General features: G+C 55.3%; 37 protein-coding genes and 1 tRNA gene. 16 read left to right on the forward strand and 22 right to left on the reverse strand.

All coding sequences use genetic code 11. The features are described 5' to 3' along the window. Positions 1-184 precede the first annotated feature (184 nt). The 14 genes from HP564_RS19465 to msrP all read right to left on the reverse strand — a co-directional run bounded on the left by HP564_RS19465 (position 185) and on the right by msrP (position 13,347). A complete protein-coding gene (locus HP564_RS19465) occupies positions 185-943 on the reverse strand; it encodes an amino acid ABC transporter ATP-binding protein (RefSeq protein ID WP_371245484.1) in 759 nt (252 codons plus the stop codon). 8 nt (positions 944-951) lie between these two features. Continuing rightward, entirely contained in the window at positions 952-2,052 is a 1,101-nt protein-coding gene (locus HP564_RS19470) for an amino acid ABC transporter permease (RefSeq protein WP_371245485.1), read from the reverse strand. 15 nt (positions 2,053-2,067) lie between these two features. After that, positions 2,068-3,246 (reverse strand): amino acid ABC transporter permease, encoded by a 1,179-nt coding sequence (locus HP564_RS19475; RefSeq protein ID WP_371245486.1) that lies wholly within the window; start codon positions 3,244-3,246, stop codon positions 2,068-2,070. A 67-nt stretch (positions 3,247-3,313) separates the two neighbouring features. Further along, complete coding sequence (locus tag HP564_RS19480) at positions 3,314-4,339, reverse strand: amino acid ABC transporter substrate-binding protein (protein ID WP_371245487.1); 1,026 nt, start codon at positions 4,337-4,339, stop codon at positions 3,314-3,316. 542 nt (positions 4,340-4,881) lie between these two features. Then, the gene (gene fis, locus HP564_RS19485) at positions 4,882-5,178 is read right to left on the reverse strand and encodes a DNA-binding transcriptional regulator Fis (protein WP_000462905.1); all 297 of its coding nucleotides are present in this window, start codon (positions 5,176-5,178) and stop codon (positions 4,882-4,884) included. A 24-nt stretch (positions 5,179-5,202) separates the two neighbouring features. Further along, the gene (gene dusB, locus HP564_RS19490; protein WP_371245516.1) at positions 5,203-6,168 is read right to left on the reverse strand and encodes a tRNA dihydrouridine synthase DusB; all 966 of its coding nucleotides are present in this window, start codon (positions 6,166-6,168) and stop codon (positions 5,203-5,205) included. 412 nt (positions 6,169-6,580) lie between these two features. After that, positions 6,581-7,462, reverse strand: a complete 882-nt coding sequence (gene prmA, locus HP564_RS19495; RefSeq protein ID WP_371245488.1) for a 50S ribosomal protein L11 methyltransferase — start codon at positions 7,460-7,462, stop codon at positions 6,581-6,583. Between the two features lie 11 nt (positions 7,463-7,473). After that, a complete protein-coding gene (gene panF, locus HP564_RS19500) occupies positions 7,474-8,910 on the reverse strand; it encodes a sodium/pantothenate symporter (protein WP_371245489.1) in 1,437 nt (478 codons plus the stop codon). After that, on the reverse strand, positions 8,900-9,142 hold the full coding sequence (locus tag HP564_RS19505) for a YhdT family protein (protein ID WP_371245490.1): 243 nt from the start codon (positions 9,140-9,142) through the stop codon (positions 8,900-8,902). Before HP564_RS19505 ends, panF begins: the two co-directional genes overlap by 11 nt. 71 nt (positions 9,143-9,213) lie before the next feature. After that, positions 9,214-10,563, reverse strand: a complete 1,350-nt coding sequence (gene accC / locus HP564_RS19510; RefSeq protein WP_371245491.1) for an acetyl-CoA carboxylase biotin carboxylase subunit — start codon at positions 10,561-10,563, stop codon at positions 9,214-9,216. Between the two features lie 11 nt (positions 10,564-10,574). Continuing rightward, entirely contained in the window at positions 10,575-11,042 is a 468-nt protein-coding gene (gene accB / locus HP564_RS19515) for an acetyl-CoA carboxylase biotin carboxyl carrier protein (RefSeq protein WP_371245492.1), read from the reverse strand. Between the two features lie 21 nt (positions 11,043-11,063). Further along, positions 11,064-11,516: a type II 3-dehydroquinate dehydratase gene (aroQ, locus tag HP564_RS19520; protein WP_371245493.1), complete on the reverse strand. Its 453-nt coding sequence runs from the start codon at positions 11,514-11,516 to the stop codon at positions 11,064-11,066. A gap of 223 nt (positions 11,517-11,739) precedes the next feature. Further along, the gene (gene msrQ, locus HP564_RS19525) at positions 11,740-12,342 is read right to left on the reverse strand and encodes a protein-methionine-sulfoxide reductase heme-binding subunit MsrQ (protein ID WP_371245494.1); all 603 of its coding nucleotides are present in this window, start codon (positions 12,340-12,342) and stop codon (positions 11,740-11,742) included. Continuing rightward, complete coding sequence (msrP, locus tag HP564_RS19530; RefSeq protein WP_371245495.1) at positions 12,343-13,347, reverse strand: protein-methionine-sulfoxide reductase catalytic subunit MsrP; 1,005 nt, start codon at positions 13,345-13,347, stop codon at positions 12,343-12,345. 282 nt (positions 13,348-13,629) lie between these two features. Here msrP and csrD point away from each other — a divergent pair, with 282 nt between their 5' ends. From csrD to tldD, 8 genes are all read left to right on the forward strand, one after another. After that, positions 13,630-15,579, forward strand: coding sequence for an RNase E specificity factor CsrD (gene csrD, locus HP564_RS19535; protein ID WP_371245496.1), 1,950 nt, complete (start codon positions 13,630-13,632; stop codon positions 15,577-15,579). Between the two features lie 309 nt (positions 15,580-15,888). Beyond that, positions 15,889-16,932, forward strand: a complete 1,044-nt coding sequence (gene mreB, locus HP564_RS19540; RefSeq protein WP_003855260.1) for a rod shape-determining protein MreB — start codon at positions 15,889-15,891, stop codon at positions 16,930-16,932. A 146-nt stretch (positions 16,933-17,078) separates the two neighbouring features. Continuing rightward, positions 17,079-18,098 carry a rod shape-determining protein MreC gene (mreC, locus tag HP564_RS19545; protein ID WP_371245497.1) on the forward strand — a complete coding sequence of 340 codons (1,020 nt, stop codon included), beginning with the start codon at positions 17,079-17,081 and terminating at the stop codon, positions 18,096-18,098. Beyond that, on the forward strand, positions 18,095-18,583 hold the full coding sequence (gene mreD / locus HP564_RS19550) for a rod shape-determining protein MreD (protein WP_371245498.1): 489 nt from the start codon (positions 18,095-18,097) through the stop codon (positions 18,581-18,583). The genes mreC and mreD overlap by 4 nt, the downstream gene beginning before the upstream one ends. A gap of 8 nt (positions 18,584-18,591) precedes the next feature. Beyond that, complete coding sequence (locus HP564_RS19555; RefSeq protein ID WP_371245499.1) at positions 18,592-19,173, forward strand: nucleoside triphosphate pyrophosphatase; 582 nt, start codon at positions 18,592-18,594, stop codon at positions 19,171-19,173. A gap of 1 nt (position 19,174) precedes the next feature. Then, entirely contained in the window at positions 19,175-20,644 is a 1,470-nt protein-coding gene (rng, locus tag HP564_RS19560; RefSeq protein WP_371245500.1) for a ribonuclease G, read from the forward strand. Between the two features lie 128 nt (positions 20,645-20,772). Continuing rightward, positions 20,773-24,579 carry an AsmA2 domain-containing protein YhdP gene (yhdP, locus tag HP564_RS19565; protein WP_371245501.1) on the forward strand — a complete coding sequence of 1,269 codons (3,807 nt, stop codon included), beginning with the start codon at positions 20,773-20,775 and terminating at the stop codon, positions 24,577-24,579. A 126-nt stretch (positions 24,580-24,705) separates the two neighbouring features. Continuing rightward, complete coding sequence (gene tldD, locus HP564_RS19570) at positions 24,706-26,151, forward strand: metalloprotease TldD (protein WP_371245502.1); 1,446 nt, start codon at positions 24,706-24,708, stop codon at positions 26,149-26,151. Between the two features lie 31 nt (positions 26,152-26,182). On the opposite strand, the gene aaeR is transcribed toward tldD, so the two are convergent. Next, a complete protein-coding gene (gene aaeR / locus HP564_RS19575; RefSeq protein WP_371245503.1) occupies positions 26,183-27,100 on the reverse strand; it encodes an HTH-type transcriptional activator AaeR in 918 nt (305 codons plus the stop codon). A 275-nt stretch (positions 27,101-27,375) separates the two neighbouring features. Between aaeR and aaeX the strand changes: the two genes are divergently transcribed. From aaeX to HP564_RS19600, 5 genes are all read left to right on the forward strand, one after another. Next, a complete protein-coding gene (aaeX, locus tag HP564_RS19580; RefSeq protein WP_033754795.1) occupies positions 27,376-27,579 on the forward strand; it encodes a p-hydroxybenzoic acid efflux pump operon protein AaeX in 204 nt (67 codons plus the stop codon). 7 nt (positions 27,580-27,586) lie between these two features. Then, positions 27,587-28,519, forward strand: coding sequence for a p-hydroxybenzoic acid efflux pump subunit AaeA (gene aaeA / locus HP564_RS19585; protein ID WP_371245504.1), 933 nt, complete (start codon positions 27,587-27,589; stop codon positions 28,517-28,519). 11 nt (positions 28,520-28,530) lie between these two features. Then, positions 28,531-30,486, forward strand: a complete 1,956-nt coding sequence (aaeB, locus tag HP564_RS19590; protein ID WP_371245505.1) for a p-hydroxybenzoic acid efflux pump subunit AaeB — start codon at positions 28,531-28,533, stop codon at positions 30,484-30,486. Positions 30,487-30,597: 111 nt separating this feature from the next. After that, complete coding sequence (locus tag HP564_RS19595; RefSeq protein ID WP_371245506.1) at positions 30,598-32,058, forward strand: NAD-dependent succinate-semialdehyde dehydrogenase; 1,461 nt, start codon at positions 30,598-30,600, stop codon at positions 32,056-32,058. A gap of 49 nt (positions 32,059-32,107) precedes the next feature. Next, complete coding sequence (locus HP564_RS19600; protein ID WP_371245507.1) at positions 32,108-32,377, forward strand: hypothetical protein; 270 nt, start codon at positions 32,108-32,110, stop codon at positions 32,375-32,377. A gap of 58 nt (positions 32,378-32,435) precedes the next feature. Here HP564_RS19600 and yhcN (HP564_RS19605) read toward each other — a convergent pair whose 3' ends face one another. The 4 genes from yhcN (HP564_RS19605) to argR all read right to left on the reverse strand — a co-directional run bounded on the left by yhcN (HP564_RS19605) (position 32,436) and on the right by argR (position 34,363). Next, positions 32,436-32,699 (reverse strand): peroxide/acid stress response protein YhcN, encoded by a 264-nt coding sequence (gene yhcN / locus HP564_RS19605; protein WP_123802509.1) that lies wholly within the window; start codon positions 32,697-32,699, stop codon positions 32,436-32,438. Between the two features lie 97 nt (positions 32,700-32,796). Beyond that, positions 32,797-33,063, reverse strand: coding sequence for a YdgH/BhsA/McbA-like domain containing protein (locus HP564_RS19610; protein ID WP_371245508.1), 267 nt, complete (start codon positions 33,061-33,063; stop codon positions 32,797-32,799). Positions 33,064-33,154: 91 nt separating this feature from the next. Continuing rightward, positions 33,155-33,418 carry a peroxide/acid stress response protein YhcN gene (gene yhcN / locus HP564_RS19615; RefSeq protein ID WP_371245509.1) on the reverse strand — a complete coding sequence of 88 codons (264 nt, stop codon included), beginning with the start codon at positions 33,416-33,418 and terminating at the stop codon, positions 33,155-33,157. Positions 33,419-33,892: 474 nt separating this feature from the next. Continuing rightward, positions 33,893-34,363 (reverse strand): transcriptional regulator ArgR, encoded by a 471-nt coding sequence (gene argR, locus HP564_RS19620; protein ID WP_371245510.1) that lies wholly within the window; start codon positions 34,361-34,363, stop codon positions 33,893-33,895. Between the two features lie 425 nt (positions 34,364-34,788). Between argR and mdh the strand changes: the two genes are divergently transcribed. Then, positions 34,789-35,727, forward strand: coding sequence for a malate dehydrogenase (gene mdh / locus HP564_RS19625; protein ID WP_371245511.1), 939 nt, complete (start codon positions 34,789-34,791; stop codon positions 35,725-35,727). Positions 35,728-35,813: 86 nt separating this feature from the next. On the opposite strand, the gene mscM is transcribed toward mdh, so the two are convergent. From mscM to rsgA, 3 genes are all read right to left on the reverse strand, one after another. Continuing rightward, on the reverse strand, positions 35,814-39,143 hold the full coding sequence (mscM, locus tag HP564_RS19630; protein WP_371245512.1) for a miniconductance mechanosensitive channel MscM: 3,330 nt from the start codon (positions 39,141-39,143) through the stop codon (positions 35,814-35,816). Between the two features lie 20 nt (positions 39,144-39,163). Next, positions 39,164-40,060 (reverse strand): archaetidylserine decarboxylase, encoded by an 897-nt coding sequence (asd, locus tag HP564_RS19635; protein WP_371245513.1) that lies wholly within the window; start codon positions 40,058-40,060, stop codon positions 39,164-39,166. A gap of 138 nt (positions 40,061-40,198) precedes the next feature. After that, positions 40,199-41,239 carry a small ribosomal subunit biogenesis GTPase RsgA gene (rsgA, locus tag HP564_RS19640; protein WP_371245514.1) on the reverse strand — a complete coding sequence of 347 codons (1,041 nt, stop codon included), beginning with the start codon at positions 41,237-41,239 and terminating at the stop codon, positions 40,199-40,201. Positions 41,240-41,341: 102 nt separating this feature from the next. On the opposite strand from rsgA, the gene orn reads away from it, so the two are divergent. Together orn and HP564_RS19650 are read left to right on the forward strand one after the other, a co-directional pair. Then, on the forward strand, positions 41,342-41,890 hold the full coding sequence (orn, locus tag HP564_RS19645; protein WP_371245515.1) for an oligoribonuclease: 549 nt from the start codon (positions 41,342-41,344) through the stop codon (positions 41,888-41,890). 154 nt (positions 41,891-42,044) lie between these two features. After that, positions 42,045-42,120, forward strand: a tRNA-Gly gene (locus HP564_RS19650). Position 42,121 lies beyond the last annotated feature (1 nt).

Here is a 42,121-nt window from a genome sequence, read left to right on the forward strand (position 1 = left end):
AACTCAGAAGTGAAACGCCGTAGCGCCGATGGTAGTGTGGGGCCTCCCCATGCGAGAGTAGGGAACTGCCAGGCATCAAACAAGAGAAAGCCCTTTGCGTAAGCAAAGGGCTTTTTTCTTTTCTGATATGTCTCACTGCGGTAAGAAAGCGCCCTGAATCTTCTCAAGGGCGCTGACGAAAAGCTTAGTGAATAACCTGCGACAGAAACGCGCGCGTACGTTCAGAGACGGGATTAGAGAAGAAGGTTTCCGGTGGAGCCATCTCTACGATCTCGCCGCGATCCATAAAGATTACGCGGTCAGCAACGGTACGCGCGAAGCCCATTTCATGGGTGACACACAGCATTGTCATTCCATCTTCAGCCAGGCCAATCATTGTATCCAGCACTTCCTTTACCATCTCAGGATCCAGCGCTGAGGTAGGCTCATCAAACAGCATAATTTTCGGTTTCATACACAGTGAACGCGCAATCGCCACGCGCTGTTGCTGCCCACCCGAAAGCTGACCAGGAAACTTATGCGCATGTTCTGCAATGCGTACGCGTTCCAGATAGTGCATCGCCAGTTCTTCCGCTTCCTTTTTCGAAGACTTGCGTACCCAGATGGGGGCGAGCGTGCAGTTTTGTAACACCGTCAGATGAGGGAAGAGATTGAAGTGCTGAAATACCATGCCAACTTCAGTACGTACGCGCTCGATGTTGCGAATGTCATCATTAAGATGGATGCCATCGACGACGATACGTCCTTGCTGATGCTCTTCCAGATGATTAATACAGCGAATGGTCGTGGATTTACCCGATCCAGAAGGCCCGCAAAGCACAATACGCTCGCGTGGCTTGACCTGCAGATTAATATCCTTGAGGACATGAAACTGTCCGTACCATTTATTCACGTTCTCGAGCGAAATCATTAACGCTGAATCCTGTTGCAAATGTTGTGTCATGAAAAACCTCAGTGCGATTTACGCCCGGTGTGAAAGCGCTTTTCCAGATGCTGGCTGTAGCGCGACATGCTAAAACAGAAAATCCAGTAAACCAGCGCAGCAAACACATAGCCTTCGGTCGACATGCCCAGCCAGGCGGGATCGACGGTGGCTTGCTGCACGCTGCTGAACAGATCGAAAAGACCGATGATGATCACCAGACTGGTATCTTTGAACAGCGCAATAATGGTATTTACCAGACCGGGAATCGTGAGCTTCAGGGCCTGAGGCAAAATGACAAGCATCTGCGTTTTCCAGTAGCCGAGCGCCAGTGATTCTGCCGCTTCATACTGGCCTTTCGGCAGCGCCTGCAACCCCCCACGCACCACCTCGGCTACGTAGGCTGACTGAAACAAAATCACCCCAACCAGCGCGCGTACCAGCTTATCGATACTGGTTCCTTCCGACATAAACAGCGGCAGCATTACTGATGACATAAAGAGAACGGTAATCAACGGTACGCCACGCCAGAACTCGATAAAAATGATCGACAGCGTGCGCACCACTGGCATACGCGAACGTCGACCCAGTGCCAGCAAGATACCCAGCGGTAATGCACCCGCGATCCCTACGGCCGCGATGATCAGCGTGAGCGTCAGGCCACCCCATTGACGCGTCTCAACGTGCTCAAGGCCAAAAATACCACCGTACATCAGCAGCCAGACGGTAAGCGGATAGATCACCGCCCAGCAGGCAATATATCGTCCGCGATACGGCAGGGATTTGATAAACATCGGAATAATGGAGGCGATGCCAAGCACCAGCGCCAGGTTGATACGCCAGCGCAATTCGTGCGGGTAGAGCCCATACATAAACTGGCCAAAACGCGCATGAATAAACACCCAGCACGCGCCTTCTTTCGTACAATCAGCGCGTGTTTCACCTATCCAGTTAGCCTGGAATACCAGCCACTCCAGGGCGGGGGGAATCAACTGCCACATCAGCCAGAGACAAAACAGCGTCAGCAGCGTATTGAACCAGCTGGAGAAGAGATTCTTGCGCGCCCAGACCCAGCCGCGACTCAGCGGAGTTGTTGCAACGGGTGGGGTTTCATGTGTAGTCACAGACATCGTCATCCCGTTCTCTTAGCGCTCGACCAGCGCAATTTTGCGGTTATAGATATTCATTAGCAGGGAGATCGTCAAACTGATCACCAGATAAACGCCCATTGTGATAGCGATGGTTTCAATGGCCTGTCCGGTCTGGTTCAACACCGTACCGGCAAACAGAGAGACCATATCGGGATAGCCGATAGCCGCGGCCAGCGAAGAGTTTTTTACAATGTTGAGGTACTGGCTGGTCAGCGGCGGAATAATTACACGCATCGCCTGCGGAATAATGACCTGACGCAGCGTAACTGGATTAGGCAGCCCCAGCGAACGTGCAGCTTCATGCTGACCATGAGGTACTGACTGGATCCCGGCGCGGATCACCTCGGCAATAAAAGAGGAGGTATAAACCGACAGCGCGACGGTAAGGGCGGCCAGCTCAGGGATCATCACGAAGCCACCCCGGAAGTTAAATCCGCGCAGCGCAGGAAGATCCCAGTGGGTTGCCGCACCAAAACCCAGATGTGCCACAGCGGGAAACAGCACCAGCATTGCGATTGCCGCAGGCCAGGTGCGACGCAACTGACCCGTTTTGAGCTGATGCTTGCGGTTATAGCGAAACAGCGCATAGCTGCCTGCCACGGCCAGCAGTAGCGCGATAACAAAGGGCCATGTTCCAGGCGCATACTGCGGCCAGGGCACATAGAGTCCGCGATTACTGACGAAAGCGAGATCGAAGGCGCTTAACGCCTGACGCGGTCCCGGAAGATTACGTAATACCGCGAAGTACCAGAAAAAGATCTGCAACAGCGGGGGAATATTACGGAAGGTTTCAATATAGAACGTTGAGAGTTTGCGCAACAGCCAGTTGTCTGACAGACGCGCCAGGCCGATAAAAAATCCGAGTATTGAAGCGAAAACAATACAGAGGGCAGAAACCAGCAGGGTGTTAGTCAGGCCAACCAGAAACACGCGTGCGTAGGTGTCGCCTTCGGTGTAATCAATCAGGTGCTGAACGATGCCGAAACCAGCACTGCGCTCAAGAAAGCCAAATCCGGACGTAATGCCTCGACTGGCAAGGTTAATCACTGTGTTGTGGATCAGGTAACCCACGACGATAAACACCGCGACAATGGCGATGATCTGGTAAAGCCAGGCGCGAACCGCAGGATTACCGAATGAAAAATCCCTTTTAACGGTTGGGCGTTGTGACATGTTAAAACCTCAGAGGCAAAACGCAGGCAGAACGCCGCTTAAAGCGGCGTTCCGTTAACAGGTGTGATTAGCGAACCGGCGGGGCATACTGAATGCCGCCCTGGTTCCACAACGCGTTCTGACCGCGAGCAATCTTCAGCGCGCTGTCTTTACCTACGTTGCGGTCAAACACTTCCTGATAGTTGCCAACCTGTTTGATAATGTTATAGGCCCACTTGTTGTCGAGCTTCAGATCTTTACCAAAATCGCCCTCTGCGCCCAGCAGGTGCGCCATGTCTGGCGTAGTCGGTTTGGCCGTCATCTGGTCGACATTTTTGGAGGTGATGCCCATCTCTTCGGCGTTCAGCATCGCAAAGAGCGACCATTTAACGATGGTAAACCAGTCATCATCGCCGCGGCGTACCACCGGGCCCAGCGGCTCTTTGGAGATCACTTCTGGCAGCACGATAAACTCATCCGGTTTGCCCAGCTTGATGCGCAGCGCATAAAGCTGTGACTGGTCGGAAGCCAGAGTATCGCAGCGACCGCTGTCGAGCGCTTTCGCCGACTCATCAGAGCGGTCAAACGTGACCGGCGTATATTGCATCTTGTTGGCTTTAAAGAAGTCCGCCACGTTCAGCTCGGTATCTGTGCCTGCCTGGATACAAACCGTTGCACCATCCAGCTCTTTCGCACTTTTCAGTCCAGCTTTCTGGTGAGTCAGGAAGCCAATGCCGTCATAGTAGTTCACACCCGCAAACAGGAAGCCCATGCCGCCATCACGTGAAGAGGTCCAGGTGGTATTACGCGACAGAATATCAACCTCACCAGACTGCAGCGCGGTAAAGCGCTCTTTAGCGGTCAGCGGGGTATATTTTACTTTGCTGGCATCACCGAAAACGGCGGCGGCGGCGGCACGACAAACGTCCACGTCAATGCCTGAGAACTTACCGCTGGCGTCGGCATAGGAGAAACCCGGCAACCCATCGCTGATACCGCACTGCACAAAACCTTTCTTCTTAATGGCGTCCAGAGTCGTGCCGGCATGTGCCTGCTGTGCCACTGCGAACAGCGAGGCCGCAGCAACCAGCGTAGAAAGCATCATTTTTTTCATAAAGCATCCTGTGTGGCGTAATTATCTTGTTATGTTTGATGCGCACCGTGCAGCGCGCTATTACCTGTCAGTGGCGGTCAGCCACGCATAGCACTGCAAAGGCAGTGCCAGGTTTGCGGAAGCATGTGTGGGCTGGGAAGATCACTTAATCACCGGGAGTATTGATAAAGCAGGAGTACTATCGCGCACCAAAAGGAAGCAAAGCGAGTCGCCTCGATCACAATTAGTGCAAATAGTTTCACTATATGGAAGCAATGTGAGCCAGAGCGCAGGAAAGGGGAATAAGGAGAAGAGGCTGCCTGTTTTCTTGTGCAGGATAGCGAAACGCGCGTCAGCACGAGCTTTGCACTATAAAACCCAGGAAATTCCAGACAGGGCGCGGAAAAAAAGCGGATAAGTGCCGGGCTTATTTTCACTGTCGCGATTGCAACTAAGGTTACCATTCGCGTGCGAGTTGTTTCATCACGCAGGGCGCAGGGTGAAACCCGCACCAATAAAAACGCCAGCACTCAGGCTGGCGTCATCTACTGCATCAACAAAAATTAGTTCATGCCGTATTTTTTCAATTTCTTACGCAGAGTACCACGGTTGATACCCATCATCAGCGCAGCACGGGTCTGGTTGCCACGGGTATACTGCATCACCATGTCCAACAGTGGCTGCTCGACTTCAGCCAGTACCAGCTCATAGAGGTCATTAACATCCTGACCGTTCAGTTGAGCAAAATAGTTCTTCAGTGCCTGTTTAACCGAATCACGCAGAGGTTTTTGCGTCACTTGATCCTGTGAGTTAACGGTAGAAACGGTCAGTACGTCAGAATTTACGCGTTGTTCGAACATAGTTCTTTCAGCTCTTTATTTCGTTTACGCAAGATTTTCGAAGTATGCCTCCAACGCCTCCAGCTGTTCGCTGGCATCCTCAATGGCGTTGAATGTGCGCCGAAACTGGTCATTAGGGGCATGTTCCTGCAAATACCAGGAGACGTGCTTACGCGCTATACGGTATCCCTTGCCTGGACCATAAAAGTCGTGCAGCTCACGTATATGCGCAACGAGCATACGCTTCACCTCTGCCAGCGGCAGTGGAGCAAGCAGCTCCCCAGTGTCCAGATAATGCTGGATTTCCCGGAAGATCCAAGGTCTTCCCTGAGCCGCACGGCCTATCATCAGGGCATCGGCCCCCGTATAGTCAAGCACGGCTCTGGCTTTATGCGGGTCAGTTATGTCGCCATTCGCGATAACGGGAATGGTGACACTCTGCTTAACTGTCCGAATGCTGTCGTATTCAGCTTCCCCGTTGAACAGGCAGGCACGAGTGCGTCCATGTATCGTCAGGGCCTGAATGCCACAGCGTTCAGCCAATTGGGCAATCTCTACACAGTTACGGTTGTCTGGATCCCAGCCGGTGCGAATCTTCAGCGTAACAGGCACTTCTACGGCATTAACCACGGCGGTGAGAATAGACTTCACCAGCTCCGGGTACTGCAGCAGCGCTGAGCCTGCCATCTTACGATTCACTTTTTTAGCCGGGCAGCCCATGTTGATATCAATGATCTGCGCACCAGACGCGACATTTATACGCGCGGCGGCGGCCATATCATCAGGATCGCAACCTGCAATTTGCACGGCGCGAACGCCGGGCTCGTCACTATGCACCATGCGCAAACGGGATTTGTCACTGGCCCAGACTTCCGGGTTAGATGACAGCATCTCGGAGACCGCCATACCGGCTCCGTTTTCATAACACAAAGTGCGGAATGGCTTATCGGTGATACCGGCCATCGGCGCAGCAATGAGTCGATTACGAAGCTGGTGGTGTCCAATGCGCATGAAGAAGAAGTGACCGTAACTGTTCGCAAGGCGGCGTATATTACGCATTTTTTTATGAAGATGAAAGGCCAAACTTTGAACAACCGGCCTGCTTCAACCGGATAAGGCAGGTTAAAGCGCCATCACTTCATAAAAAACATTTTACAATCATGCGCTTAAAAAAATACGCTGAAATTGTGAACAAAAATTTTTCTTAAAACTTGAGGTAAATCACAACATAAAAAGCGTTACATCAGGTGATTAGCGAAAGATATGGCGGCTGTCTGGCTATGTATTGCACTATTTGATTGCGCCCTGATGGTAACTATCCTGTCCGGCAGTCATGTCATCGCGGTGCAGGAAGAGTATGACCGCGCGGCAATGCAACGCAAAGCCAAAGCAGCAGGCCAGCGAGGGCTGGCCTGCAAGAAGGTTAACGGCGCACACCGGTAATGCGGCACCACTCCTCTTTTTCCGCAACGGGATCGAGAACGAAGCGATCAGCATAGGCTTCGCATACCCCTTCGGCCTGACTGGCCAGCACGCCAGATAATCCCAGCTGCCCGCCCGCTTTGGGCAGCACGCTAATCAGCGGAGCAAGTTCGCGTAGCGGACCGGCGAGAATATTGGCGACGACCACGTCAGCCTGTAAATTCTCGGGCTGCTGGTGTGGTAAGTAGAGCGACAGACGATCGGCGACGCCGTTGCGTTCTGCATTATCACGGCTGGCCTGAATCGCCTGCGGATCGATATCAATGCCGATCGCCTGCGCAGCGCCCAGTTTCAGCGCGGCGATGGCCAGAATGCCAGAGCCGCAGCCAAAATCGATTACCGTCTTGCCTGCAAGATCCAGCCCGTCCAGCCAGGTCAGGCAGAGCGAGGTGGTAGGGTGGGTGCCAGTGCCAAACGCCAGGCCAGGATCCAGCATCACGTTGACTGCATCAGGATCCGGCACATCGCGCCAGCTTGGACAGATCCACAGTCGCTCGCCGAAACGCATCGGGTGAAAGTTATCCATCCACTCGCGCTCCCAGTCTTTATCTTCGATCTGCTCGATCTTATGACGGAAACCGGATCCCAGCAGCGGATGCTGGCTCAGCTCTGCCACGACATCCTTCATCTCTGTTTCCGCGTCAAACAGGCCGATGACGTCGGTATCGCCCCACAGAAGCGTTTCGCCTGGCAGCGGTTCATAGACCGGGTTGTCGTGCGTATCCTGAAAGGTCACCGAGACGGCACCGCTCTCCATCAGCGCGTCGCTGAGGGTCTCGGCATGTTCACCGGTACTGTTAATTTTGATTTGAATCCATGGCATAACGTTTCTCTTTATTCCAGCGCAGCGTCAGGCGCGCGGCCAAACAGATTACCGACCAGAAAAGCCAGCAGGCTTAAGGTCAATGAGGGAACAATAGGGTGAAAACCACCCCATTCAATATTCAGGCTGGCAAGCAGCGTATAACTGCCTGCGCCTGCCAGCATACCGCTAATTGCGCCAGCAGCATTAGCGCGCGACCAGTAAAGGCCCAGCACCAGCGGCCAGAGGAAAACCGCCTCTAATCCACCAAATGCCAGCAGGTTGAGCCAGATAATCATATCTGGCGGATTCCAGGCAGCCAGCAGCAGCAGGATGCCCAGCACAAAAGTGATGCTAGCGGAGAGCATGCGCAGACGAGCTTCATTTTCGCTCTGCTGCGGGGCGATACGCAGATAGAGATCTTTGATCAGCGTAGCGGAGGATTGCAGCAGCTGCGCGTTGATCGTGGACATGATGGCCGCCATGGGCGCGGCAAGAAAGATGCCAGCGGCCATTGGCGGCAGCACGGTGATCATCAGCGTCGGGATCACGCGATCGGGAATGGTGAGATCCGGCAGGATCGTCCGGCCAAGCGCGCCAGCCAGATGCATGCCGAGCATTAACACCACCACCACGATGGTGCCGAGAATAATGCCGCGATGCATTGCCTTGCTGTCCTTATAAGAGATACAGCGCACCGCAGTATGCGGCAAGCCAATCACCCCGAAGCAGACCAGCACCGCAAATGAGCTCAGGAAGGTTGGATTGATCACATTGCCGACGCCCTCTGGCGAAACCAGCTGCGGATCGATAGCGCGCAGTCTGGTCACCGCACTCCCCAGACCGCCCGCATGGTGAATCACCGCAAACAGCAGCAGGAAGGTTCCAATCAGCATCACCAGGCCCTGCATCGCGTCATTGAGTACGCTGGCGCGAAAGCCCCCAAAAGCGGTATAGAGCGCGATAGTTCCGCCAAAAATCAGCAGCCCGGTATCGTAGGGAATGCCGGCGGCCGTTTCCAGTAGCCGTGCACCGCCAATAAACTGCACCGTCATAGCACCGATAAAGGCCACCAGCAGGCTGATACTGGCCAGCCAGATCAGCAGCGTGCTTTGATAGCGTGCATAGAGCATATCGTTCAGCGTTACCGCGTTATAGCGGCGCGCCAGAATGGCGAACTTTTTACCTAACACGCCCAGTGACAGCCAGACGGCGGGCACCTGAATCATCGCCAGCAGCACCCAGCCGAGACCATATTTATAGGCAGCGCCGGGGCCACCAATAAAAGAACTGGCGCTGATGTAGGTGGTGGTGATGGTCATGGCCAGCACAAAACCGCCCATGGATCGGCTGCCAAGAAAATATTCAGTCAGGAAGTTGCCCTGATGCTGTTTGCGCATCGCAAATACCGACAGCGCGGCAATGAGTACCAGATAAGCCAGCAGCGGCAGAATAATTTCAGTTTGCATCGTTATCCTCTAGCGGCATATCGCGGAACACCAGCCGCACCATTAGCCAGCACAGCACGATAAACAGCAGTGGGGCGAAAACGCAGGAGAGCTCAAACCAGCGCGGCAGTCCAGTAATGCCACTCTCATCTCCCCCCAGCCAGGCGGATAATCCCCAGACGGCGAGGTAGGCCAAAGTCAGCCAGAGCGCCCAGCGCGCCTCTTTATTTGCTTGCAGAAAACGCCAGTCCATTATGCAACCTCTACGGCGACAAAAATGAAAAAGGCCGGTATTACCGGCCTTGCTCTTATTCAGCGCTGTGCTTATTTGTCGTACAGGCCGAGTTTCTTTTCCAGATAGTGGATGTTGGTGCCACCCTGCTGGAAATGTTCGTCTGACATGATCTTCATCTGTAGCTCAATGTTGGTCTTGATGCCGTCGATGATCAGTTCTGCCAGCGCGTTCTTCATGCGGGCAATCGCCACGTCACGCGTTTCGCCATAGCAGATCAGCTTGCCGATCATGGAATCATAGTACGGCGGCACACTGTAGCCGGCGTAAATGTGTGATTCCCAGCGCACGCCAAAACCACCTGGCGCGTGGAAGCGCGTGATTTTACCCGGGCTTGGCAGGAAGGTGTTCGGATCTTCGGCGTTGATACGGCATTCGACCGCATGACCGCGAATAACCACGTCATCCTGCTTGATAGAGAGCGGCTGACCAGCAGCGATACGCAGCTGCTCTTTGATCAGATCCACGCCGGTGATCATCTCGGTAACCGGATGCTCAACCTGAATACGGGTGTTCATCTCAATGAAGTAGAACTCGCCGTTTTCATACAGGAACTCAAAGGTGCCTGCGCCGCGGTAGCCGATTTCGATACAGGCATTAGAGCAGCGCTCGCCGATATAGCGACGCAGTTCCGGCGTAATGCCTGGCGCTGGCGCTTCTTCGACCACTTTCTGGTGACGACGCTGCATGGAGCAGTCGCGTTCGGCCAGATAGATAGCGTTGCCCTGGCCATCGGCCAGCACCTGAATCTCGATATGACGCGGGTTCTCGAGATATTTCTCCATGTAAACCATGTCGTTGTTGAAAGCCGCTTTGGCTTCCGCTTTCGTCATGTTAATGGACGGCTCAAGATCCTTATCGCTGCGGACAACGCGCATGCCGCGACCGCCGCCGCCGCCAGACGCCTTAATGATAACCGGATAACCGATACGCTTGGCGATCGCACGGTTTTTCTCCATGTCGTCGCCCAGCGAACCGTCAGAACCCGGTACGGTTGGTACGCCCGCTTTTTTCATCGCGGTAATCGCAGAAACTTTATCACCCATCAGGCGGATGGTATCTGCTTTTGGACCAATGAAGATAAAGCCGGAACGCTCAACCTGCTCGGCGAAATCGGCGTTCTCAGAGAGGAAGCCGTAGCCGGGATGAATAGCCACCGCGCCGGTAATTTCGGCAGCGGAGATCAGCGCCGGGATATTCAGGTAGCTTTTAACAGACTGCGCCGGACCGATGCAGACGGTTTCGTCTGCCAGCAGCACGTGCTTCAGATCGCGATCGGCCGTGGAGTGCACCGCAACGGTCTTGATGCCCAGCTCTTTACAGGCGCGGAGAATACGCAGCGCGATCTCTCCGCGGTTAGCAATGACAATTTTATCCAGCATGGTTCGCCTCGTTATTCGATGACGACCAGCGGCTCGTCAAATTCAACCGGCTGGCCGCTTTCGACCAGAATGGCTTTCACGACGCCAGATTTATCGGCTTCGATCTGGTTCATCATCTTCATCGCTTCAACGATGCAGAGGGTGTCGCCAGCGTTAACTTTCTGACCGATTTCAACAAAGGCTTTCGCATCCGGGCTCGGCGTGCGATAGAAGGTGCCGACCATCGGCGAACGCACGATGTGGCCGCTGATTTCAGCAGGCTTGGCTGCTTCTACGGCCGGTGCGGAGACTGGCGCGACGGCTGCGGCTAACGCAGGCTGCGGAGCCGGTGCAGCAAAAGCCTGCTGCATGACTGGATAACCGACATTGGCAGGTGCACGGCTGATACGAACGGACTCTTCGCCCTCAGAAATTTCCAGCTCAGCGATGCCGGATTCTTCAACCAGTTCGATCAGTTTTTTAATTTTACGAATATCCATGAGTGTGGTTCCGTACTCTGTTTAATTGGAGTGAGACAGGCGTTTTACTGCCGTTTGTAAAGCCCATGAGTAGCCGTCGGCGCCTAAACCGCAAATGACGCCAGCAGATACATCAGAAAGATAGGAGTGATGGCGGAAAGGTTCGCGGGCGTGCACGTTAGAAAGGTGCACTTCGATAAAGGGAATACTTACCGCCAAAAGGGCATCGCGCAATGCTACGCTGGTATGCGTAAACGCAGCGGGATTAATGATGATGTAATCCACATTGCCTCTGGCCTCATGAATGCGATCGATGAGCTGATATTCCGCATTGGACTGCAAATGGCTCAGTTTCACATCAAGCTGTGTTGCCTGGTTGGTTAACTCGCTGACAATCTGCTGTAGCGTCGTACGACCATATTTTTCCGGCTCACGGGTGCCCAGTAAATTCAGGTTGGGACCGTTCAAGAGCAGAATGTGAAATTTATGCGCCATCGTGCTGCCATCTCCCGCAATCATTGAGGCATCGCGTAAAATACCTTGCTATCTTCCGTTTGTCACCCGCCGCGAATCAAAAGACGCCGCCGCGTGCAACAAAGCCGGGCATTATATCCGTTTCGGGGCAATTCGCAGCAAAATACTGGTCTTATCTGCGAAGTTGATCGGGCGTAGCCCCGAAGGGCACACCTTTTATCAGAAATAATGGGAGGAAGACAACTTAGCGTGACCACCAGTTGCGGAACTTTTTGTAACGCCAGGCTAACAGAGCCACTGCGGCAAGGGCGTAGAGCACCGGCTGAGGCGACAGCACTTTAACCGACCAGAGATAGTGAATCGGCGCGAGGATCGCTGCCAGATAGATAAAGTTATGCAGCGTTTGCCAGCGGCGACCCAGTTTGCGCTGGGCACGCTGGAAGGAGGTAGCCGCCAGCACCAGCAGAATCAGCCAGGTCAGGATGCCCAGCGTCAGGTAGGGGCGTGAAATGAGTTCGCTTCCCAGCAGCCGCAGATTATCAACGCCCAGCTCCAGCAGGTAATAGCTCAGCAGATGCAGGCAAGCCCAGACAAAGGTCCAGACGCCAAGCAGACGGCGGGTACGGATCAGTAGCGGCTGTTTAGCGTAGCGCGTGAGTGGCGAGACGAGCAGCGTTCCCAGCAGCAGTTTTAGCGCCATTCGACCAGTAAAGTGCTGAATATCTTTCGCCGGATCGGCGCTAAGCCAGCCCTGGCTTGCCGCCATAAACAGGTAAACCAGCGGCAAAAATGCGGCCAGGTGCAGCACCACCTTTAGCCAGACAATTTGCTTTAACGTCAGTCGCACTCAATAGTTCTCCCGTAAATCGAGCCCACGATAGAGCGAGGCCACCTGATCGGCATAGCCGTTAAACAGCAGGGTTGGCTGGCGCTTCACGCTCAGCGTACCGCCCGGTCCGATAAAGCGTTCGGTAGCCTGCGACCAGCGCGGATGATCGACGTGCGGGTTAACGTTGGCATAGAAGCCATATTCATTAGCTGCAATCTGGTTCCAGGTCGTCGGGGGCTGATTGCGCGTCAGGGTGATTTTTACGATTGATTTAATGCCCTTAAAACCATATTTCCACGGTACGGTCAGTCGAATCGGCGCGCCATTCTGCGGCGGCAGGGCTTTGCCATAAACGCCCGTGCTGAGCAGCGTTAAGGGGTGCATTGCCTCATCAAGCCGTAAACCTTCTACGTAGGGATAGTCCAGGCCACCGCCAATAAAGCGGTCTTTCTGGCCAGGCATCTGGTCTGGTGCATAGAGCGTCTGAAAGGCAACGTAGCGCGCATGGCTGGTGGGCTCCGCCAGCCTGAGCAGCTTGTTAAGTTCAAAACCTACCCAGGGGACGACCATTGACCAGGCCTCAACGCAGCGCATGCGGTAAATGCGCTGTTCCATAGCGAACTTTTTAAAAATGTCGTCCATGTTCAACGTAATGGGTTTCGCTACTTCACCATCAATCGTCAACTGCCAGGGATCGGTTTTGAGCGTACCGGCATTGGCCGCCGGATCGGCCTTATCAAGACCAAATTCATAAAAATTGTTATAGCCTGACACCTTGTCTGCCGGCGTCAGCGTCAGATTGGCCTGATATTTCTCTGGCTTGCTGAAGTCCAGCGGGCGGCCCGCGGGGGCCGCAGGCCGATCGTTGCCCTTAAACCAGCTCAGCACGTCCGCCTGTGCTACGCCCGGCATGCTTAGCGCGGCTGCGCTCAGGCCCAGCGTTTTAAGCACCTGGCGACGCTGCATATTGAAAATGCTTTCCGGCGTGACGTCGGCTTCAGTCAAATATTTTGTGGGTTTCATCGCTCACCTCCCGGCTCGAATATGCCTTCCAGCATGATGACTATTGCCGATTGCCGCGAATTTCGCCGCAAAAATATGAAATTTCCTGGCGCGAGAGACGAATGAGAATGCACTGAAAAGCAGAGCAGACAAAATTAACCGCTGCCCGGTATAGATATACTTGCTCAACTTAAGCAGCAGCGCTGTGGCGAGGTGGAATTTATGCTATTTTGCTCGCGCCCGCGCCAGGCGCGGCACAGGGCAGGTCTATACGGGTCATCACCGCAGTGAACAGGCACAGGGATGCGATTAACCACGAAACTTTCTGCTTTTATTACATTTTTAAGCTTGCTGGCAATGTCACTGATGCTGGCAGGCTGTGCTTTTAGCGTTTACTGGCTGACACATCAGCGTGTTGAAGCTCGGGTGCAGACGCTGGCAACGGAAGCCGATCAGGCCCTGCTCGTTCAGACACCAGATGAGATGCGCGGCTGGATGCAGCACACCATGACGGTGATCAACGCTGAGCGCGTTGAGCTGCGCAGCGGCAATGAAATCTTTTTCCGGCTTAACCGGCATGAAAACCCGATGCTGGAGGATGAGACTAACCGGTTTATCCAGTTTGATGTACCGCTGGTACATCAGCAGGGCGTGATCATGCGCGTGGTGGTGCTCGATCCCGCCAAAACCTGGTTTCGCTCTTTAACTGGCGTTTACATACTGACGGTGCTGTCAATTGTCTTGCTGTTTATGGGGCTGTTGCTCTTTATCATGCACTGCTGGCTTAGCCGACAGTGGCGAGGGATGGAGCGGCTGGAAAAGCGTGCCGAGGCGATACTGTCAGGTGAGCGTACACTGCTGCGCAAGGGCAACGTGGATGAGTGGCCGCCGCGTGCCAGCAGCGCGATTGATGTACTTTTATCGGATTTACAGGAAGCAGGCGAGCAGCGGCTGCGCATTGACACGCTGATCCGGGCGTTTGCCGCACAGGACAGTCGTACCGGTTTAAATAACCGGCTCTTTTTTGATAATCAGCTGGCGACGCTGCTGGAGGATCAAGAGGATGTCGGTACGCATGGCGTGGTGATGATGGTGCGTCTGCCAGACCTGGACATGCTTAATGAAAATCTGGGCAACCAGCTGGTGGATGAGTATCTCTACGATCTGGTCAATATGCTCTCCACCTTTGTGCTGCGCTATCCTGGCGCACTGCTGGCGCGTTATTTTCGCAGCGACTTTGCGGTACTGCTGCCGCATCGCAGCCTGAAGGAAGCGAACAGCATCGCGGATCAGCTAATCAACGCGGTCGACTCACTCCCGCCTATGCGTATGGTTAATCGCGACGATCTTATCCATATCGGCATTAGCGCCTGGCATAGTGGACAGACCGTGCCGCAGGTGATGGATAATGTTGAAATGGCAACGCGACGCGCAACGCTGCTGGGGGGCAATAACTGGTCCAACGGCGAGGGCAACCCGCTCGATGCAGGGCGGGGCAGCGTGCGCTGGCGAACCCTGCTGGAAAATACCTTAAGTCGCGGCGGCCCGCGTCTCTACCAGAAACCGGCCTTACTGCTGGATGGTAAAGTGCATCACCGCGAACTCCTGATGCGAATTTTTGACGGTGACAAAGAGCTACTGGCGGCGGAGTTTATGCCGCTGGTATTGCAGTTCGGCATGGCAGACGCCTGGGATCGTCAAACCATCACGCGTATCGCTGCTCTCTCGGAAGTCTGGCCAGACGAAACGCTGGCGCTGCCGGTTAATATCGACTCTCTTCTCCAGCGGCCTTTTATCAACTGGCTCAACAACTTGCTGTTGCAGTGTACTAAAGCACAAAGAAAACGATTTTTATTTGAACTTGCTGAGGCGGATGTTTGTCAACACATCAATCGTTTAGCGCCGGTCTTTCGCGCACTACAGGCGTTTGGCTGTCGTATTGCCGTCGCTCAGGCAGGCTTAACCGTGGTGAGCAGTGCCTATATCAGACAGTTCCCCATCGATCTCATCAAGCTGGATCCAGGTCTGGTGCGCAACATTGATCGGCGGACCGAAAACCAGCTGTTTGTACAGAGCCTGTTGGAAGTGTGTAAGTCGGCCCAGACGCAGGTGTTTGCCACGGCGGTCAGAACGCGTGCTGAATGGCAGACACTTATTGGCCTGGGTGTGGCTGGCGGGCAGGGCGATCTTTTTGCCTCTTCGCAGCCTGTAAACAGTAATGTGAAAAAGTATTCACAGCGTTATCATATTTAACCCTTAAGCGGCTGTCGGCCAGCAGGGGATTTTTTCAGGTCGGGCAAGGCGACAATATGCTCGTTCCCGGCAGCGGAAATGTTAGATTTTATGTCGGAAACGCGCGCAAATCCGGACGCGACAGGCAGGTAAAACGGGAGAAGCCCGCTGTTTTACACCGGTCAGTTGTCGTTGACGATGGTACAAAGCCAAATTGGTCTATTTTTTCACCGAAGCAGAACGTTTTTGCGCCTTGTGGCAGCTTCGCGTGGTTGGTAAAGTAAGCGGATTTTATTTTCCGCCCCCAGCTTGCAGGATTATCCTTTAGATATGTTTAAAAAATTTCGTGGCATGTTTTCCAATGACTTGTCCATTGACCTGGGTACCGCGAATACCCTGATTTACGTAAAGGGACAAGGCATCGTGCTGAACGAGCCCTCCGTGGTTGCTATCCGCCAGGACCGTGCCGGTTCCCCAAAGAGCGTAGCGGCCGTTGGCCATGATGCAAAACAGATGCTCGGCCGTACGCCAGGTAATATAGCAGCGATTCGCCCGATGAAAGATGGCGTCATCGCAGATTTTTTCGTGACTGAAAAAATGCTGCAGCACTTTATCAAACAGGTGCACAGCAACAGCTTTATGCGTCCAAGCCCGCGCGTGCTGGTGTGCGTGCCGGTTGGCGCGACGCAGGTTGAGCGCCGTGCAATCCGTGAGTCTGCGCAGGGTGCAGGCGCACGTGAAGTCTTCCTGATTGAAGAGCCGATGGCCGCCGCGATTGGTGCTGGCCTGCCGGTCTCAGAAGCAACGGGTTCAATGGTCGTTGATATCGGTGGGGGGACTACCGAAGTGGCGGTGATCTCGCTGAACGGCGTGGTTTACTCCTCTTCTGTCCGCATCGGTGGCGACCGCTTCGATGAGGCTATTATTAATTATGTGCGCCGTAACTACGGCTCGCTGATCGGCGAAGCTACCGCGGAACGCATTAAGCATGAAATCGGCTCAGCTTATCCGGGCGACGAAGTGCGCGAAATTGAAGTGCGCGGCCGTAACCTGGCGGAAGGTGTACCGCGCGGATTCACGCTGAACTCAAATGAAATTCTGGAAGCGCTGCAGGAGCCGCTGACCGGCATCGTGAGCGCGGTGATGGTGGCACTGGAGCAGTGTCCGCCAGAGCTGGCGTCTGATATCTCCGAGCGCGGCATGGTACTGACGGGCGGCGGTGCACTGCTGCGCAACCTGGATCGCCTGCTGATGGAAGAGACCGGCATTCCGGTGGTTGTGGCTGAAGATCCGCTGACCTGTGTGGCACGCGGTGGCGGTAAAGCGCTGGAAATGATCGACATGCATGGCGGCGATTTGTTCAGCGAAGAATAATGGCCTCAATCGGCTGGGATCTGAGTCGAAATACGCAAGGCGTTGCGTGAAGCTGACGCAACCTGCGTTGGCGTCAGATGTCCAGTCCGGGGAAGTGCGGCGGTGGCTGCACTTCCTTACCTGTTGTCGAGGAACACGCAGAATATATGAAGCCGATTTTTAGCAGGGGGCCTTCCCTGCAGTTGCGCCTGTGTCTGGCGGTGATAGTCGCTATCGCGATTATCGTTGCCGATAGCCGAGTGGGTTCGTTTGCCCAGATCCGCAACTATCTGGATACATCGGTCAGTCCGTTTTATTTCCTGGCCAATGGCCCGCGACAGCTTCTTGACGGTATTTCCGGTTCGCTGGCGTCGCGCCAGCAGCTTGAGCTGGAAAACAAAGCCCTGCGCCGCGAGCTTTTCCTGAAAAACAGTGACCTGCTGATGCTGGGGCAATACAAGCAGGAAAACGCACGTCTGCGCGAACTGCTCGGTTCGCCGCTGCGTCAGGATGAGCACAAGATGGTGACGCAGGTTATCTCAACCGGCACCGATCCTTACACCGATCAAGTGGTTATTGACAAAGGCAGCGTCAACGGTGTGTATGAAGGCCAGCCGGTTATCAGCGACAAGGGCGTGGTTGGGCAGGTCATTGCCGTCGGTCAGGTGACCAGCCGTGTGCTGCTGATCTGTGACGCATCGCACGCACTGCCGATTCAGGTACTACGCAATGACATCCGCGTTATTGCGGCAGGCAACGGCTGTACGGAAGATTTGCAGCTTGAGCATTTGCCGGGCAACACCGACATTCGCGTCGGCGATGTGCTGGTGACGTCTGGACTGGGTGGCCGTTTCCCTGAGGGGTATCCGGTCGCCGTTGTCTCTTCTGTGAAGATAGATACGCAGCGTGCCTATACCGTTATCCAGGCGCGTCCGACCGCCGGCTTACAGCGTTTACGTTATCTGCTGCTGCTATGGGGCGCGGATAAAAACGGTGATATGCCGATGGCACCGGATGAAGTCCACCGCGTTGCCAACGAGCGTCTGATGCAGATGATGCCTCAGGTGTTGCCGCCAGCGGGAGAGATGGGACCGCCTGCGCCGTCTGCGCAAATGGGGCCGCCTGCGCCATCCAGCGCTAGCGGCACGCAAAGCGCACCGGGCAGTACGCGCGGGAGCCAGCCTTGAGTCGATATCGCAGCCAGGGACGTTGGGTTATCTGGCTGTCCTTCCTTGTTGCCCTTGTGCTGCAGATTATGCCGTGGCCGGAACAGCTCTATATGTTCCGGCCCTCATGGATTCTGCTCATCCTGATTTACTGGGTGCTGGCGCTGCCGCATCGCGTCAACGTCGGTACCGGCTTTGTGCTGGGTGGCGTGATGGATCTGATTGCGGGATCAACACTTGGCGTTCGCGCGCTGGCGCTCAGCATTATTGCCTATCTGGTCGCATTCAAGTTCCAGCTTTTCCGCAACCTGGCATTGTGGCAGCAGGCATTAATGGTAATGGTGCTGTCGCTGGCGATGGACGTGATTGTGTTCTGGGCAGAGTTTCTGGTGATCAATGTCTCCTTCCGGCCTGAAATTTTCTGGAGCAGCGTTATCGACGGAGTACTCTGGCCCTGGCTATTCTTATTAATGAGAAAAATACGCCGTCAGTTCGCTGTTCAGTAAGGAATTTTATGCTATCCCTCTATCTGGCATCCGGCTCACCGCGTCGACGTGAGCTGCTGACGCAGCTTGGCCTGCGTTTTGAGCGCCTCCACACCGATGTTGAAGAAGTACGCCGTCCTGATGAGGCGGCGGAACTGTACGTGCGCCGCCTCGCGAACGATAAAGCGCAGGCAGGTATTGCCGTAGCGGAACAGGACTTACCGGTTCTGGGAGCAGACACGATTGTGGTGCTCAATGGCGACGTGCTGGAGAAGCCGCGTGATGCGGCGCACGCGGCTGAGATGCTAAGTCGTCTTTCTGGTCAGACGCATCAGGTGATGACCGCCGTTGCGCTGGCCGACCGCGAGCGCACGCTTGACTGTCTCGTTATTACTGATGTGACGTTCCGGCTATTAAGCGCATCTGATATCGCGGAGTATATTGCTACCGGTGAGCCCATGGACAAAGCCGGAGCCTATGGAATTCAGGGCACAGGTGGAAACTTTGTCCGCAAAATCAATGGAAGCTATCACGCGGTTGTCGGATTGCCGTTGGTTGAAACACGAGAGTTGTTCAGCCACTTTCAGTCACTGCGTGCCGTAAGGGGATAATATGACGGCTGAATTACTGGTCAACGTCACGCCTTCTGAGACGCGCGTTGCCTATATCGACGGCGGCATTTTGCAGGAAATTCACATCGAGCGTGAAGCGCGACGCGGTATCGTCGGCAATATTTATAAAGGCCGCGTCAGTCGGGTGCTGCCCGGTATGCAGGCGGCATTTGTGGATATCGGTCTGGAAAAGGCCGCCTTCCTGCATGCCTCCGACATCATGCCGCACACCGAATGCGTGGCGGGTGATGAGAAGAAAAACTTTGTCGTACGTGATATCGCCGAACTGGTGCGGCAGGGACAGGACCTGATGGTGCAGGTGGTAAAAGATCCCCTGGGAACCAAAGGGGCTCGCCTGACGACCGATATCACGCTGCCGTCGCGCTACCTGGTCTTTATGCCCGGCGCATCGCACGTGGGCGTCTCGCAGCGTATCGAGAGCGAAAGCGAGCGCGAACGCCTGAAGGCGGTGGTAGCGGATTACTGCGACGACCTCGGCGGCTTCATTATTCGCACCGCAGCAGAAGGCATCGGCAGTGAAGAGCTGGCACAGGACGCTGCATTTCTGAAGCGGCTCTGGACCAAAGTCACCGAGCGTAAAAAACGCAATCAGACGCGTTGCCTGCTTTATGGCGAGCTGGCGCTGGCACAGCGTATCCTGCGCGATTTTGCGGGGGCCGCACTGGATCGCATTCGCGTCGATTCCCGTCTTACCTGCGAGCTGCTGGTGGAGTTTACCCGCGAATACATCCCGGAGATGGCCGACAAACTGGAGCTCTATTCAGGTAAGCAGCCCATTTTCGATCTTTTTGATGTAGAGAATGAGATTCAGCGCTCGCTCGATCGTAAGGTGGAGCTCAAGTCAGGTGGCTATTTGATCATCGATCAGACTGAGGCGATGACCACTATTGATATCAATACCGGCGCATTTGTCGGCCACCGCAACCTGGATGAAACCATTTTCAATACCAACGTTGAGGCGACTCAGGCGATTGCGCGCCAGCTGCGTTTACGCAACCTCGGCGGCATTATCATCATCGACTTTATTGATATGAACAATGACGATCATCGTCGTCGCGTACTGCACTCGCTGGAATCCGCACTGAGCAAAGATCGGGTCAAGACAGGCATCAATGGCTTCTCCGCGCTGGGGCTGGTTGAGATGACGCGCAAGCGCACGCGTGAAAGCATTGAGCACGTTCTGTGCGAAGACTGTCCGGTGTGCAAAGGACGCGGCACAACCAAAACCGTTGAAACCGTATGCTACGAGATTATGCGTGAAATTGTGCGCGTTCATCACGCCTACGATGCCGATCGCTTTCTGGTCTATGTCTCCCCCGCAGTAGGCGAAGCGCTAAAGAGCGATGAATCGCACGCGCTGGCAGAGGTAGAGATATTCGTGGGCAAGCAGGTCAAGGTGCACGTGGAACCGCTCTACACGCAGGAGCAGTTCGACGTCGTCATGATGTAATCCCGGCGCGGCGGGCTAAAAAAGCCGCCTTGTTTAGATTAACATGCGCATTCATACCGGTGATTGTCTGTTGACGGTTGAGTATGAGAGATAACCCTCCGTCAAATGCGGAAGACAAGGAGAGAGGTGTGAGGCAGCTGCCGAGGATTTTATTACTGCTGGTTGCGACCGCGATTGTGATTGTGGCGCTGCTGGTCAGCGGGCTGCGTCTGGTTATGCCGCACCTCGACCGCTACCGTGGCGAGATTCTGACGACCATTTCGCACGCCAGCGGCGTTAACGTCACTGCCAGTGAACTGCGCGGCCGCTGGGAAACATTTGGGCCGACGCTGCTAATCCGTGACCTGCATCTCGATATGCCGGCAAACAGCAAACTCGACATCTCACGCGTGACGCTGGCGCTGGACGTCTGGCAGTCGCTGCTGCACTGGCGCTGGCAGTTTCGCGAACTCACCTTCTGGCAGCTGCGTCTCGATAGTAACCACCCCCTTTTTTCCAGTGATGAAGAAAAAAACAGCTTCAGGCCTGGCCGCATCAACGAACTCTTTCTACGTCAGTTTGACCACTTTGATCTGCGCGACAGCGCGATCTTTTTCCGCACGCCTTCTGGCCAGCGCGCTGAACTGGCCATTCCGCAGCTGACCTGGCTAAATGAAAGCAATCGGCATCGTGCTGAAGGTGAGGTCAGTCTCTCCAGCTTCACTGGTCAGCACGGCGTGGTGCAGGTGCGACTCGACCTCAATGACAGCGAAGGGCTGCTCAATGAGGGACGCATCTGGATGCAGGCGGATGACGTTGACGTGAGGCCGTGGCTGGGTCGCTGGATGCGTGATAATACGCGGCTCGACAGTGCACGCTTTAGCCTCGCGGCCTGGGTTAATCTGCGCGACGGTGAACTCTACGCGGGCGATCTGCTGTTGCGTAAAGGTGGGGCAAACTGGCAGGGCGAAGATGGCACGCATCATCTGCAGGTGGATGGCCTGACCGCGCATCTTTCGCGCTATCAAAACGGCTGGATGGTTAACGTGCCGCAGACGCGGCTGAGTACTGATGGGGAAGCCTGGCCGGCGGGCCACTTCGCGCTGCTGTGGCGTCCGCAAGATAAGCAGTCGCCTGGTCCAGATAACGAGAGCGAAGTCAGGGTCAGGGCGACACAGCTGGTGCTGAACCGTATCGCGCCGCTGGTACCGCTGTTTGCCCCGCTGTCACCGTCGCTGTTTGAGAACTGGCGCGCGCTGCAACCGGAGGGCACGGTAGAGGGCCTGGCGCTGGATATTCCTTTGCAGCAGCCGGACCAGACGCGCATGCAGGTAAAATGGCGTGACGTTAGCTGGCAACCGTGGCAACTCTTGCCTGGCGTCAGTCATCTCAGCGGCGAGGCGCGTGGCAGTGTCAGCAATGGTCAGGTCAGCGTTGCGATGGGGCGCACCGACGTTTCTTACAGCGCCATGTTCAATGCACCGCTGGAAATTCATCAGCTGCACGGTTCGCTGAGCTGGCTGCGTGACCAGAACGGGTTAACGCTGGACGGACACGATCTTGACGTTCAGGCGCGCTCGCTCTGGGCACGCGGTGATTTCCGCTATCAGCAAAATCTCGGCCGCGAGCCGCGACTCGATATTCTGGCCGGTATCCGCGTGACCGATGCAGGCGATGCCTGGCGCTATTTCCCGCAGCCCTTGATGGGCAAAGCGCTCACGCGCTACCTGAGTGGTGCCATCAAAGGGGGGCAGGTTGATAACGCCACGCTGCTGTTTGCGGGCAACCCAACGCTGTTCCCGTTCCGCCACAATGACGGCATGTTTCAGGTCTGGGTGCCGCTGCGCCAGGCGACCTACGCGTTTCAGCCCAACTGGCCTGATGTCAGTCCGGTCGATATCGACCTTAACTTCGTTAATGACGGGCTGTGGATGCAGGCTCCGCACTTCCGGTTGGGAGACGTCGACGTTAGCCACTTCAGCGCGGCCATCCCGGATTACCTTAAAGAAAAGCTGTTGATTGATGGCGACATCAGCGGCAGCGGCGATCGTATTGCGCACTATTTCCAGCAGACGCCGCTGAAGTCTTCGCTGGGCGCGGCGCTGGAGCAGCTGGAGATTAAAGGAAAAACGCAGGGACACCTGAAGCTGGATATTTCACTCGACGGCAAGCTGGTGCACGCCAGCGGCAATGTCGACCTGAACAACAATGCGCTGCACATCAAGCCACTCGACACCACGTTAGAGAACCTGACCGGGCGTTTTCGCTTCAACAACGGCAATCTGGACAGCGATACCCTGCAAGCTACCTGGTTTGGTCAGCCGGTCAGGGTCAGTTTTACAACCAAAGAGAACCCGCAGGACTTTGGCGTCAATGTCAGACTCAACGGTGACTGGCAACCGGCAAAGCTGACGCACGTGCCTGCTCAGGTAGCCAGTCAGCTTAGCGGTCACCTGCCGTGGCAGGGCGAGGTTAACATCACGCTACCGCATCAGGGCGGGGCACGCTACGACGTTGAGCTTAAAGGGGATGCGAAAGAAGTAAGCAGTCGCTTACCTGCGCCGCTCAATAAGGCAAGCGGCACGGCGATGCCTGTCGCCGTTAGTGCCAGCGGGGATTTAACACAGTTTGAGCTTAGCGGCAGCGTGGCCAGTCGCCACCGCTTTAATAGTCGCTGGCTGCTTGAGCCGCAGCTGCGCGTCGAGCGCGGTATCTGGCTGAACGATGCCCACAGCAAGCCCGCCTTACCCGATCGCGCCGGTATGGTGCTCAACCTGCCCGCGCTGGATGGTGAAGCGTGGGCAGGTCTGATGATGGCTGGCGGCCTGTCTGGCGCTGGTGGAACAGGCAGCATCGCCTTACCGGACAATGTCACGCTGCGCAGCCCGGCCGTCACGCTGGCCGGGCAGCAGTGGCATGACATTGACGCTACGCTCAATCAGGAAGTGAACGGTAACAGCAGCGTCAGCATTCAGGGCCGCGAAATCCGTGGCTCGCTCGCTATGGCACAAAGGGCAGCGTGGCGCGTGGCGCTCGACTATCTCTACTACAATCCTGAATGGCAAAGCGGCGACAGCAGCAGCAAAGAGCAGCAGCAGAAGGCGAGTCAGATTGACTTCAGCCGCTGGCCGGCGCTCCAGCTGGTGTGTGCTGAATGCTGGCTGCGCGGCCAGAAGTTTGGCCGTATCCAGGCCCGCGTGACGCCAAAAGGCGATACGTTAGCGCTTACTAACGGACTGGTCGATACCGGCAGTTCCCGGCTCAACGTCTCTGGTGAATGGGTCAACCGACCCGACGCGCCACGTACCTCACTGAAAGGAACGCTGAGCGGCAATAATATCAATAACGCCACTAACTGGTTTGGCGTCAATACGCCGCTGCGCGACGCCGATTTCCGTATTGATTACGATCTGCACTGGCGTTCTGCACCGTGGCAGCCGTCAGAAGAGACGCTGAGCGGCACGCTGAAAACCCATTTTGGCAAAGGGCAGATTGCGGATGTTAATACCGGGGCGGCCGGGCAACTGCTGCGTCTGATGAGTTTCGACGCGCTGCTGCGCAAGCTGCGTTTTGACTTCAAGGATACCTTTAATAACGACGGCTTCTATTTTGACTCCATCAACGGCACCGCATGGATTGAAAACGGCGTGATGCGCACCGATAACCTGCTGGTAGACGGGCTGGAAGCGGATATTGCCATGCAGGGTAAAGTGGACCTGGTAAAACGTAATATTGATATGGAAGCAGTGATTGCGCCTGAAATATCGGCGTCAGTTGGTGTGGCGACGGCTTTCGTTATCAACCCGGTGGTGGGGGCAGCCGTGTTTGCCGCCAGCAAGGTGCTGGGACCGCTGTGGAATAAAATCTCCCTGCTGCGTTACCAGATCACCGGCCCGCTGGATAAGCCACAAATTAATGAAGTACTGCGCAAACCGCGCGAAGAAGAGAAGAAGTGAATTTGACGTTGCCGGGGAATTGCCGCAGGCTAGTAAAATCTGACTTTATCAGCGCAGGTCAAAAAGGCCCTGGCGCAAAATGAGTGTGACACTCTCATTATCCGAGCATAACACGAGCGAGATACGATGACTCTGAACCTGGTAAGTGAGCAGTTGCTAACTGCTAACAATATTAATCAGCAGGACCTGTTTTCCCTGTTAGGGCAGCTTTCAGAACGTCGTCTGGATTATGCCGATCTCTATTTTCAGTCCAGCTTCCATGAATCCTGGGTGCTGGAAGATAAAATCATCAAAGATGGCTCCTGGCATATCGACCAGGGTGTCGGCGTGCGCGCCGTCAGCGGCGAAAAAACCGGCTTCGCCTATGCCGACCAGATTACCCTGAATGCCCTGCGACAGTCGGCAGAAGCGGCGCGCAGCATTGTGCGTGAACAGGGCAACGGCAAAGCGCACACCCTTTCAAACGTGATGCATCGTGCACTTTACCAGCCGATTAACCCGCTCGACAGCCTGACACGTGAAGATAAAATTGCCCTGCTGCAGCGCGTGGATAAAGTGGCTCGCGCCGCAGATCCCCGCGTGCAGGAAGTCAATGCCAGCCTGAGCGGCGTTTATGAGCAGGTGCTGGTCGCGGCAACCGACGGCACGCTGGCAGCTGATGTGCGTCCGCTGGTGCGTCTCTCTGTCAGTGTGCTGGTGGAAGACCAGGGCAAACGCGAGCGCGGTGCCAGCGGCGGCGGTGCGCGCGTCGGCTACGAGTTCTTCCTCGCCGACGAAAACGGCGATGTTCGCGCTGATGCCTGGGCAAAAGAGGCCGTGCGCATGGCGCTGGTCAATCTTTCTGCCGTGGCCGCGCCGGCGGGTACCCTGCCGGTGGTGCTGGGTGCAGGCTGGCCGGGTGTGCTGCTGCATGAAGCAGTCGGGCATGGCCTTGAGGGCGACTTCAACCGTCGAGAAACGTCAGTATTCAGCGGTAAGATGGGCCAGCTGGTCGCCTCTGAACTCTGCACCGTGGTGGATGACGGGACGATTGAGGGGCTGCGCGGTTCGCTGGCGGTGGATGACGAAGGCGTGCCGGGCCAGTACAACGTGCTGATTGAAAACGGCGTGCTGAAAGGCTACATGCAGGACAAGCTTAACGCACGTCTGATGGGAGTAGCACCGACCGGCAACGGCCGACGCGAGTCCTATGCGCATCTGCCGATGCCGCGCATGACCAACACCTATATGCTGGCAGGCAAATCGACGCCGCAGGATATTATTGAAAGCGTCGAGTATGGACTCTATGCACCGAATTTTGGCGGTGGCCAGGTTGATATCACCTCCGGTAAGTTCGTCTTTTCCACCTCAGAGGCTTATCTGATCGAGAAGGGCAAAGTAACCAAACCGGTGAAGGGAGCCACGCTCATCGGCTCGGGTATTGAAGCGATGCAGCAAATTTCGATGGTCGGTAACGATCTGGCGCTGGATAAGGGCGTTGGCGTCTGTGGCAAGGAGGGGCAAAGCGTGCCGGTCGGCGTGGGCCAGCCAACGCTGAAGCTGGATAAGCTGACAATCGGTGGCACCGCCTGACATCGATGACAGCCTGCTTTAGGGCAGGCTGTCAGCTTGCACGATATTGTTGATACTGCTCCGCCACCTGCTGGAAATACTCCGTCAGATAGTCGATACAGACCTGCACCTTCAGCGGCAGTTTATCTTTTTCGGTATAGAGCGCATAAACCGGGCGCGGATCGGACTGATACTGCGGAAAAAGAATGTCTATCTCACCGGCATTAATCTCATCAATCACCCACATCATCGGCACATAGGCGATGCCGTTACCGGACTTCAGCCATCGAATCAGCGTCAGCGAGTCGTTGGTGACGAAACGTCCCTGCGGTGAGAGCCGCGTCACCAGCCCTTCGGGTGCGATCAGCTCAAAATTGTTGTCCGGACGCACGCTATATTCCAGCCAGGCAAAGTTATCTATGTCAGCAGGCTTCTCCGGCGTACCGTGCTGTTGCAGATAGCTTTTTGCGGCACAGACCACCATCGGCATTGCGCCAAGGCGACGCGAAAAAAGGCTGGAATCTTTCAGTACACCGACGCGGATCACCAGATCCAGCCCGTCAGCAATCAAATCTGGTGCCGGAATACCCGCTACCAGATTGACGTTCAGACCAGGGTACTCGCGCAGCATACGGGTGGTCATCTCAGCCAGTACGTTCTGCGCCATCGTTGACGAACTGCCTATACGCAGCGTGCCAATCGGTGAATTGTTAAAGGCGTAGAGCTGTTCATGCACCTGCGACGCTTCCGCCAGCATGCGACGGCAGCCCTGATAATAGATCTTCCCCGCCTCGGTCAGGCCGATACTGCGCGTGCTGCGGTTAAGCAGCTTGACCTGCAACTCATCTTCCAGTTTTGCCACAATCTGGCTAATAGACGACACACTAAGGTGAAGCTGGCGTGCAGCAGCAGTAAAAGAACCTAATTCAACCACTTTGGCGAAAATGGACATGCCTTTCAGTCGTTCCATTGTTTACTCTGGCTAAAAAGTGATTTAGTTCACATTCTGTAGAAAACGTATAGTCAGGCGCGTTACTATATGCGCACCGGGGTATCTCCCGGTGATTCGCTTTTGTCTGGATCAGGCTACCCTGAGCCGCTGCAAAACGCCTGTTGCTGCCCGATGATACGCTATTATTTACTCAGCTGTGGTTCGGATGTTGTTATCCGCCGTCATCGACCCGTCACGGCTTGTGCTCGTGCAGGTTAAGGATCACCCCGGCAAGGTCGAACTAAGGATCCCTGATGAGTGTGCTTCCGGTTTTTGTCGTGTTTGGGCTCTCGTTCCCGCCCATTTTCATAGAACTGATTGTCTCGCTAATGCTGTTCTGGTTAGTGAAACGCCTGCTGACGCCTAGCGGTATCTACGATCTCGTCTGGCATCCGGCGCTTTTTAACACGGCACTCTACTGCTGTGTGTTTTACCTGGTATCCCGTCTATTCGTCTGAGGTTTAAGTGAAATCGCTAATAAGAAAAATCGCGCGTTACGCGATTACTATTCTGCTGGTCATCATCGCTGTGGTTATCATCTACCGCGCCTGGGTGTTTTATACCGAATCCCCCTGGACGCGGGACGCCAGATTCGCGGCGGATGTTGTGGCGATCTCGCCCGATGTGACCGGCCTGATTACTGATGTGCCCGTACATGACAACCAGCTGGTGAAAAAAGGCGATACGTTGTTTGTCGTCGATCGCCCGCGCTATCAAAAAGCGCTGGATCAGGCGCAGGCTGACGTGGAGTACTATCAGGCGCTGGTAAGCGAAAAGCGTCGCGAAGCTGCACGCCGCAACCAGCTTGGCACCTCCGCAATGTCGCGTGAGGCGATAGAGCAGGCAAACAGCGATTTGCAAACCAGTGAGCACCAGCTGGCGAAATCAATCGCCACGCGCGATCTGGCAAAGATTGACCTTGCACGCACAACGATTACCGCGCCGTCTGACGGTTGGGTTACCAACCTTAATGTCTACCAGGGCGAATTTATCACCCGTGGCTCCGTGGCGGTGGCGCTGGTGCAGCAGCACTCGTTTTATGTGCTCGCTTATCTGGAAGAGACCAAACTGCATGGCGTAGCGCCAGGCTATCGCGCAGAAGTGACGCCACTTGGCAGCAATGTGGTGCTGCGCGGCACCGTCGATAGCGTTGCGGCAGGGGTAACCAACAGCAGCAGTTCAGTCGACAGCAAAGGTATGGCGACCGTCGACTCCAACCTCGAGTGGGTCCGTCTGGCGCAGCGCGTGCCGGTGCGTATTCGTCTTGATCAGCAGCCTGGCAACCGTTTCCCGGCAGGGACAACCGCCACCGTGGTCATCACTGGTCAGAACGACCGCACCGATACGCAGGTGTCGCCGATAACGCGTCTGTTTAATCGTCTGCGTGAGTTTGGTTAAGCGGGGCCGATATGATCGAGTTCCTGCGCTTTCCGATTAAGCTGGCTTTTGCGCTGGTGGCAGCGCTAATGATCGGCTTTCACCTGAATCTCGAAACGCCTCGCTGGGCGGTCATGACGGCGGGCATCGTCGCAGGCGGTACCGCGTTTGTTGCGGGCGGCGATCCCTATTCTGGTGCGCTTCGCTATCGCGGCGTTTTACGTATTATTGGAACCTTTATTGGCTGCATCGCCGCCTTAACGATCATGATCGCCACGGTGCGCGCGCCGGTAGTGATGCTGCTGCTCTGCTGCGCCTGGGCGGGTATCTGCGTCTGGCTCTCCTCCCTGATTAAGGTTGAAAACTCCTATGCGCTGGGACTGGCTGGCTATACCGCGCTGATCATCGTTGTGACCGCCGATGCCAACAACGGTTTGACGCTGGTACCGCAGTTTGCCGTGGAGCGCTGTAGCGAAATTGTGCTGGGCATACTGTGCGCCATTCTGGCCGATATGATCTTTTCACCGCGCTCCATTAAAAAAGTCATTGATAGCGAAGTGGATGCTCTGCTGGTGGCGCACTATCGGCTGCTGCAGCTGTGCGTCGCGCACGAAGATAAAGAGGAAGTCGACAAGGCGTGGAGTGCTCTGGTGCGCCGCACCACCGCCCTTGGCACCATGCGTGGCCAGCTGATGATGGAGTCATCGCGCTGGCAGAATGCCAATCGTCGACTGCAAATGCTTAACACGCTGTCGCTGACCATGATTACTCAGGCGGCGGAGACCTTTCTTATCCAGAACTCCCGTCCGGAATATATTCCGGCACAGTATCGTCTGCTGATAGAGAAAAAGGCGGAAAGCGTTGCCGACGTGCATCGGCGGATGAAGGTGATGCGTCGAGTGATTGGCGCCAGCGAGGAGGGCAAAACGCCCGTGACGCTTGTCAGCTGGGTTGGCGCGGCGACCGAATATCTCTTGCTGTTGAAAGGCATTAAAAGCAACAGCCGCATCACCACGCCAGAGGAGGGCATCCTTCAGCGTGAGGTGGTCATTCAGGCGCGCTCTGCGGAAACCCACCATGCGATGATCAACGGCATCCGGACGTTTGTCGCCACTGCGCTTGGATCACTATTCTGGCTCTATACCGGCTGGACCTCTGGCAGCGGCTGTATGGTGATGCTGGCGGTGATCACCGCACTGGCGATGCGTGTGCCGAATCCGCTGATGATGGCGAAAGATTTTTTCTACGGAATGATTTTTGCGGTGCCGCTCAGCTCGTTTTACTTTATGTACCTGCTGCCCAGCACACAGCAGAGTGCGCTGTTGCTCTGTATCGTCATCGGTCTGCTCGGCTTTATCAGCGGTATCCTGATACAGCGTCGCCAGCTCGGCACGCTTGGGGCATTAGCCGGTACCATCAACGTGCTGGTGCTGGATAATCCCATGACTTTCCACCTGAACGTCTTCCTCGATAATGTGCTGGGGCAGATGATTGGGGCTTTCGTTGCGCTGATGGTTATTCTGCTGATCCGTGACAAATCGAAAGCGCGCACCGGCCGCAAGCTGCTCAACCGCTTTATGTATGCTGCCGTCTCGGCGATGACCACTAATCAGGCACGTCGTCGTGAAAATCATTTACCCGCGCTCTACCAGCAACTGTTTATGCTGCTGAATCTGTTCCCTGGCGATATCGACAAGTACCGTATCGCGCTGACGCTGATCATTGGTCACCAGCGGCTACGCACGGCAGACGTGCCGGTCAACGCCGATCTTTCCGCCTTCCATCGCCAGCTGCGCGCCACGGCGGATCGGATCATATCCGCACGTAGCGACGACAAACGTCGTCACTATTTTGAACAGCTGCTGGCGGAGTTTGACGTTTACCAGCAGAAGCTGGTGCAGTATGACGCACCGCTCAGCGTCACCGAGCCGGTCAGGCGTCTGGCCGATATGCTAAGCAAATACCAGAACACGCTTCTGCAAATCTAAACCTGGCCGCTGCGCTGTGCAGCGGCCCCTCAATGTCACGCCTTCCCTAAAACGCCTGCTTTTGCCATCTATACTTTTCTGACAGGAAAAAAGACTGACAGGAGCAAACGCATGACCAAACCCCTACACGACAGCGACCTTTTTCAGACGGGTTATCTGGTCGACGGCGAATGGCGACACACGGCCACAACCTTTGACGTGCTGAATCCCGCAACCGGCGAGGTAGTCGCCAGCGTGGCAAAAGCAGGTAAAACCGAAACCGAGCAGGCAATTGCTGCGGCCGAGCGCGCCTTCCCGGCATGGCGTGCGCAAACGGCCAAAGCGCGATCTGAAATCCTCTACCGCTGGTATCAGTTAACTATCGAAAACAAGGCCTGGCTGGCACAGCTCATGACGGCTGAGCAGGGTAAGCCGCTGAAAGAGGCGGAAGGCGAGGTCGACTACGCCGCGAGTTTCATTCAGTGGTTCGCCGAGCAGGCTAAGCGCGCTAACGGCGAAATTATTCCACCGGCAAAACCAGGCTCACGCATCCTGGCGACGCGTGAGCCGATCGGCGTCGTAGCGGCAATTACGCCGTGGAACTTTCCGCTGGCGATGCTGACGCGCAAGCTGGGACCGGCGCTGGCAGCAGGCTGTACCGGCCTTATCAAACCCGCTAATAATACGCCGCTGAGCGCGTTTGCACTGCTGGCACTGGCAAAAAAAGCGGGCGTACCGGATGGCGTGCTTAACGCGGTAGCGGGAGAGACACAGGCTATCAGCGACGCGATTATGGCGAGCAAGGTAGTGCGCAAAATCTCCTTCACCGGTTCAACCGAGGTGGGTAAAACGCTGATGCGTAACGCCGCCGACACCCTGAAAAAGGTCTCGATGGAACTGGGTGGCAACGCACCCTATATCGTGTTTGAGGATGCAGATATCGACGCGGCGGTCAAAGGAGCTATCGCCAATAAATTCCGTAATGCCGGTCAGGTATGCGTCAGCGTTAACCGTTTTTATATTCACGAGGCTGTATACGATCGCTTTGTGAACCAGCTGGCTGATGAGGTGAAAAAACTCAAGGTCGGCAATGGTATGGAAGAGGGAGTGGTCGTTGGTCCGTTAATTGAAGCCGCCGCCGTGGATAAAGTGGAAGAGCACGTAAAAGATGCCATAGCCAAAGGGGCGCGCATCGTCACGGGTGGCGAACGTCACGCGCTGGGCGGCAACTTCTGGCAGCCAACGGTCATTGCCGATGCGCACGAAGAGATGAAGCTGGCGCAGGAAGAAACTTTTGGCCCGGTAGCCGCCTGCTTTCGTTTTCACGATGAGGCAGAGGCGATCCGGCGCGCTAACGATACCGAATTTGGCCTGGCGGCCTATTTTTACACGCAGAATTTGCAGCGGGTATTTCGCGTGTCGGCTGCGCTGGAAAGCGGCATGATCGGCATCAACGAATGTGCCGTGTCCACCGAACTGGCCCCCTTTGGCGGCGTTAAAGAATCTGGCCTGGGGCGTGAAGGATCAGTGCTGGGGCTTGAGGAGTATCTGGATGTCAAAGCGCTGCACCTTGGCGGCTTAAGCGAGCGTTAACGCGCGGGCGGCTTTACGCCGTTCTCTGAGAAGGACAGGAGCCTTCACTATGAAAACTGAGCGTTTCGACTTCAACGAGATTGTTGACCAGTCCCATTTTTTTCGTCAGTTCAGCGAACGCTTTAATCTGGACCCATGGCGGATTAACGATCTGGAGACTTTATGGCAGGTGGTAACGGGCAAAGCGCTGCCGATGCCGCTGGAAATTGACTTTGTTAATCTGGGAAAAGGGCAGAGACGACGCTATGGTGCCCTGATTCTGCTGTTTGATGAGGCAGAAGAGGAGCTGGAAGGCCAGCTCCGCTTTAATATCAAATAATCAGCAAAAAGGGCCCCGACAGGCGGGGCCAAAGGGTTCGTCAGCAGTTGACGAGGAATTATTTGTAGAGTTCAGCAGTGATGTGATAGTTGTCGCCGGTGCGCGCTTCAATCACTTTATAGGCGCTGGCACCTTGCTCATCCGCTTTCTGGGAAAGCTGAGCACGATAGTCCATTGGTGCGCCAGCAGTACCACTGATTGTTACTGTCCCCGCAGGCTGCATGTTTTGTGCCTGTTCCCCGGTAATCAGCTGCGCTGCCTGAGCGCCAAATGCCATTACGGAAAGCAGGCTAACGGTTGCGATGGTTGCTTTGATTTTCATTGTTCGTCTCCTCAGTACAATCAACAACCTGCGGTAATGGGGTTAGGGTGCGGGTCGTCGATATCTCCGGGCGTCATGCAGACACCGGGTCGGTTAATTATTTATAAAGCTCGGCCGTGACGTGATAGGTATCGTCCTGATTGTTTTCAATGATGCGATAGTGGCCTGCGCCCTGTGCATCCGCTTTCTGAGAAAGCGCCTGACGAATATTGGTCTGATCGCCGTCATGACCACTGATGCTGATGGTCTGATTCAGCGGCTGTAGCGTTTCCGCCTGCTGGTTGGATACCAGGCTGGCTGCACTGGCACCAAACGAGAGGACGGAAGCCAGGGTGGCCAGGGCAATTAACGATTTAGTTTTCATGATCTACTCTCCTGAATTCATCAGTCAGGCAGCCTGAGGCGCAATCTACGCTTCAACGAGGTTGCCCGAACAATGCTGTCTGGTCGCAAGCTTATTTATAAAGCTCGGCAGTCGCGTGGTAGTTGCCGTTGTTATACGCCTCAATGACACGGTAGGCGCTGGCACCCTGCTGTTCTGCTTTAGCATTCAGCTCGTCATTAATCTGCATCGGAGAACCTGCCACGCCACTGACGCTAACAGAGCCGATAGACTGCAGATTTTGCGCCTGCTGTGAGTTAACGGATTCTGCTGCAAATGCGCCAAATGACAGGGCAGAAAGAATGCTCAGGGTTGCGATAGTAGTTTTAACGTTCATATTCATTTCCTCGTCGTCTGTTTTTCTCTTTTTGTTTGGTGTGATTTGCATCACGAAAAGAAGTATAGAACTAATAACGCGTGAAATTAATATCTGCCTAATAATGATTTGTTGTTATTCTTTATCCTTATGTTTCTTTTTTATTCTTTTAAGTTATAAAAAAAGGTCAAAAAACAGGCTGTTTGGCTTAATTAGCTTTAAAAACAATCGCCTGTGTCACTTTATCTTTTTGTGCGAAACGTCATGGTGAATATGGCTGGTTATTGATTTAGATCTGGGTAATGTCGCCATTTACATAGTGTAAGGCAGCGTAAAATAGCGCAAAAGGTTAAAATGCCCAAATGGTAAGACCAAGGCCCGAGCGCAAATAACAAGAGATGGAATAAGGTCAGCGGCTGTAATAGCAGGGGGCGGACGTTAACAGAAAGGCATAAAGGCTAACCGGCAGCGGCCCTGCCGGTTAAAGAGGGGGAGTCAGAGCTCCTGCTCAAACAGCATCAGCACGGCATCGTGAAGCTGTCTGACGGTAAAGGCGCGGGCAGGGGTAATGAAGATAGTGTCATCACCGGCGATGGTACCCAGGATCCCTTCTGCTTTACCCAGCGAGTCAAGCAGGCGAGCAATCAGTTGGGCGGCACCGGGGCTGGTATGGATAACAATCAGCGCGTCATTGAAATCAATGTCGAGAACCAGATTTTTTAACGGGCTGGTGGTAGTGGGCACACCCAGTTCCGCAGGCAGGCAGTAAACCATCTCCATTTTGGCGTTGCGCGTGCGCACAGCACCAAACTTAGTCAACATACGAGAAACCTTCGACTGATTGATATTCTCGAAGCCTTCATCCTGCAAGGCCTGGACAATCTCACCCTGAGAGCTAAATTTCTCTTGTTTTAATAAGGCCTTAAACGCTTTTATCAGTTCGTCTTGTTTCGATGGGTTTCGCATAAGCTACCACTAAAAGAAAATAAATGCCCGACGCCTGCCGTCAGCAGATAAATTATTATGCATATGAATGAATTTTTATGCAATCGGTCGATAAAACAGGCGGGCGTCGCAGTTCGCGGGCAGTGATAATAACAAACTTTTTCAGACAGACCAAAAACGGCGCAGAGCAGGATAAGCGAAGGTTGCAGAATTGTTATACAATCAAAATGTCGTAACTGATAGCCATCACGGCCGTGCTCTATCTGCTATCGGCATCGTTGTCGGTCATTCAGGCGCGTTGTGCTGACAAAGTAGCAACCCGCAAGATTAAGTGCTGTTGCACGCAGAATGAACAGCGGGTTTGTCATCGTCTGAGAAGTTGATTCAGGTCTGGACACAGATGGAAATTCGGCTCTACTCTGCCCCACCTTAATAAGGAGTACAGAATGAAAGTTGCCGTTCTTGGCGCAGCTGGCGGTATTGGTCAGGCGCTTGCCCTTCTGTTAAAAACCCAGCTTCCCGCGGGTTCTGAACTCTCACTTTATGATATTGCCCCGGTTACGCCCGGCGTAGCGGTGGATCTTAGCCATATTCCAACAGCGGTACAGGTTAAGGGTTTTAGTGGGGAAGATGCGACACCCGCGCTACAGGGTGCCGAGGTTATCCTGATTTCTGCAGGCGTGGCGCGTAAGCCCGGTATGGATCGCGCCGACCTGTTTAACGTTAACGCCGGTATTGTGCGTAACCTGACAGAACAGGTGGCACAAACCGCGCCCAGGGCGCTGATCGGTATTATCACCAATCCGGTCAACACTACCGTCGCCATCGCTGCAGACGTACTGAAAAAACATGGCGTTTATGATAAAGACCGCCTGTTCGGCGTTACCACGCTGGATATTATCCGCGCGAATACCTTTGTTGCAGAGCTGAAAGGCAAGCAGCCTGAAGAGGTAGAGGTGCCGGTGATTGGCGGCCACTCCGGTGTGACCATTCTGCCGCTGCTCTCGCAGGTTAACGGCGTCAGTTTCAGCGATGAAGAGATCGTCAGCCTGACGAAACGTATTCAGAATGCGGGTACAGAAGTGGTCGAAGCCAAAGCAGGTGGTGGCTCCGCGACGCTGTCGATGGGGCAGGCCGCCGCACGCTTCGGCTTATCGCTGGTGCGTGCGCTACAGGGCGAAAGTCACGTCGTGGAGTGCGCCTATGTTGAAGGCGATGGTGAGCATGCTCGCTTTTTCTCGCAGCCGCTGCTGCTGGGTAAAAACGGAATTGCACAACGTCGCTCAATCGGCACGCTCAGTGCTTATGAGCAACAGGCTCTTGACGGCATGCTTGAGACGCTGAAAAAAGACATCGCCCAGGGCGAAGCGTTTGTGAAGCAATAGCTGACAGCGTGTCCTGGCCGCTCAGTAATGATTAAGGCCCGCACAAGCGGGCCTTTCTGCGATCGGATGCCGTGAAAAGCGCTCCCTTACAAACCGCCAGATTTAAACGTGCGCGCCGCTGGTGTGCCGTTGCTGGCTGGCGTCTTCTTGCCCAGCGTTTCCATGCGTACCTGGAAAGGCGGGAAGGGCATTTCAATACCGTGTTCGGCAAAGCCCTTCAGGATAAGCTGATGCAGTTCATGACGCAGCGGCATACGGTGGCCCATCTCTGCGGCATGAATGCGCAGTTCGAAAAGCTGGATGCCCTGTTGCAGGTCGACCAGGAACACGTCTGGCGCAGGCACATCCAGCACATAGCTACAGCGTTCGCACGCCTGCTTCAGTACCGTCGTGACCTCTTCGCTGTTGACGTGCGCAGGCGCCGGTATGGTCAGCACAACGCGCGTCACGGAGTCAGAGAGCGACCAGTTGACGAACTGCTCAGTGATAAAGGCCTTATTCGGCACGATAATCTCCTTGCGGTCCCAGTCGATAATGGTGGTAGCGCGCGTATTAATGCGCGTAATGCTGCCGGTAAGATCGCGGATGGTCACGGTATCGCCAATACGAATCGGCTTCTCAAACAGGATAATCAGGCCGGAGATAAAGTTGGCGAAAATCTCCTGCAGACCGAAGCCGAGTCCCACACCGAGCGCGGCGACCAGCCACTGAAGCTTCGACCATTCGATGCCAATCATTGAGAAACCGATCAGACCGCCGACCAGCATCAGCACATATTTCGTCAGGGTGGTGATGGCATAACCGGTGCCGGGCGTCAGATTAAGGTGCTGCAGCAGTGCCAGCTCCAGTAGTGCGGGCATATTTCGCACCAGCTGCGTAGTAATGATCAGCACCAGGATGGCAATAAATATCGCACCCAGCGTAATGGGCTGAATACTCTCAACGCCCTGTACTGTGGTACTGACGTCCCATAAACGGATATTCTCCATAAAGCCGAATGCCGAGTGAATCTCGGACCAGAGCACGATCACCGACACCAGTGCAATCAGAGTCAGTATTGAGCGCACCAGGCGCAGCGACTGGGCGCTGATCGCGTCGAGATCGATAACAGGCTCGTCGACGTCAACCTCCCCGTTTTGTGCCGCCGTCTCTTTATCATCCTCATGGCGCGCACGGTTTGCCAGCATATCCGCACGGCGCTGACGAGCGCGATCGAAAGCGATGCGACGCCGCTGTATCAGCATCCAGCGGCGAATAATGTGGTAAATCACCAGCAGCAGGAACCAGATGGCAACGGAAGTTTCCAGACGCGCCAGCAGCGCCTGCGCGGTTGCCAGATAGCCGATCATAGCGGCAAGGGCGGCCGCCAGCGGAATGGCGATCATCAGGTTCCACAACACCCGGTTCACCAGATTGTCGCCGTTACCCTCTTTATCCAGATAGAGGGGGATACCGGCACGTTTCAGGCTGACCGTCACAATCGACAGCGCGCCGCAGATCAAAATAAAGCAGAGCCTGCCAAGCGTGGCGGAAAACTGCCTGTCCTCCATATTGGCAAAGGCAATCAGCAGCATAATCAGCGGAACAATCAAGCCAATAGTGAGCGAATAGTAGCGTGTGGCGCGCGCCACACGCGTCTGTGGCCAGCGGAAGTGCACCACAAACAGGCCGTTCGATCGGGCAAACGCAGCGCTAATCATAAAGGCCCACAGCAGCGGCAGCGTGGCCGTAATACCATCACCAAGCGCAACCGCAATCGGGTAGGGCCATGCGTGCTGTAAACCGTAGCCAAGCGCAGCCCATAACACCGGTAAGGGTAACGCCACCAGAATGGACCAGAAAACCGTGCGTACCGTCAGGCGGAAGCGATCCTGAGTGACTTTACCCACCTTACTGGCCGAACGCGCCAGAAAGGCGTTGAAGTGACGGCGTGTTCTGATGCTGAAGCCCACCAGCAGCACCGCACCCAGCAGCGGCAGCACCGTTTCCCGGCTGGTAACCATCATTGCCAGCGCTTTGCCCAGCTGGCTCAGCGTGTCGAGCGACAGCATGCGCGACAGATCCCGCGCAACCTCAACCGGATAGTTCAGCCCAACCGGGCTGATATCTGCAGTCCAGAACAGATAACGATGGGCCGCGTCTTTGACATCGGTTAACGCATCCTGTAGCTGGGTATTGGCCACTTTGAGCTTGGTGATCTCAAGGATAAGCGTGTCGCAGCCAGAGATCAGTGAGTTCAGCAGTTCCCGCTGCGTTTTCAGCTGCGCATCCAGAATACGGCGCTGCTCGGCGGTAAAAGGCTGGCCGTCGGCCTGGTGATTTTTACGCAGCGTCTCCTGCTGTTGCAGCAAATCTTCGTAGCGCAGGCGCTGCACGCGGAGCTGCGCCATCTCGTTGTCTATCTGCTGTGATTTGGGCATCTCAGGCAGGCGTGCCACCTGTGCACGCAGCGCTTCACCCAGCAGGCTCGATGCGCCCAGCCACTGCGACTGTTCGCGCAGCGTGCCCAGCGCCTGGCGCACCTGAATAATCTGGTTGGTAGCCAGTCGCTGCTGCGACGCGACCAGATCCATGCGCTGCGCCTGCTGATTTAACGCGCCAGAGAGATCGCGGTTAACGCGAAACTGATCGCTAATTGCAGGAGGCAGATCGCCACTGTTTTCCGCCAGCTGTTCCGTGCGCGCCAGCGCCAGTTCGGCTTCGCGCTGACGCTGCTCATTCAGCTGGTTACGCAATGACTGAAGATAATTATCCAGCTGTGCGGCTTTGCGCTGATGGAGATCGGCACGCATACGCGCCAGCTCCTGGCGGTTATTGGCAGAGAGCTGTGCCAGCTCCAGCTCATCAACACGCGCCTTATTCAGCGCGTTTTCTGCCTGGCGCGCCCAGAGCTGCGCCTGAGCCTGGGGCGATGCAGCACTGCTGTTGCTTTGCAGGCGCCGATCGCTTTCGGTCATTGCGCGGCGTGCATCGGTTTGCTGTTGCGGAAGTTGCGACAGAGAGTCGCTGATTTCCCGGGCGCGATCCTGCTCCTGCTGCGTCTGACGCCCCTCTTCAAGCAGCTGACTGCTGACCTGTAAGATCTCCTGGTCAAGCTGGGCGCTGCTCATGGTGCCGCGTACGCTTTTACTGTTGTCATCAAGCGAGGTGATTTGCTGGCGCAACTCGCGCGCCAGGCGAGGAAAGTCGTCAATGACCTGCTGGTACTGCTTTGCACGATCCAGCGAGGCATCGCGTTCAGAAAGATAATTTATGGCGGCTTCAAGTGACTGAACCTGATCCGCCTGGGCGGGAGAGCTTTTTGCTGCTTTCGCCTCGTCCAGCGCCTGTTTAAGTTGGCTGGTTTCCGGCACGGAGGCCGCCAGCACGGCGGTGCTGAGGCACAGGCTCAGCACCAGGATGAGAAACGATCGCACAGCAAAAATACTCTCAGCGGTTAGTCGGCGATAACGTCGACGGTGTCAGTTTGCGGCAGCGCAATCGCCAGCGGCTGGCCGAGGCGAGTCTTGCTTTCCGCTTCCAGACTCTCTGCCAGCTTAACGCGCCCTGGTGCAAACAGGTTAATAACGGTGGAACCCAGCTTAAAGCGTCCCATTTCCTGACCTTTCAGCAGCACAACCGCGCCTTCATCATCCGCAGCCGGATAGTGCCAGCGCTTGATCACCCCCTCACGCGGCGGCGTAATGGTGCCAGCCCAGCTCGTCTCAATGCTGCCAACAATGGTGGCACCCACCAGAATCTGCACCATCGGACCAAAATCGGTATCGAAATAGCAGATCACGCGTTCGTTACGCGCAAACAGATTCGGGATATTGCGCGCTGTCAGCGGGTTAACGGAATAGAGATCGCCTGGCACATAGATCATCTCACGCAGAATACCGCTGCACGGCATATGTACGCGGTGATAATCGCGCGGCGCAAGATAGGTCGTCACGAAATGGCCGTCACGGAACTGCGCCGCGATCGCCTCCTGACCGGCCAGCAGCGCGTCCAGCGTATAGTGGTGACCTTTCGCCTGGAAAATCTGATCGCCTTCAATTGGACCGAGCTGGCTAATGGCCCCGTCGGCTGGCAGAACCAGCAGATTCGCGTCAGGATCGACAGGGCGGGCGTCATCTTTCAGCGGGCGAACAAAGAAGTCGTTAAAGGTGCGATAGCTGGCAGTATCAGGCTTACGAGCTTCTGACATATCCACCTTGTAGAACCAGACGAAGATATCAATGACCAGTTTGGTCAGCCAGCCTCCACGACGACTGGCCCCCCAACCCGCAAGTTCAGTTAACCATTTTTTCGGCAGTATATGATTCAGGCCGAGTTTTACACGATCAAACACCGTAGCCTCCTGGCTTTGTTTCGCGTCATTCAAAAAAGGGGGCGAATGATATCAGCGCCCCGGTCAGATGGCGAATTTACCCGCGTTTCTCTCGGTAACAGAGATGATGCAGGGCAATGCCGTGATAAGAACCCATCGTCACTCGCTGGAGAAGTTTTTGCGCGTTTTGACCTGCGCCATGCTCTCCAGAATACGGTGATAGTTGTCGAAGCGAGAAGCATCTATCAGACCCTCTTCGACAGCGGCGCGGATGGCGCAGCCGGGGTCGTTGCCGTGCTTACAGTCGCGAAACTTACAACTGCCGAGAAATTCACGGAATTCGACAAATCCGCGCGTAATTTGTTCCGGTTCCAGGTGCCATAAACCAAACTCGCGCACGCCCGGCGAATCAATAACGTCACCACCGTGCGGGAAATGATACAGGCGCGATGCGGTGGTAGTGTGCTGGCCCAGACCGGAGACATCAGAGACATCGTTGGTGACAATGGCAGTTTCTGCCGCCGCATCGAGACCGAGCAGGGCATTCAGCAGACTCGATTTGCCAACGCCGGACTGGCCGGCAAAAATACTGATGCGATCGGTCAGCGCGGCTTCCAGTTCCGCCAGACCCTCTTTCGCATGGCTGGAAACCATCAGTACGCGATAGCCAATATGACGATAGATCGCCATTTGCTCATCCACGAACGCACGCGCCTCGCTATCCAGCAGATCGGTCTTGTTCAGCACCAGCAGCGGCTCAATACCCAGGGTTTCGCTTGCCACCAGATAGCGGTCAATAATGTTGAGTGACAGCTCTGGCAGGATTGCCGAAACGATAATGATCTGGTCTATGTTGGCGGCGATAGGCTTTAGCCCGTCATAATAGTCAGGACGTGTCAGTACACTGCTGCGCTCATGCACGGCTTCCACAATGCCTTTACCGCCTCCGAGCGCCGGACGCCACACCACGCGATCGCCTGTGACCAGCGAACGGATAGTGCGGCGAAGGTTGCAGCGGTGTACGTCGCCCGCGCGGTCTTCTACGTCTGCGTGCATGCCGAAACGGCTGATCACCACGCCTTCCGCCGCTTCACCAAACAGATTGTCGTCAGCTTCCGGCGCCTCACGCTGGTTCAGACGACGCTGATGGTTAGCGCTAACGCGACGTTGTTGACCTTTCGACAGTTTATTTTTGCTCACGCATCCTCTCAGGCTTTTGCCACACTTCGCCCCGCTGGGCAAAACGTCTATGATACACCTTATTCAGTATTGATGACGACTACGGCTACGGCGGGGAACAGCATGGCAACAGGAAATGAAAATAATCTGATTTGGATCGATCTTGAGATGACCGGGCTGGATCCTGAGCGCGACCGCATTATTGAGATCGCCACGCTGGTCACTGATGCGAATCTCAATATTCTGGCGGAAGGGCCGGTGATGGCGGTGCATCAGTCCGATGCACAGCTGGCGCTGATGGATGACTGGAACGTGCGCACCCACACTGCAAGCGGTCTGGTCGAGCGCGTTAAAGCGAGCGAATTTGACGACCGCCGCGCTGAACTGGCGACAATCGAATTTTTAAAACAGTGGGTGCCGGCAAACAGTTCGCCGATTTGTGGCAACAGTATTGGGCAGGATCGCCGTTTTCTTTTCAAATATATGCCGGAGCTGGAAGCCTATTTCCACTATCGCTATCTTGACGTCAGCACCCTGAAGGAGCTGGCGCGTCGCTGGAAACCGGGGATCCTGCCAGGCTTTAAAAAAGCCGGGACGCACCAGGCACTGGATGATATTCGCGAATCTGTCGCTGAACTGGCATACTATCGCGAGCACTTTTTACAGCTTTAGTATCAAAAGGTGCGCAGGAAAACAGCAGGTTGCTGCTTTAATCGGCAAACGAATCGAAAGCGCAAAATTTTGCTTTCAGACTCTTGCAGCAGCAGCAATTTCTCGTATAATGCGCACCCCGTACCGATGAAGATTTTATATCGCGGTACAAGGCGCGGGAATAGCTCAGTTGGTAGAGCACGACCTTGCCAAGGTCGGGGTCGCGAGTTCGAGTCTCGTTTCCCGCTCCAA

It is taken from the genome of Pantoea sp. KPR_PJ (genome assembly GCF_041386365.1).
Lineage (GTDB): Bacteria > Pseudomonadota > Gammaproteobacteria > Enterobacterales > Enterobacteriaceae > Pantoea.

Excerpts from the sequence above, each read along its gene's own strand:
- HP564_RS19465 (WP_371245484.1), bottom strand. The coding sequence starts at position 943 with ATGACACAACATTTGCAACAGGATTCAGCGTTAATGATTTCGCTCGAG.
- HP564_RS19470 (WP_371245485.1), bottom strand. The coding sequence starts at position 2,052 with ATGTCTGTGACTACACATGAAACCCCACCCGTTGCAACAACTCCGCTG.
- HP564_RS19475 (WP_371245486.1), bottom strand. The coding sequence starts at position 3,246 with ATGTCACAACGCCCAACCGTTAAAAGGGATTTTTCATTCGGTAATCCT.
- HP564_RS19480 (WP_371245487.1), bottom strand. The coding sequence starts at position 4,339 with ATGAAAAAAATGATGCTTTCTACGCTGGTTGCTGCGGCCTCGCTGTTC.
- fis (WP_000462905.1), bottom strand. The coding sequence starts at position 5,178 with ATGTTCGAACAACGCGTAAATTCTGACGTACTGACCGTTTCTACCGTT.
- dusB (WP_371245516.1), bottom strand. The coding sequence starts at position 6,168 with ATGCGCATTGGACACCACCAGCTTCGTAATCGACTCATTGCTGCGCCG.
- prmA (WP_371245488.1), bottom strand. The coding sequence starts at position 7,462 with ATGCCATGGATTCAAATCAAAATTAACAGTACCGGTGAACATGCCGAG.
- panF (WP_371245489.1), bottom strand. The coding sequence starts at position 8,910 with ATGCAAACTGAAATTATTCTGCCGCTGCTGGCTTATCTGGTACTCATT.
- HP564_RS19505 (WP_371245490.1), bottom strand. The coding sequence starts at position 9,142 with ATGGACTGGCGTTTTCTGCAAGCAAATAAAGAGGCGCGCTGGGCGCTC.
- accC (WP_371245491.1), bottom strand. The coding sequence starts at position 10,563 with ATGCTGGATAAAATTGTCATTGCTAACCGCGGAGAGATCGCGCTGCGT.
- accB (WP_371245492.1), bottom strand. The coding sequence starts at position 11,042 with ATGGATATTCGTAAAATTAAAAAACTGATCGAACTGGTTGAAGAATCC.
- aroQ (WP_371245493.1), bottom strand. The coding sequence starts at position 11,516 with ATGGCGCATAAATTTCACATTCTGCTCTTGAACGGTCCCAACCTGAAT.
- msrP (WP_371245495.1), bottom strand. The coding sequence starts at position 13,347 with ATGAAACCCACAAAATATTTGACTGAAGCCGACGTCACGCCGGAAAGC.
- csrD (WP_371245496.1), top strand. The coding sequence starts at position 13,630 with ATGCGATTAACCACGAAACTTTCTGCTTTTATTACATTTTTAAGCTTG.
- mreB (WP_003855260.1), top strand. The coding sequence starts at position 15,889 with ATGTTTAAAAAATTTCGTGGCATGTTTTCCAATGACTTGTCCATTGAC.
- mreC (WP_371245497.1), top strand. The coding sequence starts at position 17,079 with ATGAAGCCGATTTTTAGCAGGGGGCCTTCCCTGCAGTTGCGCCTGTGT.
- HP564_RS19555 (WP_371245499.1), top strand. The coding sequence starts at position 18,592 with ATGCTATCCCTCTATCTGGCATCCGGCTCACCGCGTCGACGTGAGCTG.
- rng (WP_371245500.1), top strand. The coding sequence starts at position 19,175 with ATGACGGCTGAATTACTGGTCAACGTCACGCCTTCTGAGACGCGCGTT.
- tldD (WP_371245502.1), top strand. The coding sequence starts at position 24,706 with ATGACTCTGAACCTGGTAAGTGAGCAGTTGCTAACTGCTAACAATATT.
- aaeR (WP_371245503.1), bottom strand. The coding sequence starts at position 27,100 with ATGGAACGACTGAAAGGCATGTCCATTTTCGCCAAAGTGGTTGAATTA.
- aaeX (WP_033754795.1), top strand. The coding sequence starts at position 27,376 with ATGAGTGTGCTTCCGGTTTTTGTCGTGTTTGGGCTCTCGTTCCCGCCC.
- aaeB (WP_371245505.1), top strand. The coding sequence starts at position 28,531 with ATGATCGAGTTCCTGCGCTTTCCGATTAAGCTGGCTTTTGCGCTGGTG.
- HP564_RS19595 (WP_371245506.1), top strand. The coding sequence starts at position 30,598 with ATGACCAAACCCCTACACGACAGCGACCTTTTTCAGACGGGTTATCTG.
- HP564_RS19600 (WP_371245507.1), top strand. The coding sequence starts at position 32,108 with ATGAAAACTGAGCGTTTCGACTTCAACGAGATTGTTGACCAGTCCCAT.
- yhcN (WP_123802509.1), bottom strand. The coding sequence starts at position 32,699 with ATGAAAATCAAAGCAACCATCGCAACCGTTAGCCTGCTTTCCGTAATG.
- HP564_RS19610 (WP_371245508.1), bottom strand. The coding sequence starts at position 33,063 with ATGAAAACTAAATCGTTAATTGCCCTGGCCACCCTGGCTTCCGTCCTC.
- yhcN (WP_371245509.1), bottom strand. The coding sequence starts at position 33,418 with ATGAACGTTAAAACTACTATCGCAACCCTGAGCATTCTTTCTGCCCTG.
- argR (WP_371245510.1), bottom strand. The coding sequence starts at position 34,363 with ATGCGAAACCCATCGAAACAAGACGAACTGATAAAAGCGTTTAAGGCC.
- mdh (WP_371245511.1), top strand. The coding sequence starts at position 34,789 with ATGAAAGTTGCCGTTCTTGGCGCAGCTGGCGGTATTGGTCAGGCGCTT.
- orn (WP_371245515.1), top strand. The coding sequence starts at position 41,342 with ATGGCAACAGGAAATGAAAATAATCTGATTTGGATCGATCTTGAGATG.